Genomic DNA, 57,671 nt, shown 5'->3' with positions numbered 1-57,671 from the left:
CGTTGGATCTGGTAGCTGGTCTCGGCCCACTGGCGTTGCAGCAAGCGGCGCTGGCCGGCAAACACGGTGTCGCCGTTGAACGAGATGTTGATTTCACCGTTGTTGATCGGCTGGCCGATCACCGCCACGCAGTCGTCCAGGCCAGCGGCGCTGAATTGTGCGAGGACGTCCGGCGTGGCGTCCTGGCGCACCTGGATCACCGCGCCCAACTCTTCGTTGAAGAGGATGCCGTTGATTTCAGAGGCGTCCTCGGCAACGCTGTCGAGCACGATGTTCAGGCCGCAGTGACCGGCGAAGGCCATCTCGACCACGCTGGTCAGCAGACCACCGTCGGAACGGTCGTGGTAGGCCAGCAGGTGGCCGTCGGCGTTGAGGCCCTGGATCACGGCGAAGAAGGCTTTCAGGTCTTCGGCGTCATCCACGTCCGGCGCCTGTTTGCCGAGCTTGCCGTGGGTTTGCGCGAGGATCGAGGCGCCCATGCGGTTCTGGCCACGGCCCAGGTCGATCAGGATCAGGTCGGTGGTGCCCTTGTCCATGCGCAGTTGCGGGGTCAGGGTCTGGCGGATGTCGGTGACCGGCGCAAAGCCGGTGACGATCAGCGACAGCGGCGAGGTGACGCTCTTGTCCACGCCTTCATCGTTCCAACGGGTGGCCATGGACATGGAGTCCTTGCCCACCGGAATGGTGATGCCCAGCTCCGGGCACAGCTCCATGCCGACCGCTTTCACAGTGTCGTACAGACGCGCGTCTTCACCTGGGTGACCGGCAGCGGACATCCAGTTGGCCGACAATTTGATGTCGGACAGCTTGCCGATGCGCGACGCGGCGATGTTGGTGAGGGTTTCACCAATGGCCATGCGGCCCGACGCCGGGGCGTCCAGCAGGGCCAGCGGCGCACGCTCGCCCATGGCCATGGCTTCACCGGTGTAGACGTCGAAGCTGGTAGCGGTGACGGCAACGTCGGCCACCGGCACCTGCCATGGGCCGACCATCTGGTCACGGGCCACCAGGCCGGTGATGGTGCGGTCGCCGATGGTGATCAGGAAGCTTTTGCTCGCCACGGCCGGGTGGTGCAGCACACGTTCGATGCTGTCGGCCAGGTCCAGGGCGCTTGGGTCGAAATCATCGCCCAGCTCGGCTTCACGCACCGCCGAACGGTGCATGCGCGGGGCTTTGCCCAGCAGCACTTCGAGTGGCATGTCCACTGGGTTGTTGCCGAAGTGGCTGTCGGTCACCGTCAACTGCGGCTCGGCAGTGGCTTCGCCGACCACGGCAAACGGGCAACGCTCGCGTTCGCAGATGGCCTGGAAGCGCGCGAAGTCTTCAGGGCCGACCGCCAGTACGTAACGTTCCTGGGATTCGTTGCTCCAGATTTCGTGCGGGGCCATGCCCGGCTCGTCGTTTGGAATGTTGCGCAGTTCGAAACGGCCACCACGGTCACCATCGTTGACCAGTTCCGGGAAGGCGTTGGACAAACCACCGGCGCCGACGTCGTGGATGAAGCTGATCGGGTTCTTGTCACCCAACTGCCAGCAACGGTCGATGACTTCCTGGCAGCGACGTTCCATCTCTGGGTTTTCGCGCTGTACGGAAGCGAAGTCCAGGTCGGCCGAGCTGGTGCCGGTGGCCATGGAGGAAGCCGCGCCGCCGCCCAGGCCGATCAGCATCGCCGGGCCGCCGAGCACGATCAGCTTGGAGCCGACCAGGATCTCGCCTTTCTTGACGTGTTCTTCACGGATGTTGCCCATGCCGCCGGCCAACATGATCGGCTTGTGGTAACCGCGCACTTCATCACCATGAGGGGTGGTGATGGACTGTTCGAAGGTACGGAAGTAGCCGGTCAGCGCCGGGCGCCCGAATTCGTTGTTGAACGCGGCGCCGCCCAGCGGGCCTTCGATCATGATGTCGAGTGCGGTGACGATGCGCTCAGGCTTGCCGTACGGCACTTCCCACGGCTGCTCGAAGCCTGGGATCTGCAGGTTGGACACGGTGAAACCGGTGAGGCCGGCCTTTGGCTTGGCGCCACGGCCGGTGGCACCTTCGTCGCGGATCTCGCCGCCGGAACCGGTGGCCGCGCCCGGGAACGGGGCAATCGCGGTCGGGTGGTTGTGGGTCTCGACCTTCATCAGGATGTGCACCGGCTCCTGCACCGCGCCGTACTGGCGGGTTTCAGGGTCCGGGAAGAAGCGGCCGGCAACCGAGCCGACGATGACCGAGGCGTTGTCCTTATAAGCCGACAGAACGCCTTCGCTGTGCATCACGTAGGTGTTCTTGATCATGCCGAACAGGCTTTTTTCCTGGCTTTCGCCGTCGATGTCCCAACTGGCGTTGAAGATCTTGTGACGGCAGTGCTCGGAGTTGGCCTGGGCGAACATCATCAGTTCGATGTCGTGAGGGTTGCGCTTGAGACCGGTGAAGGCGTTGACCAGGTAGTCGATCTCGTCTTCGGCCAGGGCCAGGCCCAGCTCGGTGTTGGCCTTCTCCAGCGCAGCGCGGCCACCGCCCAGCACGTCAATCGCGGTCAGCGGCTTGGGCTCGGCGTGGCTGAACAGGCCGGCAGCTTGTTCCAACTGGCTGACGATGATCTGGGTCATGCGGTCGTGCAGGCTGCTGGCGATCAGCTCGGCCTCGGCGTCGCTGAACTGGCCGGCAACGTAGAAGGCAATACCGCGCTCCAGGCGCTGGATGCTCGCCAGGCCGCAGTTGCGGGCGATGTCGCTGGCCTTGCTCGACCAGGGCGAGATGGTGCCGAACCGTGGCAGAACCAGGAACAAGCGGCCGGTCGGCTCTTGAACGGGAACGCTTGGGCCGTACTTCAGAAGGCGTGCGAGCACTTGCTGTTCGTCGGCGGTCAAGACGCCGGTAACGTCGGCGAAGTGAGCAAATTCAGCATACAGGCCTGTAACCGCTGGAACCTTCTGGCTCAGTTGTTCAAGGAGTTTGCTGTGGCGAAAGGCAGAAAGGGCAGGAGCGCCGCGCAGGATCAACATCTTCGGGACAGCCTCGGGAAGGGGTGTGCTTTGAGGCCGTGCATTCTAGCGTAAACCATCGCCAACGGCACCCGAAACGGCACCGCTGGCGGCTGCCGAACGTCAGTTGGCACGGTTTGCACGCTATCGGGGCGTTATCCAAGGCATTCCGCGCAGTTATTTTAACCGTCACAATCGGGCGCCAAGCCACGTTTCTGCGGGTTGCAGCACAGTTTTGGCGGCGCTAGCAGACAAGTCCGCCGCTGTCGAGATATGGCGCCGTGGGCCGTTTGCGTATACTGCGCAGATGTTCTCCCCAACTGCTTTGCGCCCGCGATGCGCCAGATGGCTCATCGTCACCGGACTCTTCCTGATGCTCAGCGCCTGTGTTGATAAACCCAGCACGCTCGAGCGAATCAAGGAGGATGGCGTATTGCGGGTGATTACCCGAAACAGCCCGGCGACTTACTTCCAGGACCGCAACGGTGAAACCGGTTTCGAATACGAACTGGTCAAGCGTTTTGCCGATGACCTGGGCGTGAAGCTGGAAATCGAGACCGCCGACAACCTCGATGACCTGTTCGGCCAGTTGGGCAAACCCAACGGCCCGGTGCTCGCCGCCGCCGGCCTGGTCAGCAGCGAGCAGCGCCAGCAACAGGTGCGTTTCTCCCATCCTTACCTGGAAGTCACCCCGCAGATCATCTACCGCAACGGCCAGTCACGCCCGACGAACGCGGCGGACCTGGTGGGCAAGAAGATCATGGTGCTCAAGGGCAGCACCCACGCCGAACAGCTGGCGGCGCTTAAAAAGCAGAACCCGGCCATCGAATACGAAGAATCCGATGCCGTCGAGGTGGTCGACCTGCTGCGCATGGTGGACGAGGGGCAAATCGACCTGACCCTGGTGGACTCCAACGAAGTGGCGATGAACCAAGTGTACTTCCCCAACGTACGGGTGGCGTTCGACCTCGGCAATGCCAGCAACCAGAGCTGGGCCGTGGCGGCCGGCGACGACAACAGCCTGCTCAACGAGATCAACAGCTACCTGGACAAGGTGGAAAAGAACGGCACCCTGCAACGCCTTAAAGACCGCTATTACGGGCACGTCGATGTACTCGGCTATGTCGGCGCCTACACCTTCGCCCAGCATTTGCAGCAGCGGCTGCCCAAATACGAGAAACACTTTCGCGCCTACGCCAAGGAAGAAAAAGTCGATTGGCGCCTGCTTGCGGCTATCGGTTATCAGGAATCGCTGTGGCAACCGGCGGTCACCTCAAAGACCGGCGTGCGCGGCCTGATGATGCTGACCCAGAACACCGCCCAGGCCATGGGCGTGTCCAACCGCCTGGATGCCAGGCAAAGCATCATGGGCGGCGCCAAGTACCTGGCCAAGATCAAGGACGAGCTGGACGACAAGATCGCCGAGCCCGACCGCACCTGGTTCGCCCTCGCTGCTTATAACGTCGGCACCGGCCATCTGGACGACGCGCGCATCCTGGCGAAGAAGGAAGGCCTGAACCCGAACAAGTGGCTGGATGTGAAGAAGATGCTGCCGCGCCTGTCGCAGAAGCAGTGGTACAGCAAGACCCGCTACGGCTACGCCCGAGGCGGCGAGCCGGTGCACTTCGTGGCGAACATCCGGCGCTACTACGACATCCTGACCTGGGTGACCCAGCCCCAGCTGGAGGGTAACCAGGTGGTGGAAGGTAATCTGCATGTGCCGGGTGTGGACAAGACCAAACCGCCGGAAGACAACCCGAAGCTCTAGGTACCCGTGTGGGAGAGCGCTTTGTGTAAGCGGGCCGGTGATCGGGCCTTTGTAGTGAAGGGGCCTTTGTAGTGAAGGGGCTTTTGTGGTGAGCGGGCTTTTTGTGGTGAGCGGGCTTGCCCCGCGCTGGGCTGCGAAGCCGCCCCAAAACCAGGCGCTACGGTTTTCCTGAAAAATCGCGGCGGCCCTATTGGGGCCGCTTCGCAGCCCAGCGCGGGGCAAGCCCGCTCACCACAAAAAGCCTGCTCACCAGAGAGGCCCGCTCACCACACACGAACTGCAGCTCATTCAAATGGCTCAACGTTGATCGACGTCGTCTTATAAACCGGTGATCAGGTGCACAACACCGCCCGGCAACACCATCACCGCCGGCACACTCGCTGCTTTCAACGCCGCCTCATCCAATCGTCCCACATCCTGCAACTGCACCCTTACCCGCGTCAGCGCCACCCGCTGTTGCGACTTGAGGTTATCCGCACCCCCCAACGCACTCAGCACTTCGGGCGACAACAGATTCTGCGTCGGTGCCTCGACCGTCTCGGCGATCAAATCCGGGGTCAGGGCCTTCCAGAACGCCTGCTTCAATTTATCCAACATGCTCAGTTCTCCAGCACAACGGTGGCTGTTTGATAGTCGCGCAGGGCCTCGCGCACTTGGGCGGCTTCTTCCAGGCCCAGCACCTGGCGGGCGATGCTCTGGCAGTCGACCAGGTCCAACTCGCGCACGGTGGCCTTGATGGTCGGGATCAACGGCACGCTGACCGACAACTCATCGACCCCCAACCCGATCAACAACGGCACGGCCAGCGCTTCCGACGCCAACGCGCCGCAGACGCCCACCCATTTGCCGTGGGCATGAGCGGCCTTGACGGTGGTGGCAATCAGGCGCAATACCGCCGGGTGAAAGCTGTCGGCCTGGCTGGCCAGCCGTGGATGGTCACGGTCCATGGCCAGGGTGTATTGGGTCAGGTCGTTGGTGCCGATGGAGAAAAAATCCACATGGGGCGCAAACACGTCGGCCATCAAGGCGGCGGACGGCACTTCGATCATGATGCCCAGCTTCGGCAGCTCGACAAGCCCCAGCGCCAGCGCCTCTTCTTCAAGGATCTTGCGCGCCAGGTGCAGCTCCGACAACAGGCTGACCATCGGTAACATGATATGCAGCCGCGTCAGGCCGGCACTGGCGAGGATGGCGCGCAACTGCTCGCGCAGTAGCTGTGGACGCTCCAGGCACAGGCGAATCCCGCGCAAACCCAGGAATGGGTTGGTCTCCGCTTCCATCGGCACGTAGGCCAACGGTTTGTCGCCGCCCACGTCCAGGGTGCGCACCACCAGGTTGCGTTCAGTACCCAGGGCACGGGCGATGGCGCTGTAAGTGGTGGCCTGTTCCTCGGGGCTCGGCGCGCGGTTACGGTCGAGGTAGAGGAATTCCGAGCGCAGCAGGCCCACGCCTTCACCCCCTAGGGTCAGGGATTGCTCCACCTCCTGAAGCGAAGCGACGTTGGCCGTGACCTCGACGTGATGACCATCGCGGGTGATGGCGGGCAACGCAGCCTGCGCCACATCGCGCTGATGCCGCTGCACCTGTTGTTGGCGAGCCACTTCCAAGCGTTCGATTTCAGCCAGGTTCGGCGCCAGATGCAGCTCGCCTTTATCGGCATCCAGCAGCACCTGCTTGCCATTCGCCAGCGCCAAGACCTGCTCCGGCACCCCGCAGATCGCCGGCAAGCCCAAGGCACGGGCGAGGATCGCCACATGGCTGGTCGCCCCGCCGCCGACGGTGACAAACCCCAGCACCTTTTGGGGATCGAGGCTGGCGGTTTGCGAAGGCGTCAGTTGCTCGGCGACCAGGATCGCGCGGTCGGGCAGGTCCCAGGCGCGGTCTTGAATTCCGAGGATCAGCTTCAGCACACGCTGGCCGACATCCGCGAGGTCCGCCGCACGTTCGGCCAACAGGGCATTGCCCAGGTTCTGGAACAGCTGGGCAGTGGCGACCGTGGCGCTGTTCCAGGCAAATGCGGCGCTCTTGCCTTCGGCCAGTAGGCCGTGGGCTTGTTCCAGCAGCGTCGGGTCTTCGAGCAATTCCTGATGGGCGCGGAAAATCTCCGCCTGGGCACTGCCTGCCGCCTGGGTTTGCAGGGCTTGCAGCGCTTCGGTTGCAGCCAGCAAGCCACGGTCCAAAGCGCCGCGCTCGAACGCCTCGCCAGCGCCCTGTTCAGTCACCTTCAGCTCGGGCTCAGCAATCTGGACCACCTGGCCAAACGCCGATCCCGGCGATGCGCAAACGCCTCGCAGCAGCGTCGCCGACGATACCGGCACGGGCGCTTCAAGCTGTGCAGCCGGCGCCGCAATGGCCTCGCCGCAGCCTTCAAGCAACAGCGCGACCAAAGCTTGGATCGCCGCCTCGGCATCGTCACCGGCCGCACTCACTTGCAAGGTATCGCCCTGCACGGTTTGCAGTGCCATGATCGCCACCAGCGACTTGGCGTTGGCACTCTGGGTTTGCTTGTGCAGGTAAATGCTCGCGTTAAAACCTTTCGCGGCTTGTGCAAACACGGCGGCCGGGCGCGCGTGTAAACCGTTGGCGTTGGGTAAGGTCAACGGCTTTGAGAAGCGTGCATCGCCCTCCTCCTCATCGGCCTCCTCTACCCGGTTGCCGGGCGCTACCTGCAACACCGGCTGGCCCCGTTCCACCAGGCCGCTTGCCAACGGCGTGAACGGCTCGCCGCTGACCACCAGCATCAAGGTCAGCAAACTGCGTGCGTGGAGTGCCACATAGTCGGCATCGAATTCGATCAAGGCTTGCCCGGCTTCTACCCGCTGGCCTTCCTCGACCAGGCGGGTGAAGCCCTTGCCGGCCAGGCTCACGGTGTCCAGGCCGATATGCATCAGCACCTGCACGCCGTTGTCGTCGGTGACGCTGACCGCATGCCCACTGTCCTGGATATTGCTGATCACCCCGGCCAGGGGGGCGCACAGGGTCTGCGAGGTGGGATCGATGCACAGGCCGTCGCCGATCATGCGGCTGGCGAACACCGGGTCAGGCACCTTGTCCAGTGCCAGCAGCACGCCGGACAAGGGCGCCAGCAGTTCCAGGGGTTGAGTTGCGGTCATGACGTCACCTGCTGTTTTGTTCTGTAAAGATCCTTGGGTGGATGCCTATCCCATGGATGACTTATTTCCACCAGTATTCAACCTGCACGCCAACGTTCGACCCATGCCGCGCGGTGCCATAGGCGCCGGTGTCGGACAACGCCGAGCCCGCCGCCAGTTCATTCGCTGCACGCTTGGCCGCTTCGTTCCAGGTCGCATAGGTGTAGTACAAACGCACTTCCGGCCGCGCCCAGAAATCCGGGCCGTTGGGCGACCAGGTCGGGGCAAAGGTAAATTTGCTCAGCTTGCGCGTGCCGCCGGTGGCATCGACCTGATCATGCCCAAGCTCGGTGACCAACTTGAATTGTTCGCTGATCGCATACGCAGGGCGCACGCCGATGGACATCCAGGTCTGGTCCTGGCTGCCGGGGCGAATATCCTTCTGGTACACCGCCTCGATCTGCCCACCAAAACGCGGGGTCACCTGCCAGTCGAAGAACTCCACGGCGCGATAACTTTTGCTGCTGTTATCCAGGAAGGTATTGCCGGTGTAGCCCAGGCCGGTGCCGGGGCCTTCGCCGTACTGCAAAGCGAATTTGTTCTTGCCGCCCAGGAAGTTTTTTTGCACATGCTGCGCGGTGAGCGCCCAGCCGCTGTGGGTGTCGCGCCCGCCGGCCTTTTCGATATGGCTCAAGCCCAGCTCCAGCTCGCCGCCGGGGTTGGTCTTGAAGCCCGCGACGTTGAAGTCGTGACGGGTGGCGTATTCCTTCTGGTACAGGTTGTCCTTGCGCGAAATGGCGTAGCTGTACTTGAGGTCGCCGATCAGCACGTCCTCGATTCCGCCGCCGGTGGCGCTCTGGTTCCAGTAGTAGAAGTCGGAAATATGGATGTCATTGCGTTTGTAGTAACGCCGACCGGCCCACAGCGAACCGCCATTGAGGGCAGGCAGGTTCGACCACTGCGCATACATCTGCGGCATGCGCGCCGAGCCGTTGTCTTCGCCCTGGAATTTAAGGGCGCGGTCGTATTGGTTGTACAGCGACGCCATGGCGTCGACGCTGAGCACCGAGCCATCGTCGAGGGTCAGCAGGTCCTGACGCAGTTCCAGTTCGGCGTACTGCTCGCATTCGTTGCCCAGTCGATATTTGGTTTGCGCCCCCGGCAACTGGAAACATTGCTGCTTGCCACTGCCTGTCGACGTCCCCGCGCCGCTGCGCAAGTAACCGGCAAATTCCAGGGCCTGCGCGCCGAATGGCAGGCTCAGGCAGGATGCAACGAGGCCCAGCTTTATTGTTGTTTTCATGAATGCTCCTTCTATTTTTATTGTTTTATTACTGTCCTTGCACGACACGATTCCCTGTAGGAGCGAGCTTGCTCGCGAAGAACGCCAACGATTACGCAGCGATACTGGTTTAACGCGGCGCTCTCAGGTTTTTCGCGAGCAAGCTCGCTCCTACAGGGGGCGTATCAATCAATCAGGTGCAGCACGAACGATTCGTAGGGACGCAAGACGACCGTGGCCGAGCGTCGCGGGCAGTCGGGGTAGTTGCTGATCAGCAGGCGTTGCTCGGTCGCGGCCTCGATCACGTCGCCAGGCAGCTGGACCTCACAGGGCTGGCCGTAGAAGTTGTTCAGCACCAGCAGGCGCTCGCCGTGGCCTTCGCGCAGGTACGCCCAGACCTGCAAATGGTCTTGCAGCAGTTGGCGGTAAACCCCCTCTTGAATCAGCGGTTCGTGACGGCGCAGGGCGATCAGTGCGCGGTAGTGATGCAGCACGGAGTCGGGATCGTCGCGCTGGTGTTCAACGTTGATCTGCGCGGCATTCGCCGGGAGGCTGATCCAGGGCTCGCCGCTACTGAAACCCGCATTCGGCTGCGCGTTCCACTGCATCGGCGTACGGCCGTTGTCGCGGGACTTCTGCATGATCGCCGCCATACTCGCCGCTTCGGATTCACCGGCATCGCGCTTGAGGCGGAAGATGTTCAGGGTCTCCACATCGCGGTACTGATCGATGCTGTCGAAGCCCGGATTGGTCATGCCCAGTTCTTCGCCCTGGTACACGAACGGCGTGCCCTGGAGGAAGTGCAGCGCGGTGGCGAGCATCTTGGCCGAGACCACGCGATGCTCACCGTCGTCACCAAACCGCGAGACCACCCGGGGTTGATCGTGGTTACACCAGAACAGCGCGTTCCAGCCGCCACCGGCCTGCATGCCCAGTTGCCAGTCGGAGAGGATCTGCTTGAGTTGCAGGAAGTCGAAGTCAGCCTTCACCCACTTCTGCAGGTTCGGGTAATCGACTTTCAGGTGATGAAAGTTGAAGGTCATCGACAGCTCTTTCGACTCTGGCCGCGAGTAGCGAATGCAATGCTCAAGGCTGGTGGACGACATCTCGCCGACGTTGATCAGGTCATGGCCTTCAAAGACTTCGCGGTGCATCTCCTGCAGGTATTCATGCACGTTCGGGCCGTCGGTGTAGAAGCGGCGGCCGTCGCTGTTGTCTTCGGGGAAGTCGGCGGGCTTGGAGATCAGGTTGATCACGTCCAGGCGGAAACCGCCCACGCCCTTGTCGCGCCAGAAGCGCATCAACTTGAACACCTCGGTACGCACCTGGGGGTTGTCCCAATTGAGGTCGGCCTGGGTGTGGTCGAACAGGTGCAGGAAGTACTGGCCGGTTTGCGCCTCGTATTCCCAGGCCGAACCGCCGAACTTGGACTCCCAGTTGTTCGGCTGGTCCCGCCAGATGTAGAAGTCGCGGTAGGGGTTGTCGAGGCTGCTGCGCGCCTGCTGGAACCACTCATGCTCGATGGAGGTGTGGTTGACCACAATGTCGAGCATCAGCTTGATGCCACGCTTGGCCGCTTCGCTGATCAGCAGGTCGCAGTCGGCCATGGTCCCGTAGCTGGGGTCGATGGCGTAGTAGTCGCTGATGTCGTAGCCGTTGTCCCGTTGCGGCGAGCGCAGGAACGGGGTGATCCACAGGCAATCCACGCCCAGCCATTTGAGGTAGTCGAGTTTGTCCACGATGCCCAGCAGGTCACCGGTGGCGTTACCCGCGTGGCTGTGGAAGCTCTTGGGGTAGATCTGGTAGATCACCGAGTGTTGCCAGTCTTGCATGGTGGGTTCCTTCAGTAGAGTTTTGTGCTGGCCTCTCGGGCCTCGATGGCGATTGATCAGGCGACGCGATAACCCGGCCGAACAATCTTCATGCTCAACGCACAGGTCAGTACAAACGGCACGACCATCGCGATGACCATCCCGATCACAAACATCGCGATGGATTGCGGCACGATCGAGATAAACCCAGGTAAACCACCGACGCCGATGGCCGAGGCCTGCACCTTGTTCAGCGACAGGAAAATGCTGCCCAGCGCCGAGCCCACCAGGGCCGCGTAAAACGGAAACTTGAAGCGCAGGTTCACCCCGAACATCGCCGGTTCCGTGATGCCGAAGTACGCGGAAATCGCTGAGGTCGAGGCCATGCTTTTATCCCGCGCATTGCGGGTGGTGTAGAACACCGCGAGCGCGGCGCTGCCCTGGGCCAGGTTGGACATCACGATCATCGGCCAGATAAACGTGCCGCCCTGGGTGGAGATCAGTTGCAGGTCCACGGCGAGGAACATGTGGTGCATGCCGGTGATCACCAGCGGCGCGTACAGCAGCCCGAAAATCGCTCCGCCAACCATCGGCGCCAGGTCAAACAGGGTGACCACGCCTTCGGTGATCAGGATGCCGAGGTGACGGGTCACCGGGCCGATGATCGCCAACGCGAGCACGCCGGTGACGACGATGGTGGTGATTGGCACGACCAGCAATTGAATGGCGTTGGGCACACGAGCGCGCAGCCATTTCTCGATGACGCTCATGACATACGCCGCCATCAGGATCGGCAGGATCTGCCCCTGGTAGCCGACTTTCTCGATCTTGAACCAACCGAAAATATCGAAGTACGGCAGGCTCTGGCCGTCGAGCCCGGCGACCGCCTTGCCGTAGTTCCAGGCATTGAGCAGATCGGGATGCACCAGCATCAGGCCGAGCACGATGCCGAGGATTTCACTGCCGCCAAAGCGCTTGGCCGCCGACCAACCCACCAACGCCGGCAGGAACACGAACGAGGTGTTGGCCATCAGGTTGATCAGGCTCCACAGGCCATCCAGGTTCGGATACGCCTCCAGCAGCGTCTGGCCCTCGATGAACATGCCCTTGGCGCCCATCAGGTTGTTCACGCCCATCAGCAGGCCGGCGATGATCAACGCGGGCAGGATCGGCATGAACACATCGGAGAACACCCGTACCAGGCGCTGCATGGCGTTGGTCTTGTCGGCGCCCTTCTTCTTCACATCGGCGATGGTGGCGGCGGCGAGGCCGGTCTGTTCGCGCAGGGCGGCGTAGACCTTTTCCACTTCGCCGGGGCCGATCACCACCTGGAACAAACCGCCGGTGAAGAACGAGCCCTTGACCAGATCGACCTGGTTCAACGCGCTGTTGTTGACCAGGCTCGGATCCTTGAGCGCCAGGCGCAGGCGGGTCACGCAGTGGGCAGCTTGCTCAAGGTTGTCGCTGCCCCCGAGGTGCTCGAGGATCTCGCGGGCAATGTTGGAATAGTCGTGGCTCATGCTTGGTTTCCACTTTGATTTTTTTTATTGGGGGCAGTCATTGGCAGCACGCCGAAGGCAAAAGTACTCGTACAGACGAGTTAAAGCAACAACTCGTCTGTACGAGTTTGATTTTGTTTATTCCCTGCAGGACACCGCTGCGCTGCAAGCCGCAGAAATCCATGGGTCTAATGGACAAACTCCCGCTCTGCCTCTAAGGTTCCTGCCTTGAACGCCAACGCGGCACAGAGCCCTATCCATGAGCAAATACAACCAGATCTATACCGATCTGCTTGCCAGCATCACCACCGAACGCCTGCAACGCGGCACGCGCCTGCCCTCCGAAACCGAATTGATGGACAGCTACCAGGCCAGCCGAGGCACCGTGCGTCGCGCCATCGAGCAACTGCAGGAACGTGGGTTTGCGCAAAAGATCCACGGCAAGGGCACCTTCGTGCTCTCGCCCAACCCGATTGAGTTCCAACTCGGCGGCATCGTCAGCTTTCACGAAACCCACGCCGACCTGGGCGATGACGTACGCACCGAAGTGGTCGAATTCACCCAGCTCCCCCTGGAAGGCCCATTGTTGCAACACATCGAGGCCGAACCCGGCAGCCTCATCACACGCATCAAACGGGTACGGCGCATCGGCGGCAAACGGGTGATCCTCGACATCAACCACTTCGTCGCCGACCTGATCCCAGGCCTGGACCAGGCGATCGCCGAACAGTCGATCTACGCCTTCATCGAGCAGACCTTGCAACTGCAGATCAGCTACGCCCAGCGCACCATCGAAGCCCTGCCCCGCAGCAAGGACGACCAGACGCACCTGGACCTCGAAGGGCAAAGCCATGTGATCGTGGTGAGCAACCAGACGTTTTTGCAGGACGGGAGACAGTTCGAGTACACCGAGTCGCGGCATACGTTGGATAAGTTTTACTTCTCCGATATCGCCAGGCGCTAACTATCTACCCATCGCCCGTCTAAACGGCTTGGCATGCTCGGCTCTTCCCCCTTAAGGAGAGCAGCATGCCGCTTGCCGACACCTCCCCCGCCGCTCAGCAACAACTCAGGGCCCTGGCGCCCATCGTGCTGGATGCGTGCCCGAACATGCAGAGGATGGCCATCGAGGCCGCCCGCGAGATTCTCGCAAAACACGGTCTGGCGACCCTGGATCCCGATCACGTGCACTGGCACCGCTTCACCGGCGGTGTCGGTGACCCGGCGACGTTTACGGGCTGGAGCCACAACGAAAAACCCCAGGCGTCGATGACGCTGACGCAGCTGTTCATTCACCGCTTCGAGGTACATGACCAGGACAATGCCGACCTGCTCGACGGTGATGGTGGCTTTTATCGCGAGGGTGCCGAGGCGCGGTTATTCGATCAGCATAACGAAGTGCGGCTGTCCGCCAGCGCGGTGCTCAAGGACTTCTGGGCGATCAATTTCAGCGATCGCTACACCACGCGCATGGATGCATTCTGGAGCGCTCACTTCGATGATTTTCGCACCCTGGCCAAGGTCAACTGCCTGGCCGAGGCCCTGCAAGCACGACAGGCCGGGGATCTCACCACGTCGCAGTTGCAGACGGTGATTCGGGCCCTGGCCAGCAATCTGTGCTGGCCCCCAACCCTGTCCAACCTGCAGGCCAAGGCCACTTCAGCCGGCGGGCTGCGTGTGGCGGCGCTGGATATCGGTGGACATACCGCCACGGATATCCTGCGCATCGTCGACGGCGATGGGCGGCAAATCCTTTATGTACCGGGCGAGTCACAGGCCTTCCACTGTTTCGAGACCCCTGCCGACCTGCATTTCTGGCTGCTGAACCAGACCAGCCACCCGGATAACCGCGCCCGCTTCATGGCCCATTTCCCGCTGTCGGCGCAGATCCAGCAGGACGACACCGCTGCCGTGACGTGGAAACAGATGCTGCTCACCCCCGTGCTGATCTATCGCACCGCCCAGGCCCTGGCGGGTACCCTGCCGCCGGACTGGGTGGACAAGGGCCTGTCCCACCAACTCGACCAGTTGTTTGTCGACTGGGGCACCTGGGACCACCGCCTGATCAATCAAGCCGACCAGGCCATCGAGGACGATGCCTTTACCTGGCTGGCGCAATCGAGTCAGACGCGCATGCGCAATGACGCGGATTTTTCCCTGCGCAGCAATGGCGACCTGCGCAAGAAACTCTGGATCGGCTACCTGAACGCCTTTGGCAAAACCTTTGGCCCGATGGCCGTGGTCGGCTGGCCGGTGGCGTTGGTGGTCGTGGGAGCCAGTGCGGCAAATCTTGGCCTGAACATCGACCAGGCCATCAACGGCAAGACCCCGGCCGAACGCCACGCCGGGGAGCTGGGCGCGGTATTCAGTGCCATCGATACGCTGTTTAACCTGGCACTGTTGAAAGCCGACGGGGTCATGCCCGATATCGCCGAAGCGGCCGACACCCTCGCAGTGGAGCCCATTGAGTTGACGCCGCCCACAGCGCCCGCCAGCGCACCGCCGGTGCCTGAGCCTGCGGTACCTGCCACCTACCAGGCCAACCTGATACTGGAAGGAGAACACCTGGATACCGCCCCCGGAAAATTCCAGCAGGTCTATAGCCTGCGGACCTCCGACGGCATGCCTCAGCAAGCCATCCTGATGAACGATCAAGCCTATTACGTGCGCTACGAAGCCGACCCCAACGGTCGTGGGCATTGGGCGATTGTCGACCCGAACAACCCCCATGGCTTTTCCGGCGCGCTGCCGGTGCGCCTGAACGAACTCAACGAATGGGAACCTGTGCCCCACAGCAACGGCTTGAAAGGCGGCGGGGGAAACTCCAGCAAAAGCGCCCGGGGGCCGGCCCCCTCGCGGGTCCCGCCACCGCCACAAGCGATGACCACGCCACCCCACTCGCTGCGCAGGGTGACCAGCCCCTTCGATACCCCGCCATCCACCCGCCCGGAAGTGAAACGCTGGGCAATGGGCCTCACTGAAACCCATGTTCACAGCCGCTTCGGCCGTATTGACCGCTTCACCTACTACTTCGGCGAAACGCACCGCAAACTGCTGCAATCGGCGCAAGACTTCTACAAGGAACTGTCCTGGAGCCGCCTGCCACCTCGTCCGGACATCCCCGCCTTTGAACCGACAACGGCCTTCGAAGAAGTCCTCGAACGCCTGCCCGAAGACCTACCGGGCTACGTCATCGGCGAAACCCTGGACCGTATCAGCAGCACCCGCCTGCTGATCAACAACATGCCGCTCTTCGCGCGCAAGGGCGTGAAAACCCTGTATATGCGGCGCCTGCTCAACGACTTCGCCCAGGATGATCTGAACCACTACTTCCAGACCGGCAAGATGCCGGAGGACCTGGAAAGCTACCTTGGCAAGCTGGGCACCGATCCATCCGGGCAGTTCAATGAACTGGAACTGGTCAAGACCGCCAGGGCCAATGGCATACGCGTGCAGGCTATCGATTGCGCAGCCCATTACAAATACCCCACCCCTATCGCCGATCTTTCAGAGCAGGTGATGAGCAATTACCTCGCCCACCTCCTTATCCAAGCCGACATAGCGCTGAACGGCGGCGGTAAATGGCTGGTACTGACCGGGGCCAGAAACATCAATACCTTTAATGGATTCGCCGGTCTCAGTGAACTGGAAGGAGGTATCGGGCTGCGTATAGAAGAGGTCTTTCCGGGGCAAGGCAACGAGGTGCGTATCGACCCCGGCATCGCCATTGATCGCGACAACGCCCCCAGTCATGAAAGCGTCGGCGACAGCTTCGACACCTTGAATGCCGACCTACGCGTACAAGTGGAAGCCCCACCGGTGCACAGGACGCTGGAGCAACAGCAGCGACTGCTGTTTCGCAAGGGCATGTACCTGATCGACAAAAACCAGGGCAACTACACCCTGCGGCACCACAGCAGAGACAGGGGCATCGTTGCGACCCCCATCAATCGACTGGCCGACGGCAGCTTTTACATCGACCGCCCGGCCTGGGCAGGCGTGCATGACATACGGTTCCCCACGCTGGAACAGCTGTCCAGCGCCCTTACCAATATGGGCATGAGCCTGCAAAGTCGGCTTCCAGCCTGACAGGCAATAAAAAACCTGGCCGAGGCCAGGTTTTTTACTCACTCAACGCAGGCCATTCAGGCTCGCCTTGCTTATTCCCACTCAATCGTCGCCGGCGGCTTGCTCGACACGTCATAAGTAACGCGCGAAATACCTTCGATCTCATTGATGATACGGCCGCTGACGGTTTCCAGCAGTTCGTACGGCAGGTGTGCCCAACGGGCGGTCATGAAGTCGATGGTTTCCACGGCACGCAGGGCCACGACCCAGGCGTAACGACGGCCATCGCCTACAACGCCTACGGACTTAACCGGCTGGAACACCACGAACGCCTGGCTGACCTTGTGGTACCAGTCGGCCTTGCGCAGTTCTTCGATGAAGATGTGGTCGGCACGGCGCAGCAGGTCGGCGTATTCCTTTTTCACTTCACCGAGGATGCGCACGCCCAGGCCCGGGCCGGGGAATGGGTGGCGGTAGACCATGTCGTACGGCAGGCCCAGTTCCAGGCCAAGACGGCGGACTTCGTCCTTGAACAGTTCGCGCAGCGGTTCTACCAGCTTGAGGTTCATTTCCTCAGGCAGGCCACCCACGTTGTGGTGGGACTTGATCACGTGGGCCTTGCCGCTCTTGGCACCGGCCGACTCGATCACGTCGGGGTAGATGGTGCCCTGGGCGAGGTACTTGATGTTGTCCAGCTTGTTGGACTGGGCATCGAATACGTCGATGAAAGTGCGGCCGATGATCTTGCGCTTCTTCTCCGGGTCGGATTCGCCGGCCAGGTTGTTCAAGAACTGCTCTTCGGCGTTGGCGCGGATCACCTTGACGCCCATGTTCTCGGCGAACATGGCCATTACCTGCTCGCCTTCGTGCAGGCGCAGCAGGCCGTTGTCGACGAACACGCAGGTCAGTTGGTCGCCGATGGCCTTGTGCAGCAGCGCAGCGACCACGGAGGAGTCAACGCCGCCGGACAGGCCGAGCAGCACGTTGTCGGTGCCGACCTGGGCGCGTACGTTGGCGATCGCGTCTTCAGCGATTTTCGACGGGGTCCACAGGGCTTCACACTCGCAGATGTCGAGGATGAAGCGCGACAGGATGCGCCCGCCTTGCTTGGTGTGGGTCACTTCCGGGTGGAACTGCACGCCGTAGTAACGACGCTCGTCGCTGAACATGCCGGCGATCGGGCAGCTCGGGGTGCTGGCCAGGATGTGGAAGTCTTCCGGCATCCTGGTGACCTTATCACCGTGGCTCATCCATACGTCGAGGCCGAACAGGCCATCGGCGTCGATGTGGTCTTCGATGCCGTCCAGCAGGCGGCTCTTGCCGACCACGTCGACACGGGCATAACCGAATTCACGCAGCTCGGAACCTTCAACCTTGCCGCCCAGTTGCTCGGCCATGGTCTGCATGCCGTAGCAAATTCCGAAGACCGGCACGCCCAGGTCGAACACGGCTTGCGGGCAACGCGGGCTGTTGGCTTCGTGCACGGACTCGGGGCCACCGGCGAGGATGACGCCTTTCGGTGCGAATTCGCGAATCGCTTCGTCATCCATGTCGAACGGGTGCAATTCGCAGTACACGCCGATTTCACGCACGCGGCGGGCGATCAGTTGGGTGTACTGGGAACCGAAGTCGAGGATCAGGATGCGGTGGGCGTGAATGTCGAGGGCCATGAAGTCAGTCTCGTCTAATGAATCAGAAACAACTCGGGGCTGAAAGAACAGCCCCGGTTACTTAACGTTTTGCTGGAAGCCTCAACCTACGCGGTAGTTAGGCGCTTCCTTGGTGATCTGCACGTCGTGGACATGGGATTCAGCCATGCCTGCGCCGGTGATCCGCACGAACTCTGGCTTGGTGCGCATTTCTTCGATGTCGGCGCTGCCGGTGTAGCCCATCGAGGAACGCAGGCCGCCCATCAGTTGATGGATGATGGCGCTCAAGGTGCCCTTGTACGGCACACGGCCTTCGATGCCTTCCGGCACGAGCTTCTCGGCGCCTGCCGAGGAGTCCTGGAAGTAACGGTCGGAAGAGCCTTGCGCCTGGGACATGGCGCCCAGCGAACCCATGCCGCGGTAAGCCTTGTAGGAACGGCCCTGGAACAGTTCGATCTCGCCCGGCGCTTCTTCGGTACCGGCGAACATCGAGCCCATCATTACGCAGGAAGCACCGGCAACGATGGCCTTGGACAGGTCACCGGAGAAACGAATGCCGCCGTCGGCGATCAACGGTACGCCAGTGCCTTCAAGGGCAGCGGCGACGTTGGCGATGGCGCTGATTTGCGGCACGCCCACACCGGCAACGATACGCGTGGTGCAGATCGAGCCAGGGCCGATACCGACCTTGACCGCATCGGCACCGGCTTCGGCCAGGGCCTTGGCGGCCGCGCCGGTGGCAATATTGCCGCCGATCACCTGCACCTCAGGAAAGTTCTGCTTGACCCAGCGAACGCGGTCGATCACGCCTTTGGAGTGACCGTGGGCAGTGTCGACCACTACCACGTCAACGCCGGCAGCCACCAGGGCCGCCACGCGGTCGCCAGTGTCTTTGCCGGTACCGACCGCAGCGCCGACGCGCAGACGACCTTGGTCATCCTTGCTGGCCAGCGGGTAAGCTTTGGCTTTTTCGATGTCATTGACGGTCATCATCCCTTTGAGGGCGAATTTGTCGTCGACGATCAGCACGCGCTCGATGCGGTGCTTGTGCAGCAGTTCGCGCACGTCGTTCTTGTCGGCGCCTTCCTTGACAGTCACGAGGCGCTCTTTAGGCGTCATCACTTCGCGGACGGTGACTTCAAGACGGTTCTCGAAACGCACGTCACGGGAAGTGACGATGCCGACCAGGTCGCCATCGTGCAGTACCGGAACGCCGGAGATGTTGTGCAGGCGAGTCAGGTCGAACAGGTCACGCACGGTAGCGTCGGCTTCGATGGTGATCGGATCCTTCACCACACCGGCTTCGTAACGCTTGACCTTGCGCACTTCGGCAGCTTGCTGCTCGATGGTCATGTTCTTGTGGATGATGCCGATGCCGCCTTCCTGAGCCATGGCGATTGCCAAACGGGCTTCGGTGACGGTGTCCATGGCAGCGGAAACCAGGGGAATATTCAGCTCGATGCCACGGGTTAGGCGGGTCTTGAGACTGACTTCGTTAGGAAGCACCTCGGAATAACCGGGCACTAGGAGAATGTCGTCGAATGTCAGAGCTTCTTGGCTGATACGCAGCATCGCGGGGGCTCCCGAGCGGGAAAATGGAAGCGCGCCATTATACTCAGACACCCCCCAGGTCTCAATGTAAAACTCTGACATATTTGGGAATAGTGATAGAAGGACTACAGCTCGACTTTGACCCAGCTGATCTTCTGGTCCAGCCAATCGGCGAATTCGTCGATAAAGCTCTGCTTGAACCCCGCCTCCGCCCAGTTGTTGAAGATGAACCCCAGGTTGGAAAACCCGCACGCCTGCAGGAACAGAAAACCGTTGATGTCATCTTCATGCCCACACAGCGGGCAGGTGAAGTTGTCGGTGTGGCCGGGCATCCAGTCTTCCAGGCTTTCGAACAGCGCCTCGCCGACTTCCTTGAGGCATTCCGGGCAGCCGGCCTCCTCGAGAAAGCCCTTGGCCGGGGTATAGATGCAGCGCTTGTAGATGATCTCCAGGCCGTTGACCGGCTCGTTGAACGGCAGCGCCTCGGGGTGCAGCACCACGGCGCGGGCGCCGTCGGCCAGGGCATAGGCCATGCGGTTGCCGGTGCGGCCACAGGTGGTCAGTTCTTCCTTGATGATGTTCTTGCGCACCAGCCACCGCACGATCGCCCGGGCGCGGGGTTCGTGGACGGGCAAGGTGGAGATTTTCGGGACAAGGATGCTTTGGGAATTCATGGGAGACCTGCGGCGTGGCTTCTGGCCTCATCGCGGACAAGCCCGCGATGAGGCCCGGGAGGACGGCAGCTTAATCCCTGAAGAAATCAGGTCAAGTGCTCAAGTACCGCCCAATCAACGCAATGCCACTGGCCAGCACCAACCACGTCACCAGCCGGACGAAGGCCTCACGGGACATGCGCATGGTCAGCCTGCGCCCACACCACAGCCCCAGGGCCATCGCCGGCAGCAGGCACAGCGCCAGCATCAGCAGCGGCCAATCAGCATACACCCCGGCGATCAGGAACAGGCTCAGGCGCACCACCGTGCTGCAACTGATCAGCGCGCTTTGGGTGGCGCGCGCCGCGTCCTTGGGCAAGCGGCTGTTGAGGTAGATTGCATATAAAAAGCCACCACTGCCGAACAACGCACCGAACAACCCGCCTACGGTGCCCATGGGGATCGACCAGCCAGCGGCCAGCTGCGTTGGCCGGGTTTTCACCGCCAGGCTGTAGATCGCATAGGCGCTGATAAACAGCCCCATCAGCAGCAGCAACAGGTCCGAATGCAGGTTGAGCAGAAACACCACGCCCAGGGTGCAGCCAATCGCCATGCACGGCAGCAATCGCAGCAGCTCCGGCTTGTTCACGTCCCGGCGCGTTTGCAGCAGGCCGCCGAAGGCCGCGACGAAATCCAGCAGCACCAGCAGCGGGATGATCTTCGACAGCGGCATAAACACAATCAGGATCGGCCCCGCCACCAGCGCCGTGCCAAAACCGGCGATGCCGAACACGATATAGGCCACCACCACGCCCAGGCCGATCACCAGCCAATCCATACCACCAAACGACCACTGACTCATCAGCTCAACCGGGCTCATGGGTAATTCCTTATTGGAGATGACCATCACTTTAGCCATCGGTAAGGGATGCGACTAATATCTTCAAAGCCCTCCACCCATCTCGAAAAGGCATGACGTGTGATCTCCACCCGCCAACTGCGTTACTTCGTCGAAATCGCCGACAGCGGCAGCTTCAGTGCCGCCGCCGAACGTTTGTTCGTGGCGCAATCGGCCCTGAGCCGGCAGATCAAGGAGCTGGAAAACCAACTGCGAACCCCGCTGTTCGAACGCACCGCGCGCCAGCCGCGGCTGACTGCCGCCGGTGAAGCCTTCTATCCACGGGCGCGCAACCTGCTGGGCGAATTGCTCAAGGCCAGCCAGATGGCGACCCAAGTGGGCAACGGCGAATTGGGCACACTGCGCCTCAGCCATTCGAGCACCGTGCCGATGAGCGGGCCTTTACTGCAAGGCATCGGCACCTGGCTGGAGCGCTGCCCTGGGGTGTCGATGGATATCGGCAAACTGTCCTCCGAAGCGCAGCTGGAAGAAATCGCCGACGGTCGCCTGGAAGTCGGGGTGCTGCGTTTACCCGTGCTGCGCCAGCGCGAAGGTGTACGGGTCATGCCTTTATACAGCGAACCCCTGCTGCTGGCCGTGCCTGCGAGTCATGCGCTGGCACGCAGCCAGGCGCCCATCGAACTGGAGCAACTGAAAGACCAGGCGTTTATCTCGATCCCCCATCCCCAGCGTGGCGGCCTGAGTTATCTGTCGGCCGAACTGTGCATGCGTGCGGGATTTTTCCCCAAGGCCGCGCGAGTGATGTCACGCAAAACCACCCAGTTGCAGTTGATCCAGGCCGGTTTCGGTATAGCCTTGCTGCCAAAGTCCATGCAGGACATCGCCCCCGCCAACGTGCACTTTTTGCCCCTGGCCGACCCGGACTGCCTGAGCACCGTCGCCCTGGCCTGCCAGCAGTCACCGAGCGCGTTGGTGGAGCAGTTCTGTCAAACCCTGCACGAATGCCTATAAACTGCCGTCCATGATTAAAGATCCCTTTGCCCGCTTGGGCCTGGACCGCGAAGTCCTGACTGTCAGCCAGCTCAACGGCCGCGCGCGGGTGTTGCTGGAAGACGTGTTCACCAATATCTGGGTCGAAGGCGAGATCTCCAACCTCGCCCGCCCGGCCTCCGGCCATGTGTACTTCACCCTCAAGGACAGTGGCGCCCAGGTGCGTTGTGCGCTGTTTCGCAATAACGCCGCGCGGGTCCGCCAGGCGTTGAAGGATGGCCTGGCGGTGAAGGTACGCGGCAAGGTCTCGCTGTTCGAGGGCCGTGGCGACTACCAGTTGATCCTCGATACCGTCGAACCCGCCGGGGATGGCGCGCTGCGCCTGGCCTTCGATGCCCTGAAGGAAAAACTCAGCGCCGAGGGCCTGTTCAGTGCCGAACGCAAGGTGCCGCTGCCCGCGCACCCGCGCCGCATCGGCATTATCAGTTCGCCCACCGGTGCGGTGATCCGCGACATCATCAGCGTGTTCCGTCGTCGCGCGCCCCAGGTGCAATTGACGTTGATCCCCACCGCCGTACAAGGCCGCGAAGCGATCCCGCAGATTGTGCGCGCGCTGAAGCTGGCGGATGCCCGTGGCTTTGACGCGCTGATCCTGGCCCGTGGCGGCGGTTCGCTGGAAGACCTCTGGTGCTTCAACGAAGAAGCCGTGGCGCGGGCAGTGGATGCTTGCGTGACGCCAATCGTCAGTGCCGTCGGCCATGAAACCGATGTGTCCATCAGCGATTTCGTTGCCGACGTACGCGCGCCTACACCTTCGGCGGCCGCTGAGTTGCTGGCCCCCGACGCCGGCAACCTGGTGCGCCAGGTCGAAAGCCTGCACCGCCGCTTGGTGATGCTGATGCGCAATCGCCTGACCCACGACCGCCTGCGCCTGGAAGGCATGGCCCGGCGCCTGCGGCACCCCGGCGAACGTCTGCGCCAGCAGGCCCAGCGCCTGGATGAGCTGGATATGCGCCTGCGCCGCGCCTTCGAGCGCAGCCTCAATACCCGCCGCGAACGCCTGATCCGCCTGGAAACCCGCCTCGCCGGCCAGCATCCGGGGCGCCAGTTGGCCCTGCTGCGCCAGCGCCTGGACAGCCTTGCCGAACGCCTGCCCCGCGCCATGCGCGAAGGCCTCAAGGCGCGTCGCCTGCAACTGCAAAGCCAGGTGCAGACGTTGCACGTAGTCAGCCCGCTGGCAACCTTGGGCCGTGGCTACAGCATTTTGCTCGACGAGCGTGGCCAGGCCATCCGCAACGCCGCGCAGACCCACACCGGCCAGCGCCTCACCGCGCGCCTCGGTGAAGGCCAATTGCAGGTGCGAGTGGAAGATAACCACCTGACCCCCGTCACCCTTTCGTTATTGGATTGATTGATGCCACGTTTCTTTAGTGTGTTGTTGCTGCTATGCCTCGCCGTTAACGCTCATGCCGACAGCTATATCAGCCGTACCTTGAACAAGCCGGTGCCCGGCGGCGTTGCGGTGGTTGAACTCGGCCCTTCGGCTACCGCGCCGAAAGCCACGTACCAGGGCAAACCCGTGCTGGTGGTGAAGGAGCAGGACAACTGGCTGGCGATTGTCGGCATCCCGCTGACGGTCAAACCGGGCAACGAGCGCATCAGCAGCGGCGGGCGCAGCCTGCCGTTTATCGTCGGCTACAAGAAATACCCGGAACAGCGCATCACCCTGAAGAACAAAAGCCAGGTCAACCCCGACCCGGCGCAGCTCAAGCGCATCGAGGGCGAGTTGGCCGTGCAGCTCAAGGCCTATCGCAGTTTCAGCCCGAACCTGCCGAGCAACCTGGTGCTGGACAAACCGGTGAACGGGCCGCTGTCGAGCAAGTTTGGCGTACGCCGTTTCTTCAACGATGAAGAGCGCAATCCTCATTCGGGCCTGGACTTTGCCGTGCCGGCCGGTACACCGATCAAGACGCCGGCGAACGGTAAGGTGATTCTGACCGGCAACTACTTCTTCAATGGCAATACCGTGTTTGTCGACCACGGCCAGGGCTTTATCAGCATGTTCTGCCATATGTCGAAGATCGATGTAAAAGTCGGCGATCAACTGGTGCGCGGTACGGTGGTGGGCAAGGTCGGCTCGACGGGCCGTGCGACCGGGCCGCATATGCATTGGAATATCAGCCTCAATGACGCACGGGTCGATCCTGCGATATTTATCGGCGCCTTCCAGCCCTGATACGCGGCAGCGCATTCAGCCCGGTCTGGACGTTCAAACCCCACGTATAGACCGGTCACTGACGACCGCCCTCTTTCAACAACCATGGCGCCGATCTCGACACAGTGCGTCGCCATTCCCGCCTATTTTCGAAGGAACCGTCATCGCTTGACTTGCCACCCACACATCGAGTCCCAGGGAGGACAATTCGCTCACAAGGACACATAAAGCAAGTCTTGTGGAGTTTCCTTAATGCATATCTCTGACTTCAAGCCCGCGCAACCCCAAACCGTTATTCCACCTTCTCGCCCTGCATCATCTACGCCAACAGTCCAGAACGACAGCCCAGGCCCACAACCCGCCCCCGCCAGGTCTCGTTCGTCCATACGGGGACTCGCCAGCCTCTCCGCCCCTTACTCATCGGGCATAAACCCCGCCACTGCCATCCGCAGCCCTCTCTCGAATCACTTCAAGATCGGCGATCTGCAGCTACTGAATGAACAGTACTCCAGCCTCATGGACGAGATGGCCTCAGAGCAACGCCAGCGTCCTGATTTCAAAAACTTTTTGCAGACACGGCTGGCACAGGCGTTTCCTCAACTGAATCCCCTCGACCCGGACAAGGTTTCGTTCAATAGCTATACGTCAAACAACGGCGTAGAACAGTTGAAATCCTCCGAGCCGATAATGACTGCCTTGAGCCGTGCGATTCGGGAAATCTATGCCAACCCGAGCAAACAGCTATTCGAGACACCGGGGGTCAGGACCGAATTTGTGACCCGGCCAGCGCCCGATGAGGCAGTCAATGTCCTCCAGCCCACCGCCTCGCTGCACACCATCGCCAGGAGCATTGCCACCGAGTACGCTCAGACGCTTCGGGAATACTGGACCACGCCCCAGCTTTCAGCGAACTCGCCCTCGCCACAGGACCAACTGTTATGGGTCCACAAACAGCAACTGTCGACCTTGGCAGCCATCCGCAAGATGGACGGCACGCTGAGCCCGGCCAGTAAAGAGTTGATCGACAACGCGCTGCGCTACCCGTCTCTAGAGGAACGGGAAAGTAAACTGCCTGACGGATCAAGGCCCGGTGTGTACCCCATCACCATTGATGACGGCACAGTACAGGGTGCAGCCTTCGCCGGTGCGTTCATGATCACCAGCAAGGATGGCTCTTCAGCGTCCACCCCGACCTGGCCTGCCACCGGTCGGGAGATTAAGCTCAACGACCAGAATGGCCCCGTGGTGCTCTATACCCCCAGCGAAGGTTTCGAGGAATTCGCAACCCCGGCACTGTTACGCGAAGCATTGGCGCAACGGCTCGACAGCGGCGGGCCGGCCGCCGAGCTGTTGAGGCAAAGCCTGCCGCTTTCGCTGCAAAACCGCGCGTCGCCGCCTACGGGGGATGACTTGATGCTAGGCGTGGCACCCCTGGCCGGGGATGTGCAGGCAGAGGGGATAAATTTGCTGCTCCAGCGCCAGGGCGCGGAAGTCGATGCGTTGATGGCCAGGACATTCACCCCGCAGCGGCCATCAAGCCCCACATCAACGCTGGGGCCGACGCTCATGACGGCCCTGGATGATGCCGCTGACTGGTCGGCACAAGTCGACGGCAGCAACGCCATGCTTGCGCGTAACGAGAAATTGGCCGAGAAAGGCCAGCCGGGCTGGTTGAAAAACCTCAGCCCCGCTCAAGAATTGCTCTACAGCCACTTGGAAGGGAAAGCGACAAAGAGCGCTGAACAACTCGCCCCCCTGCTGGAAAACATTCCGTCCTTATCCAGCTTTGCCACGTCGCAAATGAATGAGGCGCTGAAACAGGCTTACCCCCAGGCCAATGTGGACGCCGATCAACTGATGGTTAAAGTAGTCACCAAGACGCGTTTCCACCTCGGTCGCTCCGGCATTCCACAACCCCCCTCCACTACCATCACCTATCTGTCACTGTCCGACCTGGCCCTGAAAAACCCAAGCCACTGGGAAATGGGCGAAAGCCACAAGCACACCGAAACCACCATGACCCTGGCGCTGCAAGACACCAAGGGCTCACCGGTTCCAGATGATCAGAGGCGGCCGATCACCCTCGATACACAACAACTCAAGCACCTGGTCTACACCGCAGATGTGGGTGGCGAATACACCAAGCTGCTGGAGACGCGCATGGCGCCGGATGCCGCATCGGGGCCGGCTGCTGATTTACACAAGGCGTGGAAAGCCAGCAATGCCGACTTGATGGTGAAAGAAGCCTTCCTGGCACAACTCAACCCCGGTGGGTTCCAAGCCGATGCCAGCACCGACAAGACCTTGAAGCGGGGCGTACAGTGGATCAACGCGGTTCTGGATCATCCGGATCCGGCCCAGCGTGCGAAGGTGGATGGACAAACGATTGTTGCCAACACCCTGCTCCAGCTGGGCCTACCGGTTCGCGGCGTGATGGTCATCGGCAATCAAACCGACGCTTCTGTGGTGCTCTACAGCCCCGGAGCCCCCGACGGACTGGCGTTCAGGGAACTGCCCAACCTGGACGCATTGACGACGCTGCTGGAGAAGAAAGAATGGCAGGCCTATACCCAGAGCAGAAAATCGCCAACGGAAAAGGACGATTTTCAGCAATCCGTGGACGCTGCGCGCCGAGTCGTCACCAGTGGGGGCACCGACCTTCTTGCAGCCGCCGAGGTTCTTGACAAAGGAAGAAAACGCCTCGCTGGTTCCATAACCCTAAAGCCGATGGAAACAGACATCCACGATGAATTGTTCACTCAACAGACGCGCTTGCTAATCGATAAAGCCGACTTCCAGTCAACCAGCAGCGCAGAAGTGAACGCCGAATCGACGCGTAACAAGATCATGTTTGGCGTGGAGGTGGGCAGCCTGTTTCTGGACTTCATACCAGTCATCGGCAAGGGCATTTCTACCGGGGTAAAGGTGGGCAGTCGGCTCGGCCGAGCGGCACTGAAAACCATCCAGGGCAATGCCCGGCACTTGCCAGGTGGACTGCTCACACGCGGCGGCCGGGTCAACCTTTTCGCCGACTTCACCGCGCTTGCATCAGGCCTGCCCCATGTGCCGAGCACGCCTTTGCGTCCGGTGTTTCGCGCGGCGGGAACGCCCGTCCCCGCCGCTCCCGTCGCAAGGTCGCTGCTCACCCAGGGAACGCCCCCGCCCGGCGCGCCTGTCCCGCCTGCCGTCCCTTCGACCAGCGCGGGCATCAGGGCGTCCCAGGCAATCCCCAGCCCCGTCGCGCAATCCGTTACGCCACCGCGAGACCTGAGCGCCTATTCCGTCCCTGAAGACACGCTTAGAGGCGTCAGACCAGACGCCAATGGCATTTATCAAGTGGGAGAAAACTGTTACATCCGCTATACCGACAGCACCGGAATCAACCGCCCCTACCAGATTTATTCTGTGTTCAACGCCAGGCATGGGCGGGTCAGTATTATCGATCCCAAAGTGCCGTCGGATGCCCCCAGCATCTACAAGAATGTGGCGTTCATGGAATCAACCGGGACAGGGGAATGGCGCCTGAGTGAGTTGCCCGGCGCCAAGAGGCACAGAGGACGAACTTCACCACCGGGCGACGAATATATGGATCGCGTGCTCAGTGGCCAAGCGGCCAGAGACTTCGACGGGAACGCGGCCACCACCGGGCAACTGAGGCGTTGGTTCAGGCGTGACGTGCAGGACTTCTTTGCCCGCATGAGTGCGGGGCAACTGCCGGCACGGCCTGCCATTCCAGCCATCCCTGACAATGCGACGTCGGCCCAACTGATTAAATCGACCTTGGCGCCAGCCGATGTAAATGGCCTGGTCATAGGCGAACTTCACGACGAGCCAGGGGGCTACAAGTTCATCATTGAAAACATGGCGAACTTAAAAGCAAACGGAGTCACAACGATTTATCTCGAAAATGCCCCGTACTTCGAGGGCTCTCCAGTGTTCGGCGCCGGCGCCTATCAACCTCAGGATGCGAGATATGCCTATCCCCGCCCTTACGATTACTCAACCTATGCACCAAACAGTCCGACCCCGTATGACCTCATTCAGGAAGCCGACAAACACGGCATTAAGGTCATAGGGCTCGAGCATCCTTACCTCACAGCCCATAGCGATAACTTCGCGGCCAGGGCTGGTAACCAAGGCTACGTCCAAGAGCGCTTGTCAGACTTCAATTACTACGCGACAAAAATCATTGGGAAGACACCACCGGGGGAGAAATGGGTGGCGTTGGTTGGCAACGTGCACATGAATACGGCCGCCGGTGTTCCAGGGGTTGCCGAGTTGAACAAAGGGGTCGGAATCTCGATTATCGAGGCTCCCCAGGGCGCAAAAAGCTTGGCGATCCCCCCAGCCGCGAAAGACACTACCTCCCCAAGTTTCGCCGATTTACAACCGGATATTGAATTCAAGCAAAACGTTGATGATCTACGACTACCGTAGCAGGCAACCCAGGATGCCGTACCGGCGCTAACGTCGCCGTACGGCAACCACCCATTGCGCACCCACGAAGATGAGCAAAATAAAAACCACAAAAAGCCAAAAAACAAACAATAAAAAACTACAAAAATGCGAAACCGTAGATTTTCTATCAATTTTTCTTGAGCGCTTGCCATCTCCTATCCCCCGCGGGTAGGGTTAAATCCATGAAAACCTCTCACACCCTCATCCAGCTTCGCCAGCACCGCAGCCTGTGCCTCGTCAGCGCACGACTGCCAGGCTGAATCGATCTGCCTCGTCTTTACGTTTTATCCCTAAAAACAGTTCTACGGCAGGCCGCCTTTTCTCGGCCCCTACAACAAAGGATTTCCCGATGAGCATGCTCAAAGACCCGTCTTCGAAGTACCGCGCGTTTCCGACCATCGATATCCCGGACCGCACCTGGCCTTCCAAAACCATCACCACCGCGCCGATCTGGTGCAGTTCCGACCTGCGTGATGGCAACCAGTCGCTGATCGAGCCGATGGACGCGGTGAAAAAGCTGCGCTTCTGGAAGACCCTGGTCGCGGTCGGCGTGAAGGAAATCGAGGCGTCGTTCCCTGCCGCATCGCAAACCGACTTCGACTTCGTGCGTACCCTGATCGAAGACAACCACATCCCCGAGGACACCACCATCCAGGTGCTGACCCAGGGCCGTGAAGACTTGATCGCACGCACCTTCGAATCCCTGCGCGGCGCCAAAAAGGCCATCGTGCACCTGTACAACGCCACATCGCCGTCGTTCCGCCGCATCGTGTTCAACCAGGACAAGGACGGCATCAAGGCCATCGCGGTCAACGCGGCCAAGCTGTTCGTCAAGTACGCCGCCCAGCAGCCGGAAACCCAGTGGACCTTCGAGTACTCGCCGGAGACTTTCAGCGCTACCGAACTGGAGTTCGCCAAGGAAGTCTGCGATGCCGTGATCGAGGTCTGGAACCCGACGCCTGAGCACAAGATGATCCTCAACCTGCCAGCCACCGTCGAGTGCGCGACGCCGAACATCTATGCCGACCAGATCGAGTGGTTCGGTCGCCATATCAACCGTCGCGACAGCGTGATCATCAGCCTGCACACCCACAACGACCGCGGCACCGGCGTAGCCGCCACCGAGCTGGGCCTGATGGCCGGTGCGGACCGTGTCGAGGGTTGCCTGTTCGGTAACGGCGAGCGTACCGGTAACGTCGACCTCGTCACCGTGGCCTTGAACATGTACACCCAGGGCCTCGACCCGCAGCTGGACTTCTCCGACATCGACGGCGTGCGTAAAGTCGTCGAGGAGTGCAACCAGATCCAGGTACACCCACGTCATCCGTACGTCGGCGATCTGGTGCACACCGCCTTCTCCGGTTCTCACCAGGACGCGATCCGCAAAGGCTTCTCCCAGCAGAAAGAGGATGCGCTGTGGGAAGTGCCGTACTTGCCGATCGATCCGGCCGATATCGGTCGCAGCTACGAGGCGGTGATTCGGGTGAACAGCCAGTCGGGCAAAGGCGGCATCGCCTACCTGCTGGAGCAGGAATACGACATCAGCTTGCCGCGCCGCATGCAGATCGAATTCAGCCAGGTGGTCCAGGCCGAAACCGACCGTGTGGGCCTGGAGATGACCGCACCGCAGATCTACGCGTTGCTGCAGCGTGAATACCTGCAAGCCAACACTCCGTACGCGCTGGTCAGCCATCGCCTGCAGGAAGAAAACGGCAACAGCTTTGTCGAAGTGGAAGTCTCGGGCAAGGGCCAGGGCGAAACCAACCTGCACTGGAAAGGCAAAGGCAACGGCGCACTGGAAGCCCTGGTAGCCGGCCTGCCGATTGGGGTGGAGATCATGGACTACAACGAACATGCCATCGGCGCGGGCACCAACGCCAAGGCCGCGGCCTATATCGAGCTGCGTGTGAACGGTGAACGCCCGGTGCATGGCGTGGGTATTGATGAAAACATCACCACGGCGAGCTTCAAGGCACTGTTCAGTGCGCTGAACCGCTCGTTGAGCCAGCAGGAAGCGAAAGCGGCGTAACCTTCGCCGTCATACAGAAGGCCCCTGGGTGAGAACCCAGGGGCCTTTTTTATTGAGTTTCAGATTTGGGTTGCCCCCGATAACGGCCTGTCAGACAAACTGAAAGCTATCGGCATCCAGGTTCGCCGGAAACCTGGTGCGGTACGCCGCCAGTTCAGCCGCGTCCAGGCACACCTGGAACACCCCGTTCGCCTCCCCCGCACTCAGCAGGCTCTCACCCTGGAAATCCAGCACCTGGCTATCACCGGTGTAGGCAAAGCCCTTGCCGTCGGTGCCCACTCGATTCACCGCCGCTACGTAGCACAGGTTCTCGATAGCCCGCGCCGGCAACAAGCGGTTCCAATGCTGGCGCCGCGCCCCCGGCCAATTGGCGGTGTACAGCAGCAAGTCAGTGTCCTGGGCATCCCGACTCCACACCGGGAAGCGCAGGTCGTAGCAAATCAGCGGCCGAACACGCCAGCCTTTTAATTCGAACTGCACCTGGCGCTCGCCGGGGGTGTAGTGATTGTGTTCACCGGCCATACGAAACAGATGACGCTTGTCGTAGTGCAACACCTCGCCATCCGGCCGCGCCCACAACAGGCGGTTGCGGTGGCTGCCATCAGCGGCCTGGATGATCACGCTGCCGGTGATCACGGCGTTGTACTTCGCAGCCTGGGCCTGGAGCCACTGATGGGTCGGGCCGTTTTCCGGCTCGGCGAGGGTTTGCGACGCCATGGAGAAACCGGTGGTGAACATTTCCGGCAGCACGATCAGGTCGGCACCGCGGGCCTGCTCCAGCAGCCCCTCGAAATGCTCGAGGTTGGCCTGGCGGTCGTGCCAGGCCAGGGTGGTCTGGACCAGGGCGATATTCAAGTCAGGCAATGCCGTCAGATCACGCATAGTTTTTCAGCCGCTTGTCGCAGCGTCTCCTCGCGCTTGGCAAAACACAGGCGCACCAGGCGCTGGCCTTGCGGTGGGCTCTGGTAGAACACCGAGACCGGGATGGTCGCCACGCCATGCTCGCGGGTCATCCACAGGGACATGGCGACGTCATCCAGGTCCGGGCGTATTTGTGAGTAATCGACCAACTGGAAGTAGGTACCGGCCACCCGGCTAAAGCTGAAACGCGACGGTGCCAGCAGGTCGCAGAACAGGTCGCGCTTGGCCTGGTAGAACCCCGGCAGTTCATCGACGTGCTCCGGGTGTTCGGCCATGAAATCGGCCAACGCGAACTGCAACGGGGTCACGCCACAGAAATTGACGTATTGATGCACCTTGCGCAGTTCGGCCGTCAGGGCCGGTGGCGCGACCACGTAGCCGGTTTTCCAGCCGGTGACGTGGTAGGTCTTGCCGAAGGAGCTGACCACGAACGCTCGCGGGTACAGCTCTTCATGGGCCAGCACGCTGACGTGGGGCACGCCGTCGAATACCAGGTGTTCGTAGACCTCGTCGCTGACCAGGTAGATATCGCGGTCGCGGATCAGTTCGGCCAACTGGTCCAGCTCGGCGCGGCTGATCAGCGCGCCGGTTGGGTTGTGCGGAGTATTGAGGATGATCATGCGCGTACGTGGCGACAGCGCGGCCTTGATCCTCTCGAAGTCCAATGCAAAGCCTTGCAGGCTCAGTTGCACATGCACGCAGCGGCCACCGGCCAGTTCGACTGAGGGCTCATAGCTGTCGTAGCAGGGGTCGAACACAATGACCTCATCGCCAGTGCGAATCACCGCCTGGATCGCGCAGAAGATCGCGGCGGTGGCGCCAGGGGTGATGGTCACTTCACTGTCGGCATTCACCGTGGCGCCATAGCTGCGGGCGATCTTGGCCGCCACTTGCTGGCGCAAGGCCGGCAGGCCGGTCATCGGTGAATATTGGTTGTGCCCGCTGGCGACATGTTTGCCCACGGCATCGAGCAAAGCCTGAGGCCCATTGAAGTCGGGAAACCCCTGGGACAGGTTGAGCGCGCCGGTTTCGGCAGCGAGTTGCGACATGGTAGTGAAAATAGTCGTGCCGACATTTGGCAGCTTGCTGGTGATCATGGGAGCCCCCTTCGGGTGAGCTGCAAGTTTTAAGCTGCAAGCTGCAAGCAGGTCAAGGGGCAAACCGCCAGGCACATAAAAGGGCTCATTCAGAGCCCTTTTATGTGCCTGGCGGTTTGAGCTACAAGCTGTAAGCTTCAAGCCGCAAGCAAACCCGCTTTAGCTTGCAGCTTGTAGCTTACAACTTGCAGCTGCTACTTTTTATCCCTGCGCTTCTTGTCGGCCTTCTTGTGGTGAGTCATCAAACGACGCTTCTTGTTCACCTGCCGGTCAGTCAATGTGTTCTTGTTGCCTTCGTACGGGTTCTCGCCACCCTTGAACTCGATACGGATCGGCGTACCGACCAGTTTCAGGACACGGCGGTAGGTGTTTTCCAGGTAACGCACGTAGGACTTGGGCACCTTCTCGATCTGGTTACCGTGGATCACGATAATCGGCGGGTTGGCACCACCCAAGTGGGCGTAACGCAGTTTGATCCGGCGGTTGTTGACCATCGGCGGTGCGTGCTCGCCAACGGCGTCTTCGAGGATCTGGGTCAGACGGTTGGTCGGCCAACGGGTAACGGCGGACTTGAACGAGTTCTGTACGGAAGCGTAGAGGTTACCCACACCCGTGCCGTGCAGGGCCGAGATAAAGTGGATATCGGCGAACTCGACGAAGAACAGGCGGCGCTGCAGCTCGATCTTGACGAAATCGCGCTCGCTCGGCGTCATGCCGTCCCACTTGTTGATCGCGATGACCAGGGCACGACCGGCTTCGAGGGCAAAACCCAGCAGGTTGAGGTCGTGGTCCACCACGCCTTCGCGGGCGTCCATCACGAAGATCACCACGTTGGCGTCTTTGATCGCCTGCAGGGTTTTCACCACGGAGAACTTTTCAACTTCCTCGTGGATCTTGCCGCGCTTGCGCACACCGGCGGTGTCGATCAGCGTGTACTTCTCGTCGTTACGCTCGAACGGGATGTAGATGCTGTCGCGGGTGGTGCCGGGCTGGTCGTAGACGATTACCCGGTCTTCACCGAGCATGCGGTTGACCAGGGTCGACTTGCCCACGTTCGGGCGACCGATGATCGCAATCTTGATACCGTCTTTTTCGCTTGGGCCAGGAATGCGCTTGGCTTCCTCGCCTTCGGCAACGATCTCTTCTTCGCCTTCTTCTTCCTCGGCGTCATCCTTAGGGAAGTCGCGCAGGGCGACTTCCAGCATCTGGGTGATGCCGCGACCGTGGGCACCGGCGACCGGGATCGCGTCGCCAAGCCCCATCGGGCTGAATTCGGCACGGGCCGCCTCAGGATCGATGTTGTCGATCTTGTTGGCGACCAGATAGGAACGCTTGTTGCGCTTGCGCAGGTGCTCGCCAATCATCTGGTCGGCAGCGGTGTAGCCCGCGCGGGCGTCCACCAGGAACAACACGACATCGGCTTCTTCAATGGCCAGCAGGGACTGCTCGGCCATCTTTTCGTCCATGCCATGCTCATCACCGGAGATACCACCGGTGTCGACAATAATGTAGGAGCGCCCTTGCCACTTTGCCTCACCGTATTGGCGATCACGGGTCAGACCGGACAAGTCGCCGACAATGGCGTCACGAGTCCTGGTCAGGCGGTTGAACAAGGTGGACTTGCCGACGTTAGGTCGGCCCACCAGGGCGATTACGGGAACCATGCGGCTCTCCACTTCGTTATTTCAGAAAATACAAAAGCCGCTGCAAGGCAGCGGCTGGTGCTCGACTGTAGGAGCGAGCTTGCTCGCGAAAAACGCAATGGCACCGCGTTTATTCAGATAGCACGCGTTATCGTTAACGATTTTCGCGAGCAAGCTCGCTCCTACAGGTGAAGCTGCTTGAGGGGTTACCCCCAAGCATAGTTCTTACTTGATGGTCAGGGCTTCCAGCTTGCCGCTGTTGCCAAACACATAAAGCATGTTGCCCACCACCAGCGGACGAGCACGCAGGCCGTCGCTGTCGATACGCTCACGACCTACAAAACGACCATCCACCTGGCTCAGCAGGTGCAGGTAGCCTTCGAAGTCGCCGACCGCTACATAGCTGGAGAACACTTCCGGAGCCGACAGTTGACGACGGGCCAGGGAGTCATTGCTCCACAGTGCAGTGGTGGAACGCTCGTCGACACTTTCAACGGTGCCGGACGCCAGGCTTACGTAGACGCTGCCAAACCCTTGGGCGACACCCGCATAACTGGAAGCATCGCGCTGCCAGTTGACACGGCCGCTCTGCAGGTCCAGCGCGGCAACGCGGCCTTGGTAAGTGGCGACGTAGAGGGTTTCGCCCGACAGCAGCAAGCCACCGTCGATGTCCACTACGCGATCCAGCTCGGAACGACCTTGGGGGATGGCCACACGGGTTTCCCAGGCAGGCACGCCGTTCCTGGTGTCCAGGGCGACTACTTTACCGGTCGACAGGCCTGCAACGGCCAGATTGTTGGTCACAACCGGACCACTGGTACCGCGCAAGGTCAGCACCGCCGGGGTGCTGTCGTACAACCAACGCTGTTCGCCGGTGCTGGCGTCCAGGCCGATCACACGGTCATCCTGGGTTTGCACCACGACGATATCGCCGTTGGTGGCAGGCGGTGCGAGGACTTCACTGGTCACGCGAGCGCGCCATTTCTCTTCACCGGTGCTGGAGTCCAGCGCCACGACTTCGCCCTTGAGCGTGCCGAGCATGACCATGCCGTAACCCACGCCTACGGCGCCGGACACCGGCAATTCAAGGTCTTTCTTCCACTTCACGTCGCCGTTCATGCGATCCATGGAGATCACCACGCCGGTTACGTCAGCGGCCACAATGTTGTCACCGTCGATTGCCGGCACCAGCATATTGTAGGTCTCGCCCTGGCCGTCACCGATGGAGCGGCTCCATTGCTTTTGCAGGACGACTTCTTCCTTGAAGCTGGTCAGCTCGGCCGGAGGCAGTTCTTTTTTACTGTTGCTGCTGCAACCCGCGGCCAGAACGGCCAGAGCCAGCAATGCTGCATGTTTCCAACGGATCACGTCATGCATCCCCTTTGGCCAGGTCGTCCAGCTTGATTTGTAAGCCACCGACTGCCGCTTCATCAGACAGCGCCGCCTTGGCTTTCTTGTACGCAGCATTGGCTTCGTCGGTACGACCCAATTGGACCAACAGGTCGCCCTTGAGCTCTTCGCGAGTGGCTACAAATGCCTTGTCCGCATCGCCGTCGAGCAGTTTGAGTGCTTCGTCAGCCTTGTTCTGTGCCGCCAATACCTGGGCCAGGCGCTGACGCGCGATTTCACCCAGGGTCGGGTTGGTCGGCTTGTCGGCGATGGCCTTGAGTTCTGCGGCGGCGTCATCCAGCTTGCCGGTATCGACCGCGACTTTCGCGACGAACAGGCTGCCGTATTGGGCGTAGGTGCTGCCGCCGAATTCGTTCTTCAGCTTGCCGGCCAGGTCTGCAACCTGCGCGGGGTCGGGCTTGCCGTCCGGGGTCAGTGTAGTTTCCAGCAATTGCTGATAAACGATCGAGGCGCCCTGGGACTGGTTGGCCTGATACTTTGTCCAGGCTTGCCAGCCGAACACCACCACTAAAGCCAGCAGACCGCCAGTAACCAGGGGCTTGCCGTTACGCTGCCACCAGTCCTTGAACTCGGCCAACTGCTCATCATCAGTACTCGACACCCCAATACTCCTTAATCGCTAAATTCGGCTGTTCGACAGCTTCAACCCTGCACGACGCAGGTGGCCAAGTGCGCAGCGAGCGCATCAAAGGCAATGTTCTGTTGCTCGCCCTGGCCACGCAGGGGTTTGAAACCTATCACTTGCTGGGCCAGCTCGTCATCGCCCAGGATCAGTGCGTACAGTGCACCGCTCTTGTCGGCCTTCTTGAACTGGCTCTTGAAGCTGCCTGCGCCGGCATTGACCTGAAGGCGCAGGTTTGGCAACTGGTCACGTACTTTTTCGCTCAGGGCCAGGGCGGCCAGTTCGGCGGCCTCGCCAAAGGCACACAGGTACACGTCCACCTGACGGGAGATTTCTTCCGGAACCTTCTCCAGGGTTTCCAGCAGCAGGATCAGCCGCTCGATCCCCATGGCGAAGCCCACGCCGGTGGTCGGCTTGCCGCCCATCTGCTCGACCAGCCCGTCGTAACGGCCACCCGCACACACGGTGCCCTGGGCGCCGAGCTTGTCGGTGACCCACTCGAACACGGTCTTGCTGTAGTAATCGAGGCCACGCACCAGCTTGGTATTGATCACGAACGGAATGCCGGCCGCGTCCAGACGAGCCTTGAGGCCTTCGAAGTGAATGCGGGATTCGTCGTCCAGGTAATCGGCCATTTTCGGCGCATTGACCAGCACGGCCTGGGTGTCGGCGTTCTTGGTATCGAGGACGCGCAACGGGTTGGTCTTCAGACGACGCTGGCTGTCTTCATCCAACTTGTCCAGGTGGGCGGACAGGTACTCGACCAGGGCCACTTTATAGCGGCCGCGGGATTCACTGGTGCCCAGGCTGTTGAGCTCAAGCTTGACCGCGTCGCGGATGCCCAGCAGGCCCCATAGGCGCCACGTCAGCACGATCAGCTCCGCGTCGATGTCCGGGCCGTCGATGTTGAATACTTCCAGGCCGATCTGATGAAACTGGCGATAACGGCCTTTCTGTGGACGTTCGTGACGGAACATCGGGCCGATGTACCACAGTTTCTGCGGCTGGCCAGCACCGGTGAGGCCATGCTCAAGCACGGCGCGCACGCACGCGGCAGTACCTTCCGGACGCAAGGTCAGGGAGTCGCCGTTACGGTCTTCAAAGGTGTACATCTCTTTTTCGACGATGTCGGTCACTTCACCGATGGAGCGTTTGAACAGCTCGGTGAACTCGACGATCGGCATGCGGATCTGCTTGTAACCGTAGTTATCCAGCAGGCGCGCGACAGTACCCTCGAGGTAGCGCCACAACGGCGTTTGCTCCGGCAGGATGTCGTTCATGCCACGAATGGCTTGCAGAGACTTGCTCACATCAAATCCTTAAATTCGTTCAATCAGCCGCGAGCGATCAGCGCTGCGTCAGCCGCGACCTTTTCGGCCGCTTTCTCGCGGATCAGCTTTTCCAGCTCATCCACCAGATTGTCATTCGTTAACTTCTGCGACGGCTTACCGTCGATGTAAATCAGGTTCGGTGTACCGCCGGTCAAGCCCACATGGGCTTCCTTGGCTTCACCCGGGCCGTTGACCACACAACCGATCACTGCAACATCCAGCGGCACCAGCAGGTCTTCGAGGCGCAACTCCAGGTCGTTCATGGTTTTCACCACGTCGAAGTTCTGCCGCGAGCAACTCGGGCAGGCAATGAAGTTGATGCCGCGTGAACGCAAACGCAGGGATTTGAGAATGTCGTAGCCGACTTTCACTTCCTCTACCGGGTCTGCCGCCAACGAGATGCGGATAGTATCGCCAATCCCTTCGGCGAGCAGCATACCGAGACCCACCGCAGATTTCACTGTGCCTGAGCGCAAACCGCCGGCTTCGGTGATGCCCAAGTGCAGCGGCTGCACGATTTCCTTGGCCAGCAGGCGGTAGGCTTCCACCGCCATGAACACGTCGGAGGCCTTTACGCTGACCTTGAAGTCCTGGAAGTTCAGGCGTTCGAGGTGTTCAACATGACGCAGTGCAGACTCGACCAGCGCTGCCGGGGTCGGCTCGCCGTACTTCTTTTGCAGGTCTTTTTCCAGGGAACCGGCGTTGACGCCGATGCGGATCGGGATCCCGCGATCACGGGCAGCGTCCACCACAGCGCGCACACGGTCTTCACGACCGATGTTGCCCGGGTTGATGCGCAGGCAATCGACACCCAACTCGGCCACGCGCAAGGCGATCTTGTAGTCGAAGTGAATGTCGGCAACCAGCGGCACCTTGACCAGCTGCTTGATGCGACCGAAAGCCTCGGCAGCGTCCATGTCCGGGACGGATACCCGAACGATGTCTACACCGGCCGCTTCCAGGCGATTGATCTGGGCAACGGTAGCGGCAACGTCATTGGTGTCGCTGTTGGTCATGCTCTGTACCGCGATGGGGGCGTCGCCACCCACCGGCACCGAGCCGACCCAGATCTTGCGCGATACGCGACGTTTGATTGGAGATTCGCCGTGCATGACTATTGTCCCAACTTCAGGCGAGCGGTCTCGCCAGTGGTGAACGGCGCTACGTCTACAGGCTGGCCGTTGTAGGCCACTTGCGCGCCACGGGCGAAGCCCAGACGCAGCGTCAAAGGAGGCTTGCCGCCCAGGTCGAGCGTATCGCCCTTACGCTTGAGACCACTGACCAGCACTTTGCCGTTGCCATCGGTGACTTGCGTCCAGCAGTCAGCGACGAAGGTAATTTGTACACGCCCGTCACCGGCGATCAACGCAGGGGTGGTGGGTGGTGAAATCGCCGGGGCTGCCGGAGCGGTTGGCGCCGTAGTCGCTGGCGCCGGGACCGGAGCAGCCGGTGTATGAGCCTGGGCAACCGGAGCCGCGGGGGTATGGGCTGGCGTGGCCGGTGTCACTGGGGCCGGTACGGCAGCGGTCGGGGCACTTTCCGGTTCGGACGGCTCAGCGGTGGCCGGGGTTTCGGGGGCAGCCTGGCCTTGGGCAACGGCCTGGTCTTCCGGCTCATCCAGCGGATGAATCTGGGTGGTGCCGTCGGCGCTCTCGACTTCGACGTGCTCCATGGCGTTGCTGGTCAGGTCTTTACTGCGCTGGGACGTCTGGTCTTGCCACCAGACGAAACCGCCGCCGATCACGGCGATCAGCAACAACAGGCTGACAATCCGCAGGATTGTGTGGGAAACCCGCACCGGCTCTTCGATGCGACCCAGGCCATGCACATTGCTGCCCTGGGAGTCGGTGCCGGTGAACTGGTCGAATTCCTGGACCAACACGGCCTGGTCGATGCCCAGCAACTTGGCGTAGGCGCGGATATAACCACGGGCGAAGGTATGCCCAGGCAGCTTGTCGAATGCGCCGGCCTCAAGGTTGCCCAGGGAGGTGGTGGTCAAATTGAGCTTGAGGGCCACTTCCGCCAGCGACCAACCATTGCTTTCGCGGGCCTGACGCAAAGTGTCGCCTGGGTTTACGCGATTAGCTGCTACAACTTCCGGGTGCGCCGCTTTCATCATTGCTCCGACAGGTATTGCTGATATTCCGGCGTACCGGGATAGAGTCGTTCGAATTGCTGGCCAAAACGTGCGGCCGTGTCGTGTTCTTCATGAACCGTCGCCAGGCGCACGCCGAGCAATAGACTACGTGCATTTTGCCCGCTGAGCAGGCTAAAACGCTCGTAATAGTCACGTGCCGGCACATAATGCCTGTCTTCGTAGGACAACTCAGCCATTTCGAGCAGCGCTCGTGGCTGATGGCCATTCAAGTGCAGGGCTTTTTCCAGCTGCTGGCGTGCGCTGTCGCGCTGGCCGAGGCGCATCGAGGTCACCCCAAGGTTCTCGAACACCCGCGCGCGCTCAGGATAGAGGGTATCGGTACTGGCTTGCTGGAAATAAAGGGCGGCCTGGTCATAACGCTTTTGCTTGAACAGGAAACTGCCGTAATTGTTCAGCAGTTTCGGATCGGCAGGCCGTGCGGCCAGGGCTTTGTTGAAGTACCGGTCAGCCAGTTCAGGCTCGGCCTGGGCCTGGAACACCAGGGCCAGCGCAGCGTTGGCGTCAGCATCGTCGCTGTCCAGTTCAAGGGCTTTTTTCAACGGCACCTTGGCCTGCTCGCTCATGCCTTGGCGCAGGTAACCCAACCCCAGTTGCACATAGGCAACCCGCGCCTCGTCACGGCCCTTGCCGGTTTGCAAAGGGCTGTCATGGCCCGATGAAACACAACCGGCGGCGAGGCCGGTAACCAGCAGAAGCAGCGCAAGGCGCAAGGGCATAGAGATCCTCTCTCAGATTCGATTCACAGCAATTTGCGGCAGATCGTCGGCGGCGTTCAATTCACGCACGGCGATATAGCGCTCGCTGCGGCGGGTGCGGTCCATCACCTGCCCGACCAATTGACCACAGGCGGCGTCGATGTCTTCACCACGGGTGGTGCGCACGGTGACGTTGTAGCCGGCCTGGTGCAGTTGATCCTGGAAACGGCGAATGGCGTTGTTGCTTGGTCGCTCGTAACCAGAATGTGGAAACGGGTTAAACGGAATCAGGTTGATCTTGCACGGGGTGTTCTTGAGCAGTTCAATCATCTCGACCGCGTGTTTGACCTTGTCGTTAACATCCTTGAGCATGGTGTACTCAATGGTCAGCACACGTTTTTCGCCCAAGGTCGCCATATAACGCTGGCAGGATTCGAGCAGCATCTTAAGCGGATACTTCTTGTTGATCGGCACCAATTGGTTACGCAATGCGTCATTGGGTGCGTGCAGCGACAACGCCAGGGAGACGTCGATGTGCTTGGCCAGCTCATCGATCATCGGGACCACGCCGGAGGTCGACAGGGTCACACGGCGCTTGGAGATGCCGTAGCCCAGGTCGTCCATCATCAGGTGCATGGCTGCGATGACGTTGTCGAAGTTCAGCAGCGGCTCACCCATGCCCATCATCACCACGTTGGTGATGGCACGGTCGACGGTCGCCGGGACGCTGCCAAAGGATTTGTTGGCAATCCACACCTGGCCGATCACTTCGGCGGCAGTGAGGTTGCTATTGAAGCCTTGCTTGCCGGTGGAGCAGAAACTGCAGTCCAGGGCACAGCCTGCCTGGGACGAAACGCACAAGGTACCGCGCTTGCCCTGGGGAATGTACACGGTCTCGACGCAGCTGCCGGACGCTACGCGCACCACCCACTTACGGGTGCCGTCGCTGGAGATGTCCTCGCTGACCACTTCGGGGCCACGTACTTCAGCAATAGCCTTGAGCTTGTCGCGCAGGGCCTTGCTGACGTTCGTCATGGCGTCGAAATCGTCGACGCCAAAGTGGTGAATCCATTTCATTACCTGACCGGCACGGAAACGCTTCTCCCCGATTGAGTCGAAGAATTTTTCCATTTCCTGTTGAGTCAGACCCAGCAGGTTGGTTTTTACAGTCGATGTCGTCATGGATTCACCCTCACTCTTTAAGCCGATGCTTAGCGAGTGGTTACTTCGGTAGCTGCGAAGAAGTACGAGATTTCGCGAGCAGCAGCGGCTTCGGAGTCCGAACCGTGAACAGCGTTGGCGTCGATGGAGTCAGCGAAGTCAGCACGAATGGTGCCGGCAGCGGCTTCTTTAGGGTTGGTAGCGCCCATCAGCTCACGGTTCAGAGCGATGGCGTTTTCGCCTTCCAGAACCTGAACAACAACAGGACCGGAGATCATGAAGGCAACCAGGTCGCCGAAGAAGCCACGAGCGCTGTGCTCAGCGTAGAAGCCTTCAGCTTCAGCCTTGGACAGTTGCTTGAGTTTCGAAGCTACAACCTTCAGGCCGGCTTTTTCGAAACGAGTGGTGATCTCGCCGATGACGTTTTTTGCAACAGCGTCAGGCTTGATGATGGAGAAAGTACGTTGAACAGCCATGGTGTAACTCCAGAAACGGTAATTTACGAAAAATTAAACCCGCGAATTATACGCGGGTTCTTGGGTATTGCCTAACTGCGTAAGGGAGGCGTCAGTCCTGCTCTTCTTTCCAGGCAGTCTGGATAGCTTCCAGGACCTTTTCGCCACCGCGATCGCGCTCATCATCAAAGCCTGGCAAGGCCATGACCATGTCACGCAAAGCAACAAAATTCAGGGAATAGGGATCCGTATCCGGGTTGCCGTCGGCCAACAGGATAGCGATCTCTTGCACATCAACCCATTTAAGACTCATGACACTTCCTTGAATCAGTGCGGCGCTTCGGCCGCATGGTTGAGCGAATATTTCGGAATTTCGACGGTGATGTCTTCAGTCCCGACCTTTGCCTGACAGCTTAGGCGAGAAGTGGCTTCCAGGCCCCAGGCGCGATCAAGAAAATCCTCTTCCAGCTCATCGGCCTCTTCCAGGGTATTGAAGCCTTCGCGAATGATGCAGTGGCAGGTGGTGCAGGCGCACACACCACCACAGGCACTTTCGATCTCGATGTGGTTGTCATGGGCAACTTCGAGGATGGACTTGCCGGTCTCAGCCTCAACAACCATACCGTCCGGGCAATGCTCGGCGTGTGGCAGAAAAATGACCTGCGGCATTAATTATTCCTCGATTTCATTCAGGTTGCGCCCGGCCAGTGCGGCTTTTACCGTCTGATCCATGCGGCGGGCAGCAAAGGCGTCAGTGACCTGCGACAAGCGCTTGGTCTGCTGCTCGATGGCGTAACCATCGTTGCCTTTCATCAGTTCGGCCAGCTCCTGCATCTGCAGGTCGATGACCATGCGCTCTTCGGCATCCAGCAAACGCTCGCCGTCGGCATCCAGGGCGCCCTGCACCGCTTCAAGCAGGCGCTGGGCATCCACTTGTTGCTCGCGCAGTACACGCGCGACCTTGTCGTCACCGGCGTATTGGAACGAATCCTTGAGCATCTTGGCGATTTCACCGTCAGTCAGGCCGTAGGACGGCTTGACCTGGATGCTGGCCTCCACGCCGGACGCCAGCTCGCGCGCGGCGACGCTGAGCAGGCCGTCGGCGTCGACCTGGAAGGTCACGCGAATCTTCGCCGCACCCGCGACCATGGCCGGGATGCCGCGCAATTCAAAGCGCGCCAGGGAGCGGCAGTCACTGATCAGCTCGCGCTCGCCTTGCAGCACATGAATCATCATCGCCGTCTGACCATCTTTATAGGTCGTGAAGTCCTGGGCGCGAGCGACGGGGATGGTGGTGTTCCGTGGAATCACCTTCTCCATCAGCCCGCCCATGGTCTCCAGCCCCAGGGACAGCGGGATCACGTCAAGCAGCAGCAGTTCGCCGCCATCGCGCTTATTGCCGGCCAGGGTATCGGCCTGGATGGCGGCGCCGATGGCGACCACCTGGTCCGGGTCGATTTCCGTCAGCGGCTGGCGACCAAAGGCTTCGGCCACGGCTTCGCGAACCCTTGGCACACGGGTTGAACCGCCGACCATGACCACGGCACCGACGTCTTCCAACTCGATACCGGAGTCACGCACGGCACGACGGCAGGCTTTCAGGCTGCGGGCGATCATCGGTTCGATCAGCGAATCAAAGGCTTCGCGAGTCAGCTTGGCGCACCAACTGCCGTAGGAAACGTCAACAGAAGCAGCGTCAGTCAGCGCCTCCTTGGCGGCACAGGCCGTTTGCAGCAAGTTACGCTGCTCGCCCGGATCCAGGTCAGCGGACAAGCCGGCGCTGCTGATGATCCAACCCGCGATGGCGTGGTCGAAGTCATCGCCACCCAGCGCTGTATCGCCACCGGTAGCCAGTACTTCGAACACGCCGCCAGTCAGGCGCAGGATCGAAATATCAAAAGTGCCACCACCCAGGTCGTAAATAGCGACCAGGCCTTCGGCATGCTGGTCCAGGCCATAGGCCACGGCCGCAGCAGTCGGCTCGTTGAGCAGGCGCAACACGTTCAGGCCGGCGAGTTTCGCCGCGTCCTTTGTGGCCTGGCGCTGGGCATCATCGAAATACGCCGGGACGGTGATCACCGCACCGACCAGTTCGCCACCCAGCGTGGTTTCCGCGCGCTGGCGCAGCACCTTGAGGATATCCGCCGACACTTCCACCGGGCTTTTCGGGCCCTGGACCGTGTCGATGAACGGCATATGGGATTCACCACCGACAAAGCGGTACGGCAGCTGGTCGCCCAATTGCTTGACGTCGGACAGGCCACGACCCATCAAGCGCTTGACCGACAGCACGGTGTTCAAAGGATCGGTAGACGCCGCCAACTTGGCCGACTCACCGACTTCGGTGCGGTCAGCGTGATAGCGCACGGCGGACGGCAGGATCACCTGGCCGTCAGCGTCGGGCAGCGGCTCGGACAGGCCGCTGCGCAAGGCAGCAACCAGGGAATTGGTGGTACCCAGGTCAATCCCCACCGCCAGGCGACGCTGGTGCGGTTGAGGGCTTTGGCCGGGTTCGGCGATTTGCAGTAGAGCCATGGTAATCAGGTCTTATCTGTCTATCAGGCGCGCATCACGGGCAGCACACTGGGTTAATCGTCGAGGCGCTCTTCCAGCTGGCGCACTTCGTAGGTGAGCTTGTCGAGGAACTGCATGCGCCGCATCAGGCGCTCGGCCTGTTCACGTTGCGCTGCATCGTCCCAACAGGCTGCGAAGCTTTCGTTGAGCTCATCCTGGGCAACTTTCAGACGACGCTTGAAGACCGCGACACCCGCCACATCGGCTTCGTCCTGCAGGTCTTCGAGCTCTTCACGCCACTGCATCTGCTGCATCAGGAAGTCCGGGTCGTGCACGGTCACTTCCAGGGGCAACTCGCCACCGTTCATCGCGAGCAGGTAACGCGCGCGCTTCGGTGGGCTTTTGAGCGTCTGATAGGCTTCGTTGAGGCTGGCCGATTGCTCCAGCGCCAAGCGCTGCTCACGCTCGGAAGCGTCAGCGAAGCGGTCCGGATGCACCCCACGCGCCAATTCTCGGTAGCGCGTGGCAAGCTGCTCGAGGTCCAGCCGAAAACTCGGCTGCAGCTCGAATAAAGCGAAATGACAAGGAGTACCCACGAATAGCCTCAGATGTTGAAGCTTTCGCCGCAGCCACATTCACCGCGTACGTTGGGGTTGTTGAACTTGAAGCCTTCGTTCAACCCTTCCTTGACGAAATCGAGTTCGGTGCCGTCCAGGTAAGTCAGGCTTTTAGGGTCGATGATCACTTTCTCGCCGTGACTTTCGAACACCTGGTCCTCATCAACCACCTCGTCGACGAACTCCAGCACATAGGCAAGGCCGGAGCAGCCCGTGGTGCGAACACCCAGACGAATCCCCTCACCTTTACCGCGCCCATCCAGGGAGCGTCGCACGTGCCGCGCAGCCGCTTCTGTCATGCTGATAGCCATCGTTGACTCCTTACTCGTCGCCAAATGCTTAGATCAAGCCTTTCTTCTGCTTGTAGTCGCGAACGGCCGCCTTGATGGCGTCTTCTGCGAGCACGGAGCAGTGGATTTTCACTGGAGGCAGGGCCAGTTCTTCGGCCAGCTGGGTATTGCTGATAGTCACAGCCTCATCCAGGGTCTTGCCTTTCATCCATTCGGTCGCCAGGGAGCTGGAGGCGATGGCCGAACCGCAGCCGTAAGTCTTGAACTTGGCGTCTTCGATAACGCCAGCGTCGTTGACCTTGATCTGCAGGCGCATTACATCGCCGCACGCCGGAGCGCCGACCATGCCGGTGCCGACATCAGGGTCTTCCGCGTTCATCTTGCCGACGTTGCGCGGGTTTTCGTAGTGGTCGATGACCTTTTCGCTGTAAGCCATGGTACTGAATCCTCACTCATCAGGGCCGCTCTGGAACCCTGTAAAAACGCCTGCGTTTACCGCCACGTTCCTACAGAGCTTGGGTGGCGGCTTCTATAGTTAGTGTGCCGCCCACTCGATCTTGGAAATATCGACACCGTCTTTGTACATGTCCCACAGCGGCGACAGGACGCGCAGCTTGTTGACGGCTTCGCAAACCTTCTGCGCGGCGTAGTCGACTTGCTCTTCGGTGGTGAAGCGGCCGAACGTAAAGCGGATCGAGCTGTGTGCCAGTTCGTCGTTGCGGCCCAGGGCGCGCAGTACGTACGAAGGCTCAAGCGAAGCCGAGGTACAGGCCGAGCCGGACGAAACCGCCAGGTCCTTGAGCGCCATGATCAGCGACTCGCCTTCGACATAGTTGAAGCTCAAATTCAGGTTGTGCGGTACACGGGCAGTCATGCTGCCGTTGATGTACAGCTCTTCAAGGTTCTCGACCTGCTTGTAGAAGCGATCGCTCAGGGCCTTGATACGTACGTTTTCGGCAGCCATGTCTTCCTTGGCTACGCGGAAGGCTTCGCCCATGCCGACGATCTGGTGGGTCGCCAGGGTGCCCGAACGCATGCCGCGCTCGTGACCGCCGCCGTGCATGGTGGCTTCGATGCGCACGCGTGGCTTGCGGCTCACGTACAGTGCGCCGATGCCTTTGGGGCCATAGGTCTTGTGGGCCGAGAACGACATCAGGTCGACTTTCAGCTTGGACAGGTCGATATCGACCTTGCCGGTGGACTGAGCAGCGTCGACGTGCAGCAGGATGCCTTTGGAGCGAGTCAGCTCGCCGATGGCCGCGATGTCGTTGATGGTACCGATCTCGTTATTCACGTGGATCACGGAAACCAGGATGGTGTCTTCACGCAGCGCGGCTTCGATCATGGCCGGGGTGACGATACCGTCGGTGGTTGGCTCAAGGTAAGTGACCTCGAAACCTTCACGCTCCAGTTGGCGCATGGTGTCGAGGACAGCCTTGTGCTCAATTTTGGTGGTGATCAGGTGCTTGCCTTTGGTCGCGTAGAAATGCGCCGCGCCCTTGATAGCCAGGTTGTCGGACTCGGTGGCACCGGAGGTCCAGACGATTTCACGCGGATCTGCGCCAACCAGGTCGGCAACCTGGCGACGAGCGTTCTCGACCGCTTCCTCGGCTTTCCAGCCGAAAACGTGGGAACGGGAGGCCGGGTTGCCGAAGTTTCCGTCGACCAGCAGGCACTCGCTCATCTTTTGCGCGACACGCGGATCAACCGGGGTGGTCGCTGAGTAATCAAGGTAAATCGGCAATTTCATGGACTTTCTCCTAAATCAGGCTGGCTGGCGTGCCGTTAGCTCTTCGGCTGTCACTCGACGGCGGACGCTTCGATCTTGTCCAGACGCGGCGCCTTGGTATTGCAACGGCGCTGGTCCTGACGCTGGGCTACTTCTTGCACCTCACGGCGAGTCACAAGATCAGCCAAGCTGATACCACTCAAAAACTCATGGATCTGCAGGCTCAAGTCACACCACAAGTGGTGCGTCAGGCAAGTGTCGCCGGCGTGGCAGTCACCCAGGCCCTGGCACTTGGTCGCGTCGACGGATTCGTTGACCGCGTCGATCACCTGGGCCACCTGGATGCCCTGCATGTCGCGGGACAGCTGATAGCCGCCGCCCGGCCCACGCACACTGGAGACCAGATTGCTACGGCGCAACTTGGCGAACAGCTGCTCAAGGTAGGACAGGGAAATGCCTTGGCGCTCGGAGATATCGGCCAGGGACACCGGCCCAGTTTGCGCGTGCAAGGCCAAATCAAGCATGGCGGTCACCGCGTATCGGCCTTTTGTAGTCAGTCTCATGGACAAGTACCAAGGTGTTTCAGAATGGGAGCAAGTATGCGATTCCCGAGTATTTAAGTCAACTATAAGACCTAGTACTTTAGTCAGGATTACCCGTAAAAAGGGCGCGCGAATCATAGCAGGACGGGGCGAGGACGAACAGCGGCAGCGCGGCGACGGCTCGATATCGAGACCAATGGAGATCACATGTGGGAGGGTTCTACACCCCGATAGCGGTGGATCAGTCAATATATTGGGTGACTGACAGATGGCCATCGGGGGCGCCCCCTCCCACATGGGCCTAGCAGCAAATGTGAGATCTCAGCCAGCTTTGGTGGCGGGCTCACTCTTGATCTCGGCGAAATCCTCTTCGCGCAGCTCAGGCAGGTCTTTCGCACAGTAGCTGCTGCCCAATTCCTTCAGCGCGCCGCACATACCGTCCAGCTTGCCGTCCACCGCTTGCAGGTGGTCAAGCAACTGGCCGATGGCGCGCGCGACAGGGTCGGGCATGTCTTCGCTGACACCGTAGGCATCGAAACCGATTTTTTCGGCCATGGCCTTGCGCTTGGCTTCCTGCTCATCGCCCACTTCCGGCTTGACGATGATCCGCCCCGGAATCCCCACTACAGTGGCGCCGGCCGGCACGGCCTTGGTCACCACGGCGTTGGAGCCGACTTTGGCGCCAGCGCCTACGGTGAACGGACCAAGCACCTTGGCGCCCGCACCCACCACCACACCATCCTCCAGCGTCGGGTGGCGCTTACCCTTGTTCCAGCTGGTGCCGCCCAATGTCACGCCTTGGTAGAGGGTCACGTCGTCACCAATCTCGGCAGTCTCGCCAATGACGATGCCCATACCGTGATCGATAAAGAAGCGACGTCCCACCTTGGCACCTGGGTGAATCTCGATCCCGGTCAACCAGCGGCCGAAGTTCGACACCAGCCGCGCCAACCATTTCCAGCCCATATTCCACAAGGCGCCGGACAGGCGATGGATCCAGATCGCGTGCATGCCCGGGTAGCAGGTCAGCACCTCAAAGGCGTTGCGCGCCGCCGGGTCACGATGGAAAACACTCTGGATATCTTCTCGCAAACGCTCGAACATTTTTAATCCTTCCGCTTAAGAAGCTCGCCACGGGCCGCTTTCTGGGTTTCCGTGAGGATGCCACGCAATATATTCATTTCCGCTCGACTGACCGAGCTGCGCCCGTACAGGCGGCGCAGGCGCGCCATCAAGTGCCGAGGTTTTTCCGGATCGAGGAATTCGATGGCCACCAGGGTTTGCTCCAGGTGCTCATAGAACCGCTCCAGCTCGTCCATGGTGGCCAGTTCGCCACTCTTGGTCGACGCCACTTCATCCTTCTCTACCTTGCTCGGCTGCCCTTCAGCGGCCAGCCAGGCCATGCGCACTTCGTAACTCAACACCTGCACCGCTGCCCCGAGGTTCAGCGAACTGAACCCAGGGTCTGATGGAATGTGCACGTGATAATGACATCGTTGCAGCTCTTCATTGGTGAGGCCGGAGTCTTCACGGCCGAATACCAGGGCGATTTCAGCACCGCCGGCCGCCTCTTCCACTACCTTGGTACCGCACTCACGCGGATCCAGCAGCGGCCAGGGGATGCGGCGGTCACGGGCGCTGGTGCCAAGCACCAGGTTGCAGCCGACCAAGGCGTCTTCCAGAGTGGCGACCACCTGGGCTTTTTCCAGGATGTCATTGGCGCCGGATGCGCGGGCATCGGCCTCGTGGTGCGGGAACACGCGCGGTTCGACCAGCACCAGGCGCGTCAGCCCCATGTTTTTCATGGCTCGCGCCACCCCGCCGATATTGCCGGGATGACTGGTATTGACCAAGACGACACGAATGTTTTGCAGCAAGGTAGGCGCTCTCGGACACGGGAAAGGGGAGCAAATCTTACAGAACAGCCTAAGGTTATGCCATGAAAGCTAACGTCGTCCTTCACCTGAAGAAAGTTTCTGCTAGAATGCTCGGCTTTCTTTAACAACCTTAGGTGACACATCCATGCAGCCCATGCTGAATATCGCGCTGCGCGCCGCCCGCAGCGCCAGTGAATTGATCTTCCGCTCCATCGAGCGCCTGGATACCATCAAGGTCGACGAAAAAGACGCCAAGGATTATGTGTCCGAGGTGGATCGCGCCGCTGAACAGAAGATCATCGACGCGCTGCGCAAGGCCTACCCTACCCACGGCATCCTCGGCGAGGAAACCGGCCTGCACAAAGGCAGCGGCGAAGGCGAAGACTACCTGTGGATCATCGACCCACTGGATGGCACCACCAACTTCCTGCGCGGCATCCCGCACTTTGCCGTCAGCATTGCCTGCAAATACCGTGGCCGCCTGGAACACGCTGTAGTACTCGATCCTGTTCGCCAGGAAGAATTCACCGCCAGCCGTGGCCGTGGTGCCCAACTGAACGGTCGTCGCCTGCGCGTCAGCGGTCGCACCAGCCTGGATGGCGCCCTGCTGGGTACCGGCTTCCCGTTCCGTGACGACCAGATGGACAACCTGGAGAACTACCTGGGCATGTTCCGCGCCCTGGTTGGCCAGACTGCCGGCATCCGTCGTGCTGGCGCGGCCAGCCTGGACCTGGCCTATGTGGCTGCCGGTCGTTTTGATGCGTTCTGGGAGTCGGGCCTGTCCGAGTGGGACATGGCTGCAGGCGCCCTGCTGATCCAAGAGGCCGGCGGCCTGGTGAGCGACTTCACCGGCGGTCATGATTTCCTGGAAAAAGGCCACGTCGTTGCCGGCAACACCAAATGCTTCAAGGCAGTACTGACGGCGATCCAGCCGCACCTGCCGGCTTCGCTGAAGCGCTAAGCGAGCGAGCAAAAAAAAGCACCCTGCGGGGTGCTTTTTTTATGCCTGGGATTTGCTTGGTGTGAGCTTAAATACCAACACCACCACAAATCAAATACAAGAGAAGACTTACTGCTGGTTCTGGCCCAGGACGAGACGCCCTTCCTTGTCGACTGGAATCTGGCCGCCCGGATCACGATCCATGCGCACCGAACCTTCCTTGCCATCCAAGGTGTAACGCACGTCATAGCCAACGACCTTGTCACTGATGTCGTTGACGGTGTTACAGCGAGTCTGGGTGGTGGTATAGGTATCGCGGTTCTGCATACCTTCCTGAACCTTGTTACCGGCGTAACCACCACCGACCGCACCGGCCACAGTGGCCAGCTTCTTGCCGTTACCGCCACCGACCTGGTTACCCAACAGGCCACCGGCCAGCGCACCAACCACCGTACCGACGATCTGATGTTGATCCTGCACCGGCTTCTGCCGGGTCACTGCGACGTCCTTGCAGACTTCGCGAGGTGTTTTAATCTGGGTTTTCACCGGCTGCACCGCCAGCACTTGCGCATACTCAGGGCCGCTTTTTACCAGGCTGTAGGTGGCAACAGCACCCCCGGCAGTTACACCGACAGCACCCAATACCGCACCAACCAGTAACGACTTGTTCACGTTGAACCTCCTGACCATCACAAACGGACCGAAAGATCCGCGCTATACCCAGCCTTGGAGCAAAAAAAAAGGCACGAGTTCAATACTCGTGCCCTTTTTGTAACAGCAGATCAACAAGCGCCCCTCAAGGACGGTCGTCGACCTCCTTGCCAGTGGCGGCAGGAGGGATCAGGTCTTCGCTGTTGAGGTTCAGCCAGATCAGCACCACGTTGGCGATGTAGATCGACGAGTAGGTGCCTGCCAGGACGCCGATGAACAGCGCCAGGGAGAAGCCCCACAGGTTGTCGCCACCGAAGATCATCAGCGCCGCGATCGCCAGCAAGGTGGAGATCGACGTCGCCATGGTCCGCAGCAGGGTCTGGGTGGTGGAGATGTTGATGTTCTCGATCAGCGACGCCTTGCGCAGTACGCGGAAGTTCTCGCGAACCCGGTCGAATACCACGATGGTGTCATTGAGGGAGTAACCAATGATCGCCAGCACGGCCGCCAGCACGGTCAGGTCGAAGGTGATCTGGAAGTACGCCAGGATACCCACGGTCACGATCACGTCGTGGATCAGCGACACAATGGCGCCGACACCGAACTTCCACTGAAAGCGGAAAGCCAGGTAGATCATGATACCGACCAGCGCCATCAGCATGCCGAGGCCGCCCTGGTCGCGCAGCTCTTCACCCACTTGCGGGCCCACGAACTCGACGCGCTTGACCGACGCAGGGTTGTCACCACCCACCTTCTGCAAGGCTTCGGCTACCTGGTGACCCAGTTGCGGGTCTTCGCCAGGCATGCGCACCAGCAGGTCGGTGGTCGCACCGAAGCTCTGCACGATGGCTTCGTGATAGCCGGCCTTGACCAGTTCACTGCGTACCAGGGTGACGTCGGCGGGCTTCTCGTAGGTCAGCTCGATGAGCGTACCGCCGGTGAAGTCCAGACCGTAGTTCAGGCCCTTATGGAACCAGCTGAACAACGCCAGAACGGTAAGGAGCAAGGTGACGCCGAACGCAATGTTGCGAACGCCCATGAAGTTGATTGTACGTAACATGGCAGCCCCTTAAATCCACAACTTCTTGAAGTCACGCCCGCCAAAGATCAGGTTGACCATTGCGCGGGTCACCATGATGGCCGTGAACATCGAGGTAAAGATACCGAGGGACATGGTTACCGCAAAACCTTTGACCGGGCCGGTGCCCATGGCAAAGAGAATCCCGCCAACCAGCAATGTGGTCAGGTTGGAGTCGAGAATCGCGGTAAATGCCCGGCCGAAGCCTTCGTTGATTGCACGCTGTACGGTCATGCCGGCGGCGATCTCTTCACGAATCCGCGAGAAGATCAGCACGTTGGCGTCTACCGCCATACCCATGGTGAGTACGATACCGGCGATACCTGGCAAGGTCAGCGTAGCGCCCAGCAGCGACATCAGGGCCAGCAGCATCACCATGTTGCCCGCCAGGGCCACGGTGGCAATGATGCCGAAGAAGCGGTAGATGGCGATGATGAACAGCGACACGAACAGCATGCCCCACAAGGCCGCGTCGATACCCTTGGTGATGTTGTCGGCACCCAGGCTCGGGCCGATGGTACGTTCTTCAGCGAAGTACATCGGCGCAGCCAGGCCACCGGCACGCAGCAACAGGGCCAGCTCCGAGGATTCGCCCTGGCCGTTCAGGCCGGTGATGCGGAATTGAGCACCCAGCGGCGACTGGATGGTCGCCAGGCTGATGATCTTCTTCTCTTCCTTGAAGGTCTGCACCGGTACGTCTTTCTCGACGCCGTTGACCATTTGCTTGGTGTAGGTGGTCACCGGGCGCTGCTCGATGAAGATCACCGCCATGCTGCGACCAACGTTGCTGCGCGTGGCGCGGCTCATCAGTTCGCCGCCGTGACCATCCAGGCGGATGTTCACTTCAGGGGTACCGTGCTCGCCGAAACCGGCCTTGGCGTCGGTCACCTGGTCACCGGTGATGATCAAGCCACGCTCGATCAGCGCCGGAGGACGGTTGCCTTCACGGAACTCGAACTCTTCGGAAGTTGCACGGGAAGCACCCGGCTCAGCCGCAAGACGGAACTCCAGGTTGGCGGTTTTACCCAGGATACGCTTGGCTTCAGCGGTGTCCTGCACGCCCGGCAGCTCAACCACGATGCGGTTGGCGCCCTGACGCTGAACAATCGGCTCGGCCACACCCAGCTCGTTGACGCGGTTACGTACCGTGGTCAAGTTCTGCTTGATGGAGTATTCGCGGATTTCCGCGATTTTGGCCGGGCTCATCGCCAGACGCAGTACCGCCTGACCATTCAGGTCGGCCGGTACGATGTCGAAATCGTTGAAGTTCTTGCGGATCAGCGCACGGGCCTGTTCACGGGAGGCCTCGTCAGAGAAGCCCAGCTGGATGGCACCGTTGAGCTGCGGCAGGCTGCGATAACGCAGCTTCTCTTTACGCAGCAGGCTCTTCACGTCGCCTTCATAGACCTTCAGGCGTGCGTCGAGGGCTTTGTCCATGTCGACTTCCAGCAGGAAGTGCACACCACCGGACAAGTCCAGACCCAGCTTCATCGGGTGCGCGCCAATGCTACGCAACCACTGTGGCGTGGTCTGTGCCAGGTTCAGGGCAACAACGTAATCGTCACCCATGGCCTTGCGTACGACATCTTTTGCCGGCAATTGGTCTTCTTGCTTGGTCAGGCGCAACAACCCGCCCTTCGCACCAGCTGCCAATGTTGCCGCTTTAACCTGGATACCCGCGTCGGCCAGCGCCTTGCTCGCGCGCTCCAGGTCAGCCTGGTTGACCTGCAGCGAAGTGCTGGCGCCAGTGATCTGGATCGCCGGGTCATCAGGGTAAAGATTGGGAGCGGAATAAATAAAACCGATCGCCAGCACCGCCAGGATCAGTACGTATTTCCACAGAGGGTATTTGTTCAGCATCACGCCGCCCGCTTATAACGCGGGGCGCCTTGCGCGCCCCGTCGATTGGTAAAGGTTGGAACTTAGATCGCTTTGAGCGTGCCTTTTGGCAGCGTGGCGGCGATGGCGCCCTTCTGGAACTTCATTTCCACGGTGTCGGAGACTTCCAGAACCACGAAAGCATCGGAAACCTTGGTGATCTTGCCCGCGATGCCGCCGGTGGTCACGACTTCGTCGCCTTTCTGCAGGCTGCCCAGCAGGTTCTTCTGCTCTTTGGCACGCTTGGCCTGTGGACGCCAGATCATCAGGTAGAAGATGACCAGGAAGCCGACCAGGAAAATCCACTCGAAACCACCGCCCATAGGGCCGGCAGCAGCAGGCGCAGCGGCGTCAGCCATGGCGTTAGAGATAAAAAAGCTCATTTAGCACTCCAGTTGCAAATAGTGAATCTTAGGGTCGGAAAACTCAGTCCAAGGGCGGCACAGGGAGCCCGCGCTTGGCATAGAAGGCATCGACGAAGGCGGCCAATGTACCCTGTTGAATAGCCTCGCGCAAACCAGCCATCAGGACTTGGTAGTGACGCAAATTGTGGATGGTATTCAACATGCTACCCAGCATTTCCCCGCATTTGTCCAGATGGTGCAGATAAGCACGGGAGAAGTTCTGGCAGGTGTAGCAATCACAGGTGGGATCCAGCGGCGAATCATCATGGCGATGGAACGCGTTACGGATCTTGAGCACGCCTGTATCGATGAACAGATGCCCATTGCGGGCATTACGGGTTGGCATCACGCAATCGAACATGTCCACACCGCGGCGCACACCCTCTACGAGATCTTCGGGTTTGCCAACGCCCATAAGGTAACGAGGTTTGTCAGCGGGCATCAGGCCTGGCAGGTAGTCCAGTACCTTGATCATCTCGTGCTTGGGTTCGCCCACCGACAAACCGCCGATGGCCAGGCCGTCAAAACCGATCTTGTCGAGGCCTTCCAGCGAGCGTTTGCGCAGGCTTTCATGCATGCCGCCCTGGACAATGCCAAACAGCGCCGCGGTGTTGTCGCCATGGGCATTCTTCGAACGCTGGGCCCAACGCAGGGACAGCTCCATGGAAATCCGCGCGACGTCCTCATCAGCCGGGTACGGTGTGCACTCGTCGAAAATCATCACGATGTCCGAGCCCAGGTCGCGTTGCACCTGCATGGACTCTTCCGGGCCCATGAATACCTTGGAACCGTCCACCGGCGAGGCGAAGGTCACGCCCTCCTCCTTGATCTTGCGCATGGCGCCCAGGCTGAACACCTGGAAACCACCCGAGTCCGTGAGGATCGGGCCATGCCACTTCATGAAGTCATGCAGGTCGCCATGCTTCTTGATCACTTCAGTGCCTGGACGCAGCCACAGGTGGAAGGTGTTGCCGAGGATGATCTCGGCGCCGGTGGCGACGATGTCACGCGGCAGCATGCCTTTAACGGTGCCGTAGGTGCCCACGGGCATGAATGCCGGGGTCTCTACCGTACCGCGCGGAAACGTCAGGCGACCGCGACGGGCTTTGCCGTCGGTGGCGAGCAATTCAAACGACATACGACTCATAGTTGTTCCTCTGGGCCGCGCGGCGCCGGATTACGGGTGATAAACATCGCATCACCGTAGCTGAAAAAACGGTATCCATTGTCGATGGCTGCTTTGTACGCCGCCATTGTTTCGGGATAACCCGCGAAGGCCGACACCAGCATCAATAGCGTGGATTCCGGCAAATGGAAGTTGGTCACCAGGCAGTCGACCACATGGAACGGCCGGCCTGGGTAAATAAAGATATCGGTGTCGCCACTGAACGGTTTGAGCACGCCATCACGCGCCGCGCTCTCAAGGGAGCGCACGCTGGTGGTGCCCACCGCAACCACCCGCCCGCCGCGCGCCTTGCAGGCGCTAACTGCGTCCACGACGTCCTGGCTGACTTCCAGCCATTCGCTATGCATATGGTGGTCTTCGATGTTATCCACACGCACCGGCTGAAACGTGCCGGCCCCCACGTGCAGGGTCACATAGGCGGTCTCGACGCCCTTGGCGGCAATCGCATCCAGCAGCAGTTGGTCAAAATGCAGCCCGGCAGTCGGCGCGGCCACGGCACCGAGGCGCTGGGAATAGACCGTTTGATAGCGCTCACGGTCCGAGTCTTCGTCGGGGCGGTCGATATAAGGAGGCAATGGCATATGACCGACGCGCTCCAGCAACGGCAAAACCTCTTCGGCGAACCGGAGTTCGAACAGCGCATCATGACGCGCTACCATCTCGGCTTCACCGCCACCCTCGATGAGGATGCTCGAACCCGGTTTCGGCGACTTGCTGGAGCGTACATGGGCCAGCACACGATGGCTGTCCAACACCCGTTCCACCAGAATTTCCAACTTGCCGCCGGATGCTTTCTGGCCAAACAGCCGTGCCGGGATGACCCGGGTATTGTTGAACACCATCAGATCGCCCGGACGCAAATGCTCAAGCAAATCAGTGAATTGACGGTGTGCGAGGGTGCCGCTGGCCCCGTCCAGGGTCAGCAGTCGACTGGCGCGACGCTCGGCCAAAGGGTGGCGAGCAATCAGCGAATCCGGGAGTTCAAAAGTAAAGTCAGCAACGCGCATGATGGGGTTCGTCTAGCAGGGCCGGGAAGTCTAGCGGAAATAGTGAAAATAGACCATGAAACGTGATTGACCAACGGTAATCTCATCTCTATACTTCGCCGCCATTGAGCCCTGATGGCGGAATTGGTAGACGCGGCGGATTCAAAATCCGTTTTCGAAAGGAGTGGGAGTTCGAGTCTCCCTCGGGGCACCATCTTAAAGAAAGACCTTGAATTTCAAGGTCTTTTTTTTCGTCTGCAGAAAAGCGCCCTGAGGCCGCGACAGCTCCCAGAGAGCGAGATAGCGCGACTCCCCTTCATATCATCATAAAGTCCAGCAGGCCCACTCACAGGCCTTTGCGAGGACGCTAAAACGACCCTTGGTTCCCTGGACCCACCCAAAGTACTGCTAGCGCTTCGAGCGGAGATCCTGTTTCCTTTAATGGGCATGGACTTTAGCACTGAAGACCCTCCCGAGGCGCCTCCTCGCACTTTTCGAGCGCCCAAAACAAAACCCCACCTGCTTTCGCAAATGGGGTTTCGGAATTTAATCTTGACGATGACCTACTCTCACATGGGGAAACCCCACACTAC

General features: G+C 60.6%; 46 protein-coding genes and 1 tRNA gene (1 of these 47 running past the window's edge). 10 read left to right on the top strand and 37 right to left on the bottom strand.

Translation table 11 applies throughout. The features are described from left to right. Nucleotides 1-2,990 carry the 5' portion of a phosphoribosylformylglycinamidine synthase gene (gene purL / locus PspCFBP13509_RS24275; RefSeq protein WP_137212807.1) on the bottom strand. Its footprint begins 907 nt before the window's first position, so 2,990 of the gene's 3,897 nt are visible here — the first part of the coding sequence; its start codon is at nt 2,988-2,990; its stop codon lies beyond the left edge, outside the window. Nucleotides 2,991-3,276: 286 nt separating this feature from the next. Here purL and mltF point away from each other — a divergent pair, with 286 nt between their 5' ends. Then, nucleotides 3,277-4,737, top strand: a complete 1,461-nt coding sequence (gene mltF, locus PspCFBP13509_RS24270) for a membrane-bound lytic murein transglycosylase MltF (protein ID WP_137212806.1) — start codon at nt 3,277-3,279, stop codon at nt 4,735-4,737. A 318-nt stretch (nt 4,738-5,055) separates the two neighbouring features. Here the strand turns inward: mltF and PspCFBP13509_RS24265 are convergent, their stop codons facing one another. The 5 genes from PspCFBP13509_RS24265 to treP form a co-directional block, all read right to left on the bottom strand. After that, nucleotides 5,056-5,334 (bottom strand): PTS transporter subunit EIIB, encoded by a 279-nt coding sequence (locus tag PspCFBP13509_RS24265; protein ID WP_065947917.1) that lies wholly within the window; start codon nt 5,332-5,334, stop codon nt 5,056-5,058. Between the two features lie 2 nt (nt 5,335-5,336). Beyond that, nucleotides 5,337-7,850, bottom strand: a complete 2,514-nt coding sequence (gene ptsP / locus PspCFBP13509_RS24260; RefSeq protein ID WP_065924850.1) for a phosphoenolpyruvate--protein phosphotransferase — start codon at nt 7,848-7,850, stop codon at nt 5,337-5,339. Between the two features lie 61 nt (nt 7,851-7,911). Further along, a complete protein-coding gene (locus tag PspCFBP13509_RS24255; RefSeq protein ID WP_065947919.1) occupies nt 7,912-9,132 on the bottom strand; it encodes a maltoporin in 1,221 nt (406 codons plus the stop codon). A 164-nt stretch (nt 9,133-9,296) separates the two neighbouring features. Then, nucleotides 9,297-10,943 carry an alpha,alpha-phosphotrehalase gene (gene treC / locus PspCFBP13509_RS24250; RefSeq protein ID WP_137212805.1) on the bottom strand — a complete coding sequence of 549 codons (1,647 nt, stop codon included), beginning with the start codon at nt 10,941-10,943 and terminating at the stop codon, nt 9,297-9,299. A gap of 56 nt (nt 10,944-10,999) precedes the next feature. Further along, nucleotides 11,000-12,442: a PTS system trehalose-specific EIIBC component gene (treP, locus tag PspCFBP13509_RS24245; protein WP_074847579.1), complete on the bottom strand. Its 1,443-nt coding sequence runs from the start codon at nt 12,440-12,442 to the stop codon at nt 11,000-11,002. 238 nt (nt 12,443-12,680) lie between these two features. On the opposite strand from treP, the gene treR reads away from it, so the two are divergent. Beyond that, nucleotides 12,681-13,385, top strand: a complete 705-nt coding sequence (gene treR / locus PspCFBP13509_RS24240; RefSeq protein WP_027605432.1) for a trehalose operon repressor — start codon at nt 12,681-12,683, stop codon at nt 13,383-13,385. Nucleotides 13,386-13,450: 65 nt separating this feature from the next. Continuing rightward, nucleotides 13,451-16,510 (top strand): membrane-targeted effector domain-containing toxin, encoded by a 3,060-nt coding sequence (locus PspCFBP13509_RS24235; protein ID WP_137212804.1) that lies wholly within the window; start codon nt 13,451-13,453, stop codon nt 16,508-16,510. A gap of 71 nt (nt 16,511-16,581) precedes the next feature. Here PspCFBP13509_RS24235 and guaA read toward each other — a convergent pair whose 3' ends face one another. The 4 genes from guaA to PspCFBP13509_RS24215 form a co-directional block, all read right to left on the bottom strand. Continuing rightward, on the bottom strand, nt 16,582-18,159 hold the full coding sequence (guaA, locus tag PspCFBP13509_RS24230) for a glutamine-hydrolyzing GMP synthase (RefSeq protein WP_027605430.1): 1,578 nt from the start codon (nt 18,157-18,159) through the stop codon (nt 16,582-16,584). Nucleotides 18,160-18,240: 81 nt separating this feature from the next. Beyond that, the gene (gene guaB, locus PspCFBP13509_RS24225; protein ID WP_017478674.1) at nt 18,241-19,710 is read right to left on the bottom strand and encodes an IMP dehydrogenase; all 1,470 of its coding nucleotides are present in this window, start codon (nt 19,708-19,710) and stop codon (nt 18,241-18,243) included. A 104-nt stretch (nt 19,711-19,814) separates the two neighbouring features. Next, nucleotides 19,815-20,363 carry a sugar ABC transporter ATPase gene (locus PspCFBP13509_RS24220; RefSeq protein WP_065924854.1) on the bottom strand — a complete coding sequence of 183 codons (549 nt, stop codon included), beginning with the start codon at nt 20,361-20,363 and terminating at the stop codon, nt 19,815-19,817. 91 nt (nt 20,364-20,454) lie between these two features. Further along, complete coding sequence (locus PspCFBP13509_RS24215; protein ID WP_065947923.1) at nt 20,455-21,222, bottom strand: sulfite exporter TauE/SafE family protein; 768 nt, start codon at nt 21,220-21,222, stop codon at nt 20,455-20,457. 99 nt (nt 21,223-21,321) lie between these two features. Between PspCFBP13509_RS24215 and PspCFBP13509_RS24210 the strand changes: the two genes are divergently transcribed. The 5 genes from PspCFBP13509_RS24210 (at nt 21,322) to leuA (ending at nt 30,893) form a co-directional block, all read left to right on the top strand. Further along, complete coding sequence (locus PspCFBP13509_RS24210; RefSeq protein ID WP_065924856.1) at nt 21,322-22,212, top strand: LysR family transcriptional regulator; 891 nt, start codon at nt 21,322-21,324, stop codon at nt 22,210-22,212. 10 nt (nt 22,213-22,222) lie between these two features. Beyond that, nucleotides 22,223-23,602, top strand: a complete 1,380-nt coding sequence (gene xseA, locus PspCFBP13509_RS24205) for an exodeoxyribonuclease VII large subunit (RefSeq protein WP_137212803.1) — start codon at nt 22,223-22,225, stop codon at nt 23,600-23,602. A 3-nt stretch (nt 23,603-23,605) separates the two neighbouring features. Next, nucleotides 23,606-24,427 (top strand): M23 family metallopeptidase, encoded by an 822-nt coding sequence (locus PspCFBP13509_RS24200; RefSeq protein ID WP_065924858.1) that lies wholly within the window; start codon nt 23,606-23,608, stop codon nt 24,425-24,427. A 231-nt stretch (nt 24,428-24,658) separates the two neighbouring features. Next, nucleotides 24,659-28,843, top strand: a complete 4,185-nt coding sequence (locus PspCFBP13509_RS24195) for a membrane-targeted effector domain-containing toxin (RefSeq protein ID WP_137212802.1) — start codon at nt 24,659-24,661, stop codon at nt 28,841-28,843. A gap of 370 nt (nt 28,844-29,213) precedes the next feature. Continuing rightward, on the top strand, nt 29,214-30,893 hold the full coding sequence (leuA, locus tag PspCFBP13509_RS24185) for a 2-isopropylmalate synthase (RefSeq protein ID WP_027605424.1): 1,680 nt from the start codon (nt 29,214-29,216) through the stop codon (nt 30,891-30,893). A gap of 90 nt (nt 30,894-30,983) precedes the next feature. Here leuA and PspCFBP13509_RS24180 read toward each other — a convergent pair whose 3' ends face one another. The 21 genes from PspCFBP13509_RS24180 to trmJ all read right to left on the bottom strand — a co-directional run bounded on the left by PspCFBP13509_RS24180 (nt 30,984) and on the right by trmJ (nt 49,955). After that, a complete protein-coding gene (locus PspCFBP13509_RS24180) occupies nt 30,984-31,775 on the bottom strand; it encodes an amidohydrolase (RefSeq protein WP_065924861.1) in 792 nt (263 codons plus the stop codon). Next, a complete protein-coding gene (locus tag PspCFBP13509_RS24175) occupies nt 31,763-32,911 on the bottom strand; it encodes a pyridoxal phosphate-dependent aminotransferase (protein WP_065924862.1) in 1,149 nt (382 codons plus the stop codon). Before PspCFBP13509_RS24175 ends, PspCFBP13509_RS24180 begins: the two co-directional genes overlap by 13 nt. A 194-nt stretch (nt 32,912-33,105) precedes the next feature. After that, nucleotides 33,106-34,575, bottom strand: a complete 1,470-nt coding sequence (der, locus tag PspCFBP13509_RS24170) for a ribosome biogenesis GTPase Der (RefSeq protein ID WP_065924863.1) — start codon at nt 34,573-34,575, stop codon at nt 33,106-33,108. A 204-nt stretch (nt 34,576-34,779) separates the two neighbouring features. Then, entirely contained in the window at nt 34,780-35,931 is a 1,152-nt protein-coding gene (bamB, locus tag PspCFBP13509_RS24165; RefSeq protein WP_065924864.1) for an outer membrane protein assembly factor BamB, read from the bottom strand. Beyond that, entirely contained in the window at nt 35,924-36,565 is a 642-nt protein-coding gene (locus PspCFBP13509_RS24160) for a YfgM family protein (RefSeq protein ID WP_027605420.1), read from the bottom strand. Before PspCFBP13509_RS24160 ends, bamB begins: the two co-directional genes overlap by 8 nt. Before the next feature lie 41 nt (nt 36,566-36,606). After that, nucleotides 36,607-37,896: a histidine--tRNA ligase gene (gene hisS / locus PspCFBP13509_RS24155; RefSeq protein ID WP_065924865.1), complete on the bottom strand. Its 1,290-nt coding sequence runs from the start codon at nt 37,894-37,896 to the stop codon at nt 36,607-36,609. Between the two features lie 23 nt (nt 37,897-37,919). Continuing rightward, the gene (gene ispG, locus PspCFBP13509_RS24150; RefSeq protein ID WP_003175952.1) at nt 37,920-39,029 is read right to left on the bottom strand and encodes a flavodoxin-dependent (E)-4-hydroxy-3-methylbut-2-enyl-diphosphate synthase; all 1,110 of its coding nucleotides are present in this window, start codon (nt 39,027-39,029) and stop codon (nt 37,920-37,922) included. Between the two features lie 2 nt (nt 39,030-39,031). Further along, complete coding sequence (locus PspCFBP13509_RS24145) at nt 39,032-40,033, bottom strand: RodZ domain-containing protein (protein ID WP_065924866.1); 1,002 nt, start codon at nt 40,031-40,033, stop codon at nt 39,032-39,034. After that, complete coding sequence (pilW, locus tag PspCFBP13509_RS24140; RefSeq protein ID WP_137212801.1) at nt 40,033-40,791, bottom strand: type IV pilus biogenesis/stability protein PilW; 759 nt, start codon at nt 40,789-40,791, stop codon at nt 40,033-40,035. The genes PspCFBP13509_RS24145 and pilW overlap by 1 nt, the downstream gene beginning before the upstream one ends. Nucleotides 40,792-40,803: 12 nt before the next feature. Further along, entirely contained in the window at nt 40,804-41,952 is a 1,149-nt protein-coding gene (gene rlmN / locus PspCFBP13509_RS24135) for a 23S rRNA (adenine(2503)-C(2))-methyltransferase RlmN (RefSeq protein WP_137212800.1), read from the bottom strand. Between the two features lie 29 nt (nt 41,953-41,981). Then, nucleotides 41,982-42,407 carry a nucleoside-diphosphate kinase gene (ndk, locus tag PspCFBP13509_RS24130; protein ID WP_017846179.1) on the bottom strand — a complete coding sequence of 142 codons (426 nt, stop codon included), beginning with the start codon at nt 42,405-42,407 and terminating at the stop codon, nt 41,982-41,984. 91 nt (nt 42,408-42,498) lie between these two features. Beyond that, nucleotides 42,499-42,699, bottom strand: a complete 201-nt coding sequence (iscX, locus tag PspCFBP13509_RS24125) for a Fe-S cluster assembly protein IscX (protein WP_065924868.1) — start codon at nt 42,697-42,699, stop codon at nt 42,499-42,501. A 14-nt stretch (nt 42,700-42,713) separates the two neighbouring features. Beyond that, nucleotides 42,714-43,055 (bottom strand): ISC system 2Fe-2S type ferredoxin, encoded by a 342-nt coding sequence (gene fdx, locus PspCFBP13509_RS24120; protein WP_016971995.1) that lies wholly within the window; start codon nt 43,053-43,055, stop codon nt 42,714-42,716. Nucleotides 43,056-43,058: 3 nt separating this feature from the next. Next, complete coding sequence (hscA, locus tag PspCFBP13509_RS24115) at nt 43,059-44,921, bottom strand: Fe-S protein assembly chaperone HscA (protein ID WP_065939251.1); 1,863 nt, start codon at nt 44,919-44,921, stop codon at nt 43,059-43,061. Between the two features lie 53 nt (nt 44,922-44,974). Continuing rightward, on the bottom strand, nt 44,975-45,496 hold the full coding sequence (gene hscB, locus PspCFBP13509_RS24110; protein ID WP_027605413.1) for a co-chaperone HscB: 522 nt from the start codon (nt 45,494-45,496) through the stop codon (nt 44,975-44,977). Nucleotides 45,497-45,504: 8 nt separating this feature from the next. Next, a complete protein-coding gene (iscA, locus tag PspCFBP13509_RS24105) occupies nt 45,505-45,828 on the bottom strand; it encodes an iron-sulfur cluster assembly protein IscA (protein WP_024077295.1) in 324 nt (107 codons plus the stop codon). Nucleotides 45,829-45,856: 28 nt separating this feature from the next. Then, nucleotides 45,857-46,243, bottom strand: coding sequence for a Fe-S cluster assembly scaffold IscU (gene iscU / locus PspCFBP13509_RS24100; RefSeq protein WP_003175965.1), 387 nt, complete (start codon nt 46,241-46,243; stop codon nt 45,857-45,859). 99 nt (nt 46,244-46,342) lie between these two features. Then, on the bottom strand, nt 46,343-47,557 hold the full coding sequence (locus PspCFBP13509_RS24095; RefSeq protein ID WP_017530022.1) for an IscS subfamily cysteine desulfurase: 1,215 nt from the start codon (nt 47,555-47,557) through the stop codon (nt 46,343-46,345). A 50-nt stretch (nt 47,558-47,607) separates the two neighbouring features. Beyond that, complete coding sequence (gene iscR, locus PspCFBP13509_RS24090) at nt 47,608-48,099, bottom strand: Fe-S cluster assembly transcriptional regulator IscR (RefSeq protein WP_003194020.1); 492 nt, start codon at nt 48,097-48,099, stop codon at nt 47,608-47,610. A gap of 300 nt (nt 48,100-48,399) precedes the next feature. Continuing rightward, nucleotides 48,400-49,182, bottom strand: coding sequence for a serine O-acetyltransferase (cysE, locus tag PspCFBP13509_RS24085; protein ID WP_065924871.1), 783 nt, complete (start codon nt 49,180-49,182; stop codon nt 48,400-48,402). A 2-nt stretch (nt 49,183-49,184) separates the two neighbouring features. Then, nucleotides 49,185-49,955 carry a tRNA (cytosine(32)/uridine(32)-2'-O)-methyltransferase TrmJ gene (trmJ, locus tag PspCFBP13509_RS24080; RefSeq protein WP_027605410.1) on the bottom strand — a complete coding sequence of 257 codons (771 nt, stop codon included), beginning with the start codon at nt 49,953-49,955 and terminating at the stop codon, nt 49,185-49,187. A gap of 145 nt (nt 49,956-50,100) precedes the next feature. Here trmJ and suhB point away from each other — a divergent pair, with 145 nt between their 5' ends. Next, entirely contained in the window at nt 50,101-50,916 is an 816-nt protein-coding gene (gene suhB, locus PspCFBP13509_RS24075) for a type III secretion system regulator SuhB (RefSeq protein WP_003175971.1), read from the top strand. A gap of 108 nt (nt 50,917-51,024) precedes the next feature. On the opposite strand, the gene PspCFBP13509_RS24070 is transcribed toward suhB, so the two are convergent. From PspCFBP13509_RS24070 to queA, 6 genes are all read right to left on the bottom strand, one after another. Further along, complete coding sequence (locus PspCFBP13509_RS24070; protein WP_015885750.1) at nt 51,025-51,567, bottom strand: glycine zipper 2TM domain-containing protein; 543 nt, start codon at nt 51,565-51,567, stop codon at nt 51,025-51,027. 124 nt (nt 51,568-51,691) lie between these two features. Next, a complete protein-coding gene (gene secF / locus PspCFBP13509_RS24065; RefSeq protein WP_065924872.1) occupies nt 51,692-52,606 on the bottom strand; it encodes a protein translocase subunit SecF in 915 nt (304 codons plus the stop codon). Between the two features lie 9 nt (nt 52,607-52,615). Beyond that, nucleotides 52,616-54,484 carry a protein translocase subunit SecD gene (gene secD, locus PspCFBP13509_RS24060; RefSeq protein ID WP_027605408.1) on the bottom strand — a complete coding sequence of 623 codons (1,869 nt, stop codon included), beginning with the start codon at nt 54,482-54,484 and terminating at the stop codon, nt 52,616-52,618. A gap of 62 nt (nt 54,485-54,546) precedes the next feature. Then, the gene (yajC, locus tag PspCFBP13509_RS24055) at nt 54,547-54,885 is read right to left on the bottom strand and encodes a preprotein translocase subunit YajC (protein WP_003175975.1); all 339 of its coding nucleotides are present in this window, start codon (nt 54,883-54,885) and stop codon (nt 54,547-54,549) included. A 43-nt stretch (nt 54,886-54,928) separates the two neighbouring features. Next, the gene (gene tgt, locus PspCFBP13509_RS24050) at nt 54,929-56,044 is read right to left on the bottom strand and encodes a tRNA guanosine(34) transglycosylase Tgt (RefSeq protein WP_161985738.1); all 1,116 of its coding nucleotides are present in this window, start codon (nt 56,042-56,044) and stop codon (nt 54,929-54,931) included. 5 nt (nt 56,045-56,049) lie between these two features. Next, nucleotides 56,050-57,099, bottom strand: coding sequence for a tRNA preQ1(34) S-adenosylmethionine ribosyltransferase-isomerase QueA (queA, locus tag PspCFBP13509_RS24045; RefSeq protein WP_065939254.1), 1,050 nt, complete (start codon nt 57,097-57,099; stop codon nt 56,050-56,052). Between the two features lie 108 nt (nt 57,100-57,207). Between queA and PspCFBP13509_RS24040 the strand changes: the two genes are divergently transcribed. Further along, nucleotides 57,208-57,292: transfer RNA gene (locus PspCFBP13509_RS24040), tRNA-Leu, on the top strand. Nucleotides 57,293-57,671 lie beyond the last annotated feature (379 nt).

It is taken from the genome of Pseudomonas sp. CFBP13509 (assembly GCF_005233485.1).
In the GTDB taxonomy this organism is placed as follows: domain Bacteria; phylum Pseudomonadota; class Gammaproteobacteria; order Pseudomonadales; family Pseudomonadaceae; genus Aquipseudomonas; species Aquipseudomonas marginalis.
This window is presented reverse-complemented; position numbering and strand designations above follow the sequence as displayed.

Coding starts and splice junctions, on each gene's coding strand:
- mltF (WP_137212806.1), top strand. CDS start 3,277: ATGTTCTCCCCAACTGCTTTGCGCCCGCGATGCGCCAGATGGCTCATC.
- PspCFBP13509_RS24265 (WP_065947917.1), bottom strand. CDS start 5,334: ATGTTGGATAAATTGAAGCAGGCGTTCTGGAAGGCCCTGACCCCGGAT.
- ptsP (WP_065924850.1), bottom strand. CDS start 7,850: ATGACCGCAACTCAACCCCTGGAACTGCTGGCGCCCTTGTCCGGCGTG.
- PspCFBP13509_RS24255 (WP_065947919.1), bottom strand. CDS start 9,132: ATGAAAACAACAATAAAGCTGGGCCTCGTTGCATCCTGCCTGAGCCTG.
- treC (WP_137212805.1), bottom strand. CDS start 10,943: ATGCAAGACTGGCAACACTCGGTGATCTACCAGATCTACCCCAAGAGC.
- treP (WP_074847579.1), bottom strand. CDS start 12,442: ATGAGCCACGACTATTCCAACATTGCCCGCGAGATCCTCGAGCACCTC.
- treR (WP_027605432.1), top strand. CDS start 12,681: ATGAGCAAATACAACCAGATCTATACCGATCTGCTTGCCAGCATCACC.
- PspCFBP13509_RS24235 (WP_137212804.1), top strand. CDS start 13,451: ATGCCGCTTGCCGACACCTCCCCCGCCGCTCAGCAACAACTCAGGGCC.
- guaA (WP_027605430.1), bottom strand. CDS start 18,159: ATGGCCCTCGACATTCACGCCCACCGCATCCTGATCCTCGACTTCGGT.
- guaB (WP_017478674.1), bottom strand. CDS start 19,710: ATGCTGCGTATCAGCCAAGAAGCTCTGACATTCGACGACATTCTCCTA.
- PspCFBP13509_RS24220 (WP_065924854.1), bottom strand. CDS start 20,363: ATGAATTCCCAAAGCATCCTTGTCCCGAAAATCTCCACCTTGCCCGTC.
- PspCFBP13509_RS24215 (WP_065947923.1), bottom strand. CDS start 21,222: ATGAGCCCGGTTGAGCTGATGAGTCAGTGGTCGTTTGGTGGTATGGAT.
- xseA (WP_137212803.1), top strand. CDS start 22,223: ATGATTAAAGATCCCTTTGCCCGCTTGGGCCTGGACCGCGAAGTCCTG.
- PspCFBP13509_RS24200 (WP_065924858.1), top strand. CDS start 23,606: ATGCCACGTTTCTTTAGTGTGTTGTTGCTGCTATGCCTCGCCGTTAAC.
- PspCFBP13509_RS24195 (WP_137212802.1), top strand. CDS start 24,659: ATGCATATCTCTGACTTCAAGCCCGCGCAACCCCAAACCGTTATTCCA.
- leuA (WP_027605424.1), top strand. CDS start 29,214: ATGAGCATGCTCAAAGACCCGTCTTCGAAGTACCGCGCGTTTCCGACC.
- PspCFBP13509_RS24180 (WP_065924861.1), bottom strand. CDS start 31,775: ATGCGTGATCTGACGGCATTGCCTGACTTGAATATCGCCCTGGTCCAG.
- PspCFBP13509_RS24175 (WP_065924862.1), bottom strand. CDS start 32,911: ATGATCACCAGCAAGCTGCCAAATGTCGGCACGACTATTTTCACTACC.
- der (WP_065924863.1), bottom strand. CDS start 34,575: ATGGTTCCCGTAATCGCCCTGGTGGGCCGACCTAACGTCGGCAAGTCC.
- bamB (WP_065924864.1), bottom strand. CDS start 35,931: ATGCATGACGTGATCCGTTGGAAACATGCAGCATTGCTGGCTCTGGCC.
- ispG (WP_003175952.1), bottom strand. CDS start 39,029: ATGCACGGCGAATCTCCAATCAAACGTCGCGTATCGCGCAAGATCTGG.
- PspCFBP13509_RS24145 (WP_065924866.1), bottom strand. CDS start 40,033: ATGAAAGCGGCGCACCCGGAAGTTGTAGCAGCTAATCGCGTAAACCCA.
- pilW (WP_137212801.1), bottom strand. CDS start 40,791: ATGCCCTTGCGCCTTGCGCTGCTTCTGCTGGTTACCGGCCTCGCCGCC.
- rlmN (WP_137212800.1), bottom strand. CDS start 41,952: ATGACGACATCGACTGTAAAAACCAACCTGCTGGGTCTGACTCAACAG.
- ndk (WP_017846179.1), bottom strand. CDS start 42,407: ATGGCTGTTCAACGTACTTTCTCCATCATCAAGCCTGACGCTGTTGCA.
- iscX (WP_065924868.1), bottom strand. CDS start 42,699: ATGAGTCTTAAATGGGTTGATGTGCAAGAGATCGCTATCCTGTTGGCC.
- fdx (WP_016971995.1), bottom strand. CDS start 43,055: ATGCCGCAGGTCATTTTTCTGCCACACGCCGAGCATTGCCCGGACGGT.
- hscA (WP_065939251.1), bottom strand. CDS start 44,921: ATGGCTCTACTGCAAATCGCCGAACCCGGCCAAAGCCCTCAACCGCAC.
- iscA (WP_024077295.1), bottom strand. CDS start 45,828: ATGGCTATCAGCATGACAGAAGCGGCTGCGCGGCACGTGCGACGCTCC.
- iscU (WP_003175965.1), bottom strand. CDS start 46,243: ATGGCTTACAGCGAAAAGGTCATCGACCACTACGAAAACCCGCGCAAC.
- PspCFBP13509_RS24095 (WP_017530022.1), bottom strand. CDS start 47,557: ATGAAATTGCCGATTTACCTTGATTACTCAGCGACCACCCCGGTTGAT.
- iscR (WP_003194020.1), bottom strand. CDS start 48,099: ATGAGACTGACTACAAAAGGCCGATACGCGGTGACCGCCATGCTTGAT.
- cysE (WP_065924871.1), bottom strand. CDS start 49,182: ATGTTCGAGCGTTTGCGAGAAGATATCCAGAGTGTTTTCCATCGTGAC.
- suhB (WP_003175971.1), top strand. CDS start 50,101: ATGCAGCCCATGCTGAATATCGCGCTGCGCGCCGCCCGCAGCGCCAGT.
- secF (WP_065924872.1), bottom strand. CDS start 52,606: ATGTTACGTACAATCAACTTCATGGGCGTTCGCAACATTGCGTTCGGC.
- secD (WP_027605408.1), bottom strand. CDS start 54,484: ATGCTGAACAAATACCCTCTGTGGAAATACGTACTGATCCTGGCGGTG.
- yajC (WP_003175975.1), bottom strand. CDS start 54,885: ATGAGCTTTTTTATCTCTAACGCCATGGCTGACGCCGCTGCGCCTGCT.
- tgt (WP_161985738.1), bottom strand. CDS start 56,044: ATGTCGTTTGAATTGCTCGCCACCGACGGCAAAGCCCGTCGCGGTCGC.
- queA (WP_065939254.1), bottom strand. CDS start 57,099: ATGCGCGTTGCTGACTTTACTTTTGAACTCCCGGATTCGCTGATTGCT.